Annotated in this window: 44 protein-coding genes (1 of these 44 running past the window's edge); 29 read left to right on the top strand and 15 right to left on the bottom strand. The window is 39.6% G+C overall.

Going from position 1 to position 57,671, the window contains the following annotated elements; translation table 11 throughout:
* Positions 1 to 102, bottom strand: partial view of an aminotransferase class III-fold pyridoxal phosphate-dependent enzyme gene (locus MWU84_RS12975; RefSeq protein WP_246901908.1) — the 5' end (the start) only. The gene continues 2,925 nt to the left of window position 1, outside the view; the window shows 102 of its 3,027 coding nt (coding positions 1-102); it begins with the start codon at positions 100 to 102; the stop codon falls past the left edge of the window.
* A 485-nt stretch (positions 103 to 587) separates the two neighbouring features.
* Here MWU84_RS12975 and MWU84_RS12970 point away from each other — a divergent pair, with 485 nt between their 5' ends.
* The 10 genes from MWU84_RS12970 to MWU84_RS12925 all read left to right on the top strand — a co-directional run bounded on the left by MWU84_RS12970 (position 588) and on the right by MWU84_RS12925 (position 16,208).
* Positions 588 to 2,426 (top strand): alkaline phosphatase D family protein, encoded by a 1,839-nt coding sequence (locus tag MWU84_RS12970; RefSeq protein WP_246901907.1) that lies wholly within the window; start codon positions 588 to 590, stop codon positions 2,424 to 2,426.
* A complete protein-coding gene (locus MWU84_RS12965; RefSeq protein WP_246901906.1) occupies positions 2,423 to 4,702 on the top strand; it encodes a sulfatase-like hydrolase/transferase in 2,280 nt (759 codons plus the stop codon). Before MWU84_RS12970 ends, MWU84_RS12965 begins: the two co-directional genes overlap by 4 nt.
* Positions 4,703 to 4,709: 7 nt before the next feature.
* Positions 4,710 to 6,236 carry a sulfatase gene (locus tag MWU84_RS12960; RefSeq protein ID WP_246901905.1) on the top strand — a complete coding sequence of 509 codons (1,527 nt, stop codon included), beginning with the start codon at positions 4,710 to 4,712 and terminating at the stop codon, positions 6,234 to 6,236.
* Between the two features lie 71 nt (positions 6,237 to 6,307).
* Positions 6,308 to 7,573 (top strand): PQQ-dependent sugar dehydrogenase, encoded by a 1,266-nt coding sequence (locus MWU84_RS12955; protein ID WP_246901904.1) that lies wholly within the window; start codon positions 6,308 to 6,310, stop codon positions 7,571 to 7,573.
* A 318-nt stretch (positions 7,574 to 7,891) separates the two neighbouring features.
* A complete protein-coding gene (locus MWU84_RS12950; protein WP_246901903.1) occupies positions 7,892 to 8,254 on the top strand; it encodes a hypothetical protein in 363 nt (120 codons plus the stop codon).
* Positions 8,255 to 8,652: 398 nt separating this feature from the next.
* Positions 8,653 to 9,318 (top strand): alpha/beta hydrolase, encoded by a 666-nt coding sequence (locus MWU84_RS12945; RefSeq protein ID WP_246901902.1) that lies wholly within the window; start codon positions 8,653 to 8,655, stop codon positions 9,316 to 9,318.
* Positions 9,311 to 9,937 carry a phosphoribosyltransferase family protein gene (locus tag MWU84_RS12940; RefSeq protein WP_246901901.1) on the top strand — a complete coding sequence of 209 codons (627 nt, stop codon included), beginning with the start codon at positions 9,311 to 9,313 and terminating at the stop codon, positions 9,935 to 9,937. Before MWU84_RS12945 ends, MWU84_RS12940 begins: the two co-directional genes overlap by 8 nt.
* 1,061 nt (positions 9,938 to 10,998) lie before the next feature.
* A complete protein-coding gene (locus MWU84_RS12935; protein WP_246901900.1) occupies positions 10,999 to 13,983 on the top strand; it encodes a chemotaxis protein CheB in 2,985 nt (994 codons plus the stop codon).
* Positions 13,973 to 15,691: a PAS domain-containing sensor histidine kinase gene (locus MWU84_RS12930; RefSeq protein WP_246901899.1), complete on the top strand. Its 1,719-nt coding sequence runs from the start codon at positions 13,973 to 13,975 to the stop codon at positions 15,689 to 15,691. Before MWU84_RS12935 ends, MWU84_RS12930 begins: the two co-directional genes overlap by 11 nt.
* A 139-nt stretch (positions 15,692 to 15,830) precedes the next feature.
* The gene (locus tag MWU84_RS12925; protein WP_246901898.1) at positions 15,831 to 16,208 is read left to right on the top strand and encodes a response regulator; all 378 of its coding nucleotides are present in this window, start codon (positions 15,831 to 15,833) and stop codon (positions 16,206 to 16,208) included.
* A gap of 274 nt (positions 16,209 to 16,482) precedes the next feature.
* Here MWU84_RS12925 and MWU84_RS12920 read toward each other — a convergent pair whose 3' ends face one another.
* On the bottom strand, positions 16,483 to 17,637 hold the full coding sequence (locus tag MWU84_RS12920) for a hypothetical protein (protein WP_246901897.1): 1,155 nt from the start codon (positions 17,635 to 17,637) through the stop codon (positions 16,483 to 16,485).
* A 162-nt stretch (positions 17,638 to 17,799) separates the two neighbouring features.
* A complete protein-coding gene (locus tag MWU84_RS12915; protein WP_246901896.1) occupies positions 17,800 to 19,419 on the bottom strand; it encodes a sulfatase-like hydrolase/transferase in 1,620 nt (539 codons plus the stop codon).
* A gap of 377 nt (positions 19,420 to 19,796) precedes the next feature.
* Between MWU84_RS12915 and MWU84_RS12910 the strand changes: the two genes are divergently transcribed.
* The 6 genes from MWU84_RS12910 (at position 19,797) to MWU84_RS12885 (ending at position 27,072) form a co-directional block, all read left to right on the top strand.
* Complete coding sequence (locus tag MWU84_RS12910; protein ID WP_246901895.1) at positions 19,797 to 20,792, top strand: TRAP transporter substrate-binding protein; 996 nt, start codon at positions 19,797 to 19,799, stop codon at positions 20,790 to 20,792.
* Entirely contained in the window at positions 20,782 to 21,246 is a 465-nt protein-coding gene (locus MWU84_RS12905; RefSeq protein ID WP_157730728.1) for a TRAP transporter small permease subunit, read from the top strand. The genes MWU84_RS12910 and MWU84_RS12905 overlap by 11 nt, the downstream gene beginning before the upstream one ends.
* Positions 21,243 to 22,517: a TRAP transporter large permease gene (locus MWU84_RS12900; protein WP_031441937.1), complete on the top strand. Its 1,275-nt coding sequence runs from the start codon at positions 21,243 to 21,245 to the stop codon at positions 22,515 to 22,517. The genes MWU84_RS12905 and MWU84_RS12900 overlap by 4 nt, the downstream gene beginning before the upstream one ends.
* Before the next feature lie 89 nt (positions 22,518 to 22,606).
* A complete protein-coding gene (locus tag MWU84_RS12895) occupies positions 22,607 to 23,650 on the top strand; it encodes a Gfo/Idh/MocA family oxidoreductase (RefSeq protein WP_246901894.1) in 1,044 nt (347 codons plus the stop codon).
* Positions 23,651 to 23,981: 331 nt separating this feature from the next.
* Complete coding sequence (locus tag MWU84_RS12890; protein ID WP_246901893.1) at positions 23,982 to 25,427, top strand: tagaturonate reductase; 1,446 nt, start codon at positions 23,982 to 23,984, stop codon at positions 25,425 to 25,427.
* Positions 25,428 to 25,461: 34 nt separating this feature from the next.
* Positions 25,462 to 27,072 carry an altronate dehydratase family protein gene (locus MWU84_RS12885; RefSeq protein WP_246901892.1) on the top strand — a complete coding sequence of 537 codons (1,611 nt, stop codon included), beginning with the start codon at positions 25,462 to 25,464 and terminating at the stop codon, positions 27,070 to 27,072.
* 51 nt (positions 27,073 to 27,123) lie between these two features.
* On the opposite strand, the gene MWU84_RS12880 is transcribed toward MWU84_RS12885, so the two are convergent.
* On the bottom strand, positions 27,124 to 28,161 hold the full coding sequence (locus MWU84_RS12880; protein WP_246901891.1) for a LacI family DNA-binding transcriptional regulator: 1,038 nt from the start codon (positions 28,159 to 28,161) through the stop codon (positions 27,124 to 27,126).
* 396 nt (positions 28,162 to 28,557) lie between these two features.
* Between MWU84_RS12880 and MWU84_RS12875 the strand changes: the two genes are divergently transcribed.
* Together MWU84_RS12875 and MWU84_RS12870 are read left to right on the top strand one after the other, a co-directional pair.
* Positions 28,558 to 29,586 carry a pectinesterase family protein gene (locus tag MWU84_RS12875; RefSeq protein WP_246901890.1) on the top strand — a complete coding sequence of 343 codons (1,029 nt, stop codon included), beginning with the start codon at positions 28,558 to 28,560 and terminating at the stop codon, positions 29,584 to 29,586.
* 55 nt (positions 29,587 to 29,641) lie between these two features.
* Positions 29,642 to 30,361, top strand: a complete 720-nt coding sequence (locus MWU84_RS12870; RefSeq protein ID WP_246901889.1) for a rhamnogalacturonan acetylesterase — start codon at positions 29,642 to 29,644, stop codon at positions 30,359 to 30,361.
* A 38-nt stretch (positions 30,362 to 30,399) separates the two neighbouring features.
* Here MWU84_RS12870 and MWU84_RS12865 read toward each other — a convergent pair whose 3' ends face one another.
* The 3 genes from MWU84_RS12865 to MWU84_RS12855 are packed head-to-tail and all read right to left on the bottom strand — an operon-like array spanning position 30,400 to position 35,221.
* The gene (locus tag MWU84_RS12865; RefSeq protein ID WP_246901888.1) at positions 30,400 to 31,344 is read right to left on the bottom strand and encodes an alpha/beta hydrolase; all 945 of its coding nucleotides are present in this window, start codon (positions 31,342 to 31,344) and stop codon (positions 30,400 to 30,402) included.
* Positions 31,341 to 32,465 (bottom strand): glycoside hydrolase family 88 protein, encoded by a 1,125-nt coding sequence (locus MWU84_RS12860; protein WP_246901887.1) that lies wholly within the window; start codon positions 32,463 to 32,465, stop codon positions 31,341 to 31,343. The genes MWU84_RS12865 and MWU84_RS12860 overlap by 4 nt, the downstream gene beginning before the upstream one ends.
* Positions 32,466 to 32,485: 20 nt before the next feature.
* The gene (locus MWU84_RS12855; RefSeq protein WP_246901886.1) at positions 32,486 to 35,221 is read right to left on the bottom strand and encodes a glycosyl hydrolase; all 2,736 of its coding nucleotides are present in this window, start codon (positions 35,219 to 35,221) and stop codon (positions 32,486 to 32,488) included.
* 585 nt (positions 35,222 to 35,806) lie between these two features.
* Here MWU84_RS12855 and MWU84_RS12850 point away from each other — a divergent pair.
* Positions 35,807 to 37,090, top strand: coding sequence for a DUF4861 domain-containing protein (locus MWU84_RS12850; RefSeq protein ID WP_246901885.1), 1,284 nt, complete (start codon positions 35,807 to 35,809; stop codon positions 37,088 to 37,090).
* An 18-nt stretch (positions 37,091 to 37,108) separates the two neighbouring features.
* Entirely contained in the window at positions 37,109 to 38,476 is a 1,368-nt protein-coding gene (locus MWU84_RS12845) for a glycoside hydrolase family 88 protein (RefSeq protein WP_093977953.1), read from the top strand.
* Between the two features lie 357 nt (positions 38,477 to 38,833).
* Here the strand turns inward: MWU84_RS12845 and MWU84_RS12840 are convergent, their stop codons facing one another.
* From MWU84_RS12840 to MWU84_RS12820, 5 genes are all read right to left on the bottom strand, one after another.
* Positions 38,834 to 40,081 carry a glycoside hydrolase family 88 protein gene (locus tag MWU84_RS12840; protein ID WP_246901884.1) on the bottom strand — a complete coding sequence of 416 codons (1,248 nt, stop codon included), beginning with the start codon at positions 40,079 to 40,081 and terminating at the stop codon, positions 38,834 to 38,836.
* A gap of 6 nt (positions 40,082 to 40,087) precedes the next feature.
* A complete protein-coding gene (locus MWU84_RS12835; RefSeq protein ID WP_246901883.1) occupies positions 40,088 to 41,098 on the bottom strand; it encodes a DUF4861 family protein in 1,011 nt (336 codons plus the stop codon).
* A gap of 27 nt (positions 41,099 to 41,125) precedes the next feature.
* Positions 41,126 to 42,556: a glycoside hydrolase family 28 protein gene (locus MWU84_RS12830; RefSeq protein WP_246901882.1), complete on the bottom strand. Its 1,431-nt coding sequence runs from the start codon at positions 42,554 to 42,556 to the stop codon at positions 41,126 to 41,128.
* Between the two features lie 233 nt (positions 42,557 to 42,789).
* The gene (locus MWU84_RS12825; RefSeq protein ID WP_246901881.1) at positions 42,790 to 43,497 is read right to left on the bottom strand and encodes a LytTR family DNA-binding domain-containing protein; all 708 of its coding nucleotides are present in this window, start codon (positions 43,495 to 43,497) and stop codon (positions 42,790 to 42,792) included.
* Positions 43,494 to 44,510 (bottom strand): histidine kinase, encoded by a 1,017-nt coding sequence (locus MWU84_RS12820; RefSeq protein ID WP_246901880.1) that lies wholly within the window; start codon positions 44,508 to 44,510, stop codon positions 43,494 to 43,496. Before MWU84_RS12820 ends, MWU84_RS12825 begins: the two co-directional genes overlap by 4 nt.
* A gap of 210 nt (positions 44,511 to 44,720) precedes the next feature.
* Here MWU84_RS12820 and MWU84_RS12815 point away from each other — a divergent pair, with 210 nt between their 5' ends.
* Positions 44,721 to 47,105 (top strand): outer membrane beta-barrel family protein, encoded by a 2,385-nt coding sequence (locus tag MWU84_RS12815; protein ID WP_246901879.1) that lies wholly within the window; start codon positions 44,721 to 44,723, stop codon positions 47,103 to 47,105.
* A gap of 193 nt (positions 47,106 to 47,298) precedes the next feature.
* Here the strand turns inward: MWU84_RS12815 and MWU84_RS12810 are convergent, their stop codons facing one another.
* Both MWU84_RS12810 and MWU84_RS12805 read right to left on the bottom strand, forming a co-directional pair.
* Positions 47,299 to 47,628 carry a YegP family protein gene (locus MWU84_RS12810; protein ID WP_246901878.1) on the bottom strand — a complete coding sequence of 110 codons (330 nt, stop codon included), beginning with the start codon at positions 47,626 to 47,628 and terminating at the stop codon, positions 47,299 to 47,301.
* 335 nt (positions 47,629 to 47,963) lie between these two features.
* The gene (locus MWU84_RS12805; RefSeq protein ID WP_246901877.1) at positions 47,964 to 48,677 is read right to left on the bottom strand and encodes a DUF975 family protein; all 714 of its coding nucleotides are present in this window, start codon (positions 48,675 to 48,677) and stop codon (positions 47,964 to 47,966) included.
* A 143-nt stretch (positions 48,678 to 48,820) separates the two neighbouring features.
* Here MWU84_RS12805 and MWU84_RS12800 point away from each other — a divergent pair, with 143 nt between their 5' ends.
* Both MWU84_RS12800 and MWU84_RS12795 read left to right on the top strand, forming a co-directional pair.
* Positions 48,821 to 49,768: a helix-turn-helix transcriptional regulator gene (locus MWU84_RS12800; RefSeq protein ID WP_246901876.1), complete on the top strand. Its 948-nt coding sequence runs from the start codon at positions 48,821 to 48,823 to the stop codon at positions 49,766 to 49,768.
* A gap of 358 nt (positions 49,769 to 50,126) precedes the next feature.
* A complete protein-coding gene (locus tag MWU84_RS12795; RefSeq protein WP_246901875.1) occupies positions 50,127 to 51,347 on the top strand; it encodes a site-specific integrase in 1,221 nt (406 codons plus the stop codon).
* Here MWU84_RS12795 and MWU84_RS12790 read toward each other — a convergent pair.
* Positions 51,261 to 52,379: a hypothetical protein gene (locus tag MWU84_RS12790; RefSeq protein WP_246901874.1), complete on the bottom strand. Its 1,119-nt coding sequence runs from the start codon at positions 52,377 to 52,379 to the stop codon at positions 51,261 to 51,263. The genes MWU84_RS12795 and MWU84_RS12790 overlap by 87 nt on opposite strands.
* Positions 52,380 to 52,583: 204 nt before the next feature.
* Here MWU84_RS12790 and MWU84_RS12785 point away from each other — a divergent pair, with 204 nt between their 5' ends.
* The 6 genes from MWU84_RS12785 to MWU84_RS12760 all read left to right on the top strand — a co-directional run.
* Positions 52,584 to 53,081 carry a helix-turn-helix transcriptional regulator gene (locus tag MWU84_RS12785; RefSeq protein WP_246901873.1) on the top strand — a complete coding sequence of 166 codons (498 nt, stop codon included), beginning with the start codon at positions 52,584 to 52,586 and terminating at the stop codon, positions 53,079 to 53,081.
* Positions 53,082 to 53,084: 3 nt separating this feature from the next.
* Complete coding sequence (locus MWU84_RS12780) at positions 53,085 to 54,056, top strand: HNH endonuclease signature motif containing protein (RefSeq protein WP_246901872.1); 972 nt, start codon at positions 53,085 to 53,087, stop codon at positions 54,054 to 54,056.
* 167 nt (positions 54,057 to 54,223) lie between these two features.
* Complete coding sequence (locus tag MWU84_RS12775) at positions 54,224 to 54,709, top strand: XF1762 family protein (protein WP_246901871.1); 486 nt, start codon at positions 54,224 to 54,226, stop codon at positions 54,707 to 54,709.
* A 9-nt stretch (positions 54,710 to 54,718) separates the two neighbouring features.
* A complete protein-coding gene (locus MWU84_RS12770; protein WP_246901870.1) occupies positions 54,719 to 55,702 on the top strand; it encodes a hypothetical protein in 984 nt (327 codons plus the stop codon).
* Between the two features lie 254 nt (positions 55,703 to 55,956).
* Positions 55,957 to 57,126, top strand: coding sequence for a HEPN/Toprim-associated domain-containing protein (locus tag MWU84_RS12765; protein WP_246901869.1), 1,170 nt, complete (start codon positions 55,957 to 55,959; stop codon positions 57,124 to 57,126).
* A 158-nt stretch (positions 57,127 to 57,284) separates the two neighbouring features.
* On the top strand, positions 57,285 to 57,671 hold a 387-nt coding region (locus tag MWU84_RS12760), incomplete at its 3' end, for a hypothetical protein (protein ID WP_246901868.1).

Genomic DNA, 57,671 nt, shown 5'->3' with positions numbered 1-57,671 from the left:
GATTTCCCCTGGAAGTGAATTGGCACAACCCTGAATACTAAAGTTTTCAGAGCCAATTTTAATAGCTTGATTCTCCGTTATTTTGATTTTGTTATACTCCATTAATCTTACTGTAAACAATTGAACATTCCATGTATAAATAATACAAGAACCAAAATAATCATAATATGGCCATATGCCCCCAGCCCAAACAAAAACTTGCAACCTAAAAGGACATTAAAAAAAATTTAAAGGCATGCATCAATAGTGCAACCGATTCCCTTAATCCCTAGTCCGATCAATATCACCAAAATTTAAAGACACTGCAGCCAGCCTCATAAACATTAGGAATCAGATTTAACGGATTTCGCACGACTAAGCCAACTTACCGTTATAATTGTTTAAATTGCCCTAAAGTGTAAGCCTGTGTGCTGATTTTTGAATATACAGCCCCAATCTAAGTGATTGACATCTTAAATATATAAATGGGCAATACCATATGATGTAGATAAATACCCAAAATTGGCATAAAACGCAAAAAACCGTACATACCTTACTCCAAATTTGAGGTTTGTTCAAATAGATATAACCAACCAAAAGCAAAGCCAATGCAAATAGTATCGAAATTAAGAATTTTGTTCTTAGTCATCACCTTTCCTGCCTGGTCGCAAGTGGGAAATACCATTACCCATGGACCCATTTTGGGCCATATTAGCCATAATTCGGTCCGTATTTGGGGAAGAACATCTACCCCAGGCCCGTTCAACATCGTCTATCAACAAACTGAAGTTACTTCCCAGACCCCCAAAAGCGTTGAAGTCAATTCATTTAGAGCCGACGACACTACCGGATGGACAACCTTGACCAATCTGGAACCGGATACGGTCTATTCATTTTACCTTCAAGTGGACGGGGACAAAAGCAAGGAAGGTAGTTTCAGAACCTTGCCGGACTCCAAGGATTATGTAAACGTAACACATAACCCGGAAGGGCTTTTCAACTTTAAGTTTGAATACGGCTCCTGTGCCAGTCAAAATCCCGACAACGGTATAGGTCCCAGCCTGCCCACTTATACCACCATGCTAAAGGAGGTTAAGGACGAAGTCAATTTCGCCGTTATGAACGGGGATTGGCTGTACGAGGAAAAACGCGACTATCCGCTGACCGAATGGCTAAAGGCCAACAACCTTAAAAAAGCCGAGCAACCCAAGATGGTTACCCATGCTCCAACCGTTGTGGGGGTTTGGGAAAACTACAAGTCTTATTTGGACAGGGCCGAAAATTTGGCCGAATGGCACCGACATGTGCCCTCCTACTTTACTTTTGATGACCACGAACTGATCAATGACATTTGGGGAGCGGGCACCGCAGGAAGACGGGATCGGCGAACCGTTTTTAGGGATATTGGTACGGCAGCCTGGTACGACTACCTAGGATGGGCAAATCCCACGGAATTTGATCAGGATATCCATTTTGGGAAAGGGAAATTCAGAAAGGGTTCCGATATTCTTACAGACCCCAATGTAGACTTTACAATATTGGACCTAAAGCAAATGGGCAATCTACATGTACTTTGGGGCACTCCTACGGCAGGAGTGGATGAGATTGCCCTGGATTCTGTCGACGATGGCAATCCAAATTCCAAAGTATACGATATAGTAGAGATCATCAATAAACACAAATTACGGATTTCACCCGCTGCAGTTGCCAACGGTTCCGGCGATTACTCTATAGCCCGAAAATCCTATTCCAAATTTACAGTAGGGAATTGCGATTTTTTCCTGTTGGATACCCGAACCCATCGCGAATGGCACGATACCCAAAATCGGGACCAACCTGGCCTAACCCTCCTTGGCAAGGACCAATTGCAGTGGCTAAAAGAGGAGATGAAAAATAGCGAGGCCGATTTCTTTTTCCTTTTTTCCTCGGTACCCTTTATGATCCCCCATATCGGAGCTGGCGGCTATGCCATGTCCAGCAATAAAGACGAATCTTGGACCGTCTTTTTGGATGAACGCGAAAAGTTGATCAATTTCTGGGAGGAGCTGGAACAACCCGTATTTGTATTGACCGGTGACCTTCACAATAGTTTTGCCGTTAAAATCACCGACCATATATGGGAATTTTGTGCCGGGCCACATAATTCGGTAAACCACCGATTGTCGGATGAAGGCAATCGCCCAAAATCGGGCCTATACCAATTTGACAAAAGGGAGATGGACATTCGTTGGTCCAGTTTTGTATTGGACGACATCCCTCGTACAGAGCGGATGTATCCCCATTATTGCGTGGTACAGATAAACAATGTTTTTAACAACCCTCAACAATTGGGTGAAAAACGCTGGGTAGCCTATGAGCACCCTCAGGTCATTTTCCAGTTCTATGACGGAAGAACTGGCGAATTCAGATATTCGGAAACAGTATCCACCAAAAGAAGAAAAAAATGACCTTCACAATAAGCAACTCTTTGTGTTTAGTGTTCCTTGCCCTATTTTGCTCTAGCTTGTCCAGCGCCCAAGAGCCCAAACAAAAACGTCCCAACATTATACTCATCATGGTAGATGACTTGGGATACGAGGCAATAGAAAGCTATGGCGGAACCTCTTACAAAACCCCAAACATAAATAAACTGGCAGCAACGGGCATGCAGTTCAATCAGGCCTATGCCCAACCCCTGTGTACCCCAACCCGAATTAAATTGATGACTGGTCAATACAATTTTCGCAATTGGGAAGCCTTTGGAATACTGAACACTAAGCAAAAAACCTTTGGTCACCTTATGCAAGACGCAGGGTATGCCACCTGTATGGTAGGTAAATGGCAATTACAGAGTTATGACCCCCCGGAATATCCGGGATCCGAATACCGCCGGGGAAGGGGAATGAAGGTTAGTGATGCCGGTTTCGACGAATACAGTATGTTCCATGCGGCCCATACCGAGGACAAAGGTTCCCGTTATGCCGACCCTACCATTTTTCAGAACGGTAAAATCTTGAGCGATACCAAAGGCAAATATGGTCCCGATATTTTTACGGGATATCTCAATGATTTTGTGGGCAGACAAAACGAAAAACCTTTCTTTGTGTACTATCCCATGGCCCTTACCCATGGCCCCTTTACGCCCACCCCCAATAGCAGCGCATGGGCAAAGCCTGAGAACAGATTGGAAGACAACACCATCCATTTTAAGGATATGGTGGAATACCTGGATAAGATAATAGGGGATATCGTCACTAACTTGGAAGAAAAGGGACTACGGAAAGAAACGCTTATCCTGCTGTATTCGGACAATGGTACCCACCAAAGCATCACTTCCCAAATGGGAAATAGAACGGTCCGTGGTGGCAAAGGACTAACAACCGAAGCCGGTATAAAAGTGCCCTTCATTGCCAATTGGCCCGGCCAAATAAAGGCTGGTGGCAACAGTGATGAGTTTGTGGATGCGATCGATTTTCTACCCACCATTCTGGAGGTGGCCAAGACCCCGGTACCCAAAGGTTTTCATACCGATGGGGAGAGTTTTCTATCTGTTCTTAAGGAACGGCCTGTCCTTAGACGCGATTGGGTCTTTATGAGCTATAACCCCAAGCCTGGCTGGGACAAAGATCAATTTGCCCTGGCCGAATTTGTTTTAAACTCCCATTACAAATTATATGGGGATGGCAGGTTCTACGATATTAAAAATGATGTCCTTGAAAAGGACACTCTTGCTACCACAAAAATTAGTCCCCAAGCCAAAGCGATTAAAGATCGATTTGAGGTGATTCTTGATTCCCTTAAAAAGTATCCATCCTATGGTTGGATAGAACGTTTGGATCCCGCCTTGGATTCCCTGGTATCAAAACACGCGAGAATAGAATTGGTGGCCGAGGGCTTTAACTGGTCCGAAGGTCCCGTGTGGGAACCCCAGGGTCAGAAAATTCTTTTTTCGGACGTCCCGGAAAACAAGATCTACCAGTGGAACAATATAGACGGACTAAGCCTTTATATGGCTCCCTCCGGATATACAGGCTCCAATGCGGCAATAAAAGGTAAAGGATCCAATGGATTGATTCTGGATCCCAAGGGGGATTTGGTGCTTTGCCAGGTGGGCGATAGGGCCATAAGCAAACTCATCAGTTTAAAGGATTCCCTCAGTCCCAAATTCCAACCCATTATAACCCATTACAACGCTAAAAGATTTAACTCCCCCAACGACTTGGTATATGACAACAATGGCAACCTATATTTTACCGATCCCTCCTTTGGCCTGGGGGATAAGAAAAGTGACCTTGGATTTAATGGGGTCTTTTTCTATGGAAAGAACGGAGAACTTAGATTGTTGGACGATAGCATTAAAGCTCCAAACGGCATAGCCGTATCCTTGGACAATAAGACGCTTTACGTGGCCGACTCGGACACTAATTTTCCCAAGATTTTGGCCTATGATCTGGTAGCTGATGGAAAAGTAAGCAATAAACGGGTGTTTTTTGACGCTACCGAACTCAGAAACAATAGTATCAGTAAGCAATCCCCGGACGGGATGAAAATAGATGTGCATGGAAACATTTTCTTGGCCGGCCCGGATGGGGTTTTGATCATCTCCCCCAGTGGCAAACACTTGGGAACTATAAGAACCGATAAAAAAACCGGGAACTGCGCCTTTAGCGATGATGGTCGCTATCTATTTATCACCGCCGATGATTATCTACTCCGTGTTAACCTAAACCCATATTCCAAATAAAACCGTTATGTATAAATACATCAAACTCTATTTACTATCTGTTACAGCCTTGTCCATCATTTCTTGCGCTTCCAAAAAGGAGAAAAAAAATCCCGAAGTCGAGACGCCAAACATCGTATTCATAATAGCCGATGATATGGCCTGGGACGATAGTGGTGCCTACGGACACCCAAATATAAAAACTCCCAATATAGACCAACTGGCCAGGGATGGGATGCGATTTGACAATGCCTTCCTAACTGCCAGTTCCTGCAGCCCCAGTAGAACCAGTATTATAACGGGACTTTACCCGCATAACACCGACGCAGAACAACTGCACTGGCCCTTGCCAACTAGCAAAAAGACCTTTGTGGAAGAATTAAAGGCTTCGGGCTATTGGACGGCACAGGCAGGAAAATGGCATTTGGGCGAGGCCACAAAAGATCGATTTGATCTTGTAATGGATGTGGGAACCACAGGGTTTCAACTATCAGCCACTGGAGAAAAAACCAAACAAAAAGGAGACGGCAGTGGCTGTGAAAATTGGGTACCGGTCTTACAACAAAGACCCCAAGACCAACCCTTCTTTCTATGGTTGGCAGCAGTAGACCCCCACCGCCCGTATACAGAAGGAATCATAGACAACCCCCACGAACAAAATGATGTAATTCTTCCTCCCTACTTTCCGGATACCGATGAAGTAAGGCAAGATTTTGTACACTACTACAACGAAATTACCCGCTTGGACAACTACGTGGGCAAAGTTATAGCGGAATTGGACCAACAAGGGGTTACGGATAACACCTTAATACTTTTTATTAGTGACAACGGCAGGCCATTTCCAAGGGATAAGACAACGCTCTACGATGGGGGAATTAAAACCCCGTGGATCGTAAAATGGCCCAAGGTGGTACAGGCAGGCTCCAGCTGTCAAAACTTGGTTAGTGCCGTTGATATTGCACCAACCTTTTTAAAGCTCGCCGGTTTGGAAGTATCGCCAACCTATGAGGGGGTAGATTTTTCAGCCCTATTGAGCCAACCAGAAAAAACGTCCAGGGAAATGATCTATGCTGAGGACCACTGGCACGATTACGAGGATTACACCCGGGCAATACGTACCAAAAAGTACAAATACATTAGAAACTTCTATCCCGATCTGCCAAACACCCCATCGGCCGATGCCTTTGTAGGCGGCACCTTCCAGTCTATGCTAAAACTAAAGGAAAAGAATCAATTAACCGGGGCCCAGATGGGCTGCTTTATATCCCCCCGTCCAGAGGAGGAACTTTACGATATAGTTCACGATCCCTTTGAACTGAAAAATCTGGCCGGCGACCCGAAATTTAAAAATGAATTAATCGCTTTGCGGGCAGAAATGAAAAACATTCGTACAATGACCAAAGACAGTTTACCGTTATTTAGGACCCCGGATGAATTTGACCGCCAAACCGGAAAATCCAATCCCTTTAGAAAACGGCCCCGCCCTTCAAAAGTTGAAATGGAGAAAATTATCATGGAAATGAATAAAAAACCAAAACCTTCTTCCCCCAATTAACAATTTTTTATTCATAAATAAGATTGATATACTATCTTTAGCTCTTGATCAAACTTTACCAAAACATATTCATGAAAAACATTATTTCCCGCCCCGTTTTACCTTTCTTATCTATGATCGTTTTATTGGGGTCATTAACAACGCAATGCAAACAGAAATCTCCAGAAAAACCTAAACCCGTTAATGAAACCGACATTGTTATCCCAGAGGGGTTTTCATTGCAGGTGGTTGCGGAAGATTTGGGAAATCTACGACATATGACCGTCTCCAAAAACGGAGATATCTATGTAAACAGATCCAAACTAAAGGACGACAAAGCCATTGTGTTATTGAAGGACAATGACCAAGACGGAAAAATTGATGAAAGTCGGCAATTTTCCGATCTCCCAGGTACAGGAGTATTAATCAAAAATGGTTATTTATACACCTCTTCAAATTCTGGTGTCTATCGCTATAAATTAAATGAAAAAGAAGAAATAATCGATATTGATAATCCAGAGAATATAGTGGAGGGGTTAGCTGATATGGGACGTGATAACGCAAAGCCATTTGTATTGGACGAGAATGAAAATCTTTATATTACCATAGGTTCCTGGAACGATTCCTGTCGTGAAGAGGGTACTGGGAACGGTATTATGCCCTGTACCATCCTGGATTCTGCAGGTGGAATCTGGCAATTCAAGGCCGATAAATTAAACCAATCCTTTGCTGATGGGAAGCGTTATGCCACTGGAGTTAAAAATGCCGTGGCCATTGACTGGAACGAGAAAACCAACTCCTTGTTTGCAGCCGTTCATGGGCGTGGGGCTTTCCATGATTTTTATCCTGAACACTATACCGCCAAACACAGCGCTGAACTTCCAGCCGAAACTTTATATGAACTTCATGTTGGCGACGATGCGGGTTGGCCTTATATCTATTACGATCAATTTGAGAACAAGAAAATGCTTGCTCCGGAATATGGCGGAGATGGCAAAAAAACGGCCGGGGAAAATGCCATAGACCCTATAATGGCATTTCCAGCGCATTTGGCGCCCAACGACCTGCTTTTTTATACCGGAGAAATGTTCCCGGAAAAATATAGGAATGGTGCCTTTATTGCTTTCCATGGACAATCTCCTGAACTAAAAAAGGGATATTTGGTGGCCTTCGTACCTTTCAAGGATGGCAAGCCTAATGGAAATTGGGAAATATTTGCCGATAACTTTTCCGGCATTGACCTTGCAAATCCCAGTGGCCCAATTCAGCATAGGCCATGTGGACTGGCACAGGGTCCCAACGGGGAACTATATGTTAGTGAAGACCTTAAAGGAACGGTTTATAAAATAACTTATTGATCTTCAAAGAACTGCCCTTAAACTAATTCAACGTTAAAAGTCGGCTAATTGCACCCGAAAGGGCGCTATGGATTTGTTTTAATAAGTCTGGTTGAATATAAATCCCCTTAAAAGTTTTTCTAAGGGGATTTTTTTTTAATTTATAAATCTCCTATCAATATAAACGTATTTCCTCTAAGAGTCATCGCAAATTCTCCTCCTCCCAAATTGGACCTATTCCCTGGCCGATTTAAGAAAATCTTAAGACATCAAATATCCGGTTTTTGTTATTTTTAAGCGGTAAAAATGATTAAATAATTAAAAAACACCTTAAAAACTATGAAAACAGTATTAACAGTACTTTATTTTATTTGTGGAGTAACATTACTGCAAGCCTCGCCGACAACCGAAATTGACGATTTGGAAGTTGGTTCGGTATTAATGATCGGAAGTCCCTCGTCAAATCTATATGAACATATAGAAGTACCGAGGATGAATTTTATCATTAAAAAAGGGGGGATCCCTAACTACAAAACACTTTTCGAAAGCAAAGTGATCATTTCCAAAGTAAAAGAGATGCCAGATGGTAGCAAGATAGTCCACCTAAAGCGTCAAAACGGTAAGCGTTTTTTTAATAGCCATAGCTATATAAAAGCGAAACTTAAAGAAGCCATAGCTTCTGAAGAGTTGGTGAGACTTTAGTAGGTACACCAAATGCTTCCGCTGGGCACCTTCATTGGTGCAGTCCAGCAAAACATTATTTAATACTTAATTTAAAAACCCTTAATCCTAAGGGTTTTTTTTATTGTTGACCTAATCGATAAATGCAAGGGTCCCAACTAAGTCTTTCATAGGATCTATTTTTTCTAATAGCCTTGCTCGGTTGAACCATGGAAATCCATCTACCTTCCACATGACCTAAATCATTGTTCCTCCCTTCTATTCACCCTATCTTATTAAATGACGGTATAACCCAATAATTATTTTCCCAATCGTAAAAGGCTCCCCCTGTGCCGTTAAACTGTTGCGAACGTATGTTTTAGGTAAGTAATAATTCTTGAGATATACCAAAAGGCCTATGAACGTAAAAAAACAGTATTATGCTAGAAAAAGAAAAAAATAATACAATAAACATTCCCCTGAAAAACGTAATTTTAAAGGGCAGTTTACATCTCACGGAGAATGCCCAAGGATTGGTTATGTTCTCCCATGGGAGTGGTAGCAGTAGGCTTAGCCCCAGAAACAATTATGTGGCCAACATACTTCATCAAAAGGGATTGGCTACCTTATTGTTCGACTTGTTGACGGAAAGAGAAGATGATAACTATGAAACCAGGTTCAATATAGAACTATTGACCCAACGTTTGATAGCCACAACAAAATGGGTACTACAACTAAAAGAAACCAAAGGGCTTTCTTTGGGCTATTTCGGATCCAGTACGGGAGCGGCATCTGCCTTAAAAGCGGCAGCTTTTTTTAAAAATACAATAAAGGCCGTTGTCTCCAGGGGTGGAAGACCCGATCTTGCCCTCTCAGAAATACCAGAGGTTACGGCCCCCACACTATTTATTGTGGGCGGAAAGGACACTACAGTAATTGACCTCAATATCCAGGCCTATGCCAAAATTGAATGTGAACGAAAACTCGAAATAGTTCCTGGAGCGACTCATCTTTTTGAGGAACAAGGAAAGCTGGAAGAGGTAGCAGAACTCTCCGCAACTTGGTTTAAGAAATGGTTGATAACCAAAATAGATAAAAATGTTTAAAGACAGAATCGACGCAGGGCTGCGGCTAGCGGATAAGCTGAATGCTTACAAGGATAATGGCAAGGTGGTAATTCTGGCGATTCCTAGGGGTGGATTACCTCTGGGTGCCATTGTCGCCAAATCTTTGAACGCCAAGTTGGATGTTGCCCTTTCAAAAAAAATAGGTCATCCGTTCAACAAGGAATTTGCCATCGGGGCTGTTAGTCTCAATAATATTATTCTCGACGATAACGTTGAAATTTCGATCGGTTATATTGAGAAAGAAAAGAAACGTCTTCGCGAAAAGCTAAAAAAAAGACAAAACCAATATTTCAAGAACAGATCTCCCATAGCCTTAAAGGATAAAATAGTTATCATAATCGACGACGGTATAGCCACAGGAAACACTATACGGGTCACCGCACAGCTGGTCTATGACCAAAAGCCGGAAAAAATAGTGATCGCCATTCCAGTGGCACCCAAATCCACTGTACCAAAATTAAGGGCCGCTCCCTATATAGACGAAGTTGTATGCTTGGAAACCCCCTTTAATTTTCAGGCCGTGGGACAGTTTTATATGGATTTTGATCAGGTGTCCGATGAAGAAGCAATCAAAATATTGGAAGAATTTAATGCTTAAAAATCAGAACAATGGCCAAAAATTCCCCAGGGTTCAATCCCAATAATAGATATTGAAAATAACCTACAATAAAATAATGGCCAAAGTTCCTCTACACCTCGGATATTACTAGGGTTCAAAGCCCCTAATGCATAAAGAATGAAAAAAAGTTGCCTGAACTGATCTAGATCATTTTGCATATGGGTAAGGTATTATATTTTAGCAGTGTTATTAAAAGTTAAATAGTTCTTTGAAAAAATACAGAGGAGTTTTGAATCAAAAAGCTTAAGATTCCTAAGAAACAGAAACGGTCAAGGGCACCCTTTAAACCATTTGAATTGCGAACGGATCTAGTGATAGTTCCTATTAGGGATCAGTGTAAGAGGTCATTGGGCAGAATTGAAAGTTTCTTGGAAACCGGAACATCTAGGTGTTCCGGTTTCTTTAAAGTATTAAGTCATTGATCGCTATCATCGCAAGGTGTTAACGATCCTAGTAAAGGAGTGGCCAAGGTAAACTCCGTAATTGAACAACTAGGGTATTTTAGCAATAGAATGACCTAAACGTCCAGTTATGGGTAAAAACGTAGTCCATTGCTTTATGGGAAACAGGAGGTTTCGGCCTCCTGTTTTTTTCTTAAACCACAAGACCTACAAACCTCTAAGCAGTAATGCCTTAGAGGTCATATAAAGGTATCGCGATTTTTTCCGTTGGTTATAATAACATCCAAAAAAAAAACGTAGCTAGTACGTTCCAAATTGGTTTTTGTTGACCAGAAGGACATAAATCAAAATACCTGAAGGACTGGCATATCCCAGATATGCCGGTCCTTTTTATTTATATATATATTCTAAGAAATACTTCTTAAGTAATTACTCAAGACCATTCCATGGATCATAAATTTTCTTGGTAACGGATTATACGTCTTTTCCAAAAAATAGATTTCATTATATTTTTAACAAGAACGTCACATCTTGGGCGGAATAATTTGTATACTGACTTTAATCATTGAAGTAATCCACCCGCTTTAGTATATTTGGCTAACTTTGATAGTGCTTCGTACAAGCCATTATTAGTATACCATGACAAGACAAAAAGCGACCAATACTACCCCGGCCCATAAAAAAAAAGCATCCATAAAAAAGAGAGGGCCAGTACAGGACAAGGAAAATGATTTCCTAATAGTGGGTATGGGTGCCTCTGCAGGAGGATTGGAAGCTTTCAAAGAATTCTTTGAAGCCATGCCTTCAACATCGGGAATGGCTTTCGTATTGGTACAGCATTTAGACCCCACACATAAAAGTCTTATGGTTCAGCTTTTGAAAAACCATACCAAAATGGAAGTAACCCAGGTTAGGGACAACACAAGGGTGCTCCCTAACCACGTTTATATAATACCTCCCAACAAGGACATGGCCATTTTTCAGGGGGTATTGCATCTTATGGAGCCAATGGCTCCAAGGGGCTTTCGTAAACCGATAGATTTTTTCCTGAGATCTTTGGCCGAAGACCAGACCGATAGGGCTATAGGAATTATCTTATCTGGTACCGGAAGAGAGGGAACACTTAGCTTAAAGGATATAAAGGGCAAAGGCGGATTATCTATAGTGCAGGACCCCGAAACCGCCAAATATGACGGTATGCCAAGAAGTGCCATAGAAGCAGGGGTAGAAGATTTTATATTACCGGTTAAGAAAATGCCGGAGGTGCTCTTAAAATATGCCAAGAATCGGAAATTTGAACCAGAGGGAATTCCAATTCAGGTGCAAACGCCCAACCAACTTTTGGAAAAGGTATTTATCCTTTTGCGCAATGAAACCGGTTGTAACTTCGCCGATTATAAAAGTAGTACTGTTGTACGCCGCATTGAAAAACGTATGGCGCTCAATCAGATCGAAAAACTGGAAGACTACATTAAGTATCTCCAAAAAAACCAAGAGGAAATACAAAAACTGTTCAAGGAACTGCTTATAGGCGTTACCAGCTTTTTTAGGGACAAGGAAATATTTGACAGCCTAAAAGAAAAAGTAGTTAAAAAAATTATAGCCAACAAAAATGATGGTGACACCATTCGTTTGTGGGTCCCAGGATGCTCTACCGGGGAAGAAGCTTATTCCCTGGCCATACTATTTGATGAAGTTATAAAAAATCAGTCCAAGGCTTTAAAGGTTCAAATTTTTGCATCGGACTTGGACGAAAATGCTATTTATACCGCCAGGCAGGGAGTTTATCCTGAAACCATCGCAGTCGATATTGAACCTGAAAGATTGTCCCACTATTTTCAAGGGGACAAACATACCTATAGAATAAAGAAAGGGATCCGGGACCAAATCGTATTTGCGGAACACAATATTATAAAAGACCCCCCCTTTTCAAAACTGGATATGATAAGCTGCAGAAATTTGCTTATTTATCTAAATGTGGAAGCACAAAAAAAGGTTTTTGCCATATTCCATTATGCCTTGAATCCCGAAGGCATCTTACTTTTGGGAAATTCGGAATCCCTAGGCGATTATGCCAGATTCTTTGAGGTGTTGGACAGAAAACATAAAATTTTCAAATTCAAGGATGCCCAACGAGCGGATATGCCAGATATTGGACATCTTTTCCAAGAACCCATTCCCATAAAAACCGTAAACATCCCTGCCCAAAAACGGGAATGGCAGTCCAGTTTGGCCAATATAACCTCAAAAGTATTGCTGGCCAACTATGCCCCCGCCTGCGCTATTATAAATTATAAGGGAGATGCGCTATATTTTTCAGGGAATACGGGTAAATACTTACAGCCCTCTCCTGGAGAGGCTAGGCTGAACATTATAGACATGGCACGCGAAGGTCTTAAAAGCGATCTTAGCGCCCTAATTTCCAACAGTCGCAAAATCAAAAAAATGGAAATCAGAAAAAATGTCCTTGTAAAGACCAATGGCACTCTGCAGACCATTGACATAACAATCCGACCCCTGACCCAATTGGATTCCAACATGGAATATTGGATGGTAACCTTTGAAGATGTAGAGACCCCAACGGAGAAACCAAAAGTTAAAGTTGAAAAAAAACCTGAAGATATTACAGAAATTCAGGCATTGGAGCAAGAATTGGCCGCTACGAAAGAGTATTTGCGGTCTACCATAGAACAATTGGAAGTATCCAATGAGGAACTGAAATCCTCCAACGAAGAACTCCAATCCAGCAATGAGGAGTTACAGAGTACCAATGAGGAAATGGAAACCTCCAAAGAAGAATTACAAAGTGTAAACGAAGAAATAGTAACCGTAAATACGGAACTCCAAGGTAAAATAGACGAGTTGGCCAGGGCCTATGACGACATGAACAATTTACTTGCCAGTACCGAAATTGGAACTATTTTTCTGGATTCCGATCTAAAGATAAAACGGTTTACACCTGCTATGTCCAAAATAATAAATCTTATTAATTCGGACGTAGGCAGGCCTATAGACCACCTGTCCTCCAATCTCATCTACAACGGTATTACCGAGGATGCCCAAACTGTGCTTAACAAATTAACCCCCTATAAAAAAACTGTAAAAAGTAGTGATGGACTTTGGTACCAGATGCAAATCATGCCCTATCGCACCTCCGAAAATGTTATTGCGGGCGTTGTTATAACTTTTGTAGACATCACCCAAGAAAAGAAGTTGGGAGAACAATTGCTCGACATTAAAAAAGAGTACGAGCATATCCTGGAAATGACAAAAACTGTGGTGTATACCCAAAACGATCAGTTGATCTATACCAGTATGGCCAACATACATTCAGATTTCCAGTTTAGAAATATAATAGGGAAAAAAGATGGCGATTTATTTTCCAAGGAGGATGCCAAAAAATTGGATAATATTAAACGAAAAGTACTAGATACGGGCAAACCCCAAAGGGCCACACTGGAGTTAAAAATTAGTGGGGAAGCCCGGTATTATGACCTAATGGTCCGCCCCATTGGCGAGGATCAAAAAATAACCGGAGTAGCTTGTTCTTCCATAGATATTACAGATCTTGTCGCTGCTGAAAAAGAATTAAAAACCCTAAAAGATTATAAAAATGGTCGATAAAGGTTCCCATTCCAGCAACTTGCGTTCCAAAGCAGAGGCCAAGATAAGTACAACACCATCAGGTGGACCGGAACTAACCATAGAGGAGGCCAAAGAACTAATGCACGAACTTGAAGTGCATCAAGTAGAACTGGAAATGCAGAACCAGGAATTGCGTGAAGCCCAGCATCGCTTGGAGGACATTCGCGATCAATATACGGACCTTTTCGATTTTGCACCAATAGGTTATATCATATTAAATGAAAAGGGAGAAATAGAAAACATAAACCTAACCGCCTGTTCCCTGATAGGTATTGATAGAACGAAAATTATAAAAAGAGCGCTATCTGCCTTTATGGGGGCAAACGAGGCTCGCGTACTCTATATTAAATTGAAGGAAGCTTTCCAAAATGGGATATTAAAACCCTTCGAACTAGAAATTAACCGAAACAACAGTGGCTCTTTTCATGCTCTTGTACAGGGCTCCATTACAAAAAACATAAAGGGGCTATTGCAATGCCGCCTGTCCATGCAGGATATAACGGAGGTTAGACAAGCCAGAATAATTCAGCGACAGCACAAAGCCCTTCAAAGTGAAAAGGAAAAAATTCAACAGTATTTAGATCTAGCCCCGGTAGTTTTTATACTATTGGACAAGGATCACAAAATTCAAATGATCAATCAAAAGGGATGCAACCTATTAGGTTACGATAGAGTGGAACTATTGGGCCAAAACTGGTTCGATTTTCTAATATGTAAAGAAAACGGAAAGGAATATGATCCAAACCTAATAGATTTTGAACGTAAAATAAAATTATTGTCCCCTGAATTGGAGTGCAAAGTGAGGTGTAAAAACGGGGAAGAACGTATGATGTCTTGGCACAATACCACCTTTTTGGGCAAGAATGGCGACCAGATAGGGGTACTTAGTGCAGGTGAGGACATTACCGTGCGAACAAAACTGGACGAGGAAAAGCAGATATATACCGACAATCTAGAGTTAAAAATAGAAGAACGTACCAAAGAGTTGATCAAAGCCTTGGAAGCGGAAAAAAGGATCAATGATTTAAAAAGTAATTTTATTACCATTGCCTCCCACGAATTGCGCACTCCCATTACCATTGTAATGTCGTCCATTATTTTAATTGAAAGATATAATAGCTTGGGGCAGTATGATAAATCCAACAAACATATTGCCCGAATCAAATCATCCGTGGACCATTTTGTGAATATTTTGGATGACTTTTTATCCTTGCATCAGTTGGACAAGGGAATTATACAGATCCACAAGGAAGTCTTTGATCTGGAGCCCTTTATACAAAACATTATCACCGATATGAAAGGCCTTCTCAAAAAAGGACAGCGTATCAATTACAGGCATACGGGGTCAAAAAAGCTTAATTTGGACCCAAAAATTCTAAGGAATATCATCCTAAACTTGCTGTCCAATGCCTTGAAATACTCTAATGACCAGATAAACATTAAGAGCGCACTCAGGACAGATCATCTTACAATAACCATTGAAGACCAAGGTTTGGGCATCCCGGAGGAAGATCAAAAAAATCTCTTCACAAGTTTTTTTAGAGCTAGTAATGTAGAACACATCCAAGGTACGGGTTTGGGACTTAGTATCGTTCAACGATATCTGGAACTATTCGGTGGAAATATTAAATTTAAGAGTATTCTAGGAAAGGGCAGCGCTTTTACAATTGTAATTCCAATATCCTAAATCCTCCATAAATTGCCTTTACAAATCTAATTTTCATTTGGTCCCATTTAACATAACAGCTAAGATTATTGGCATTTTAGTCAAAAAATCATTAATTTAATACTATCTCATTAACGCCCTAAAAAACTAATAATGAACCATGGCTACCATTCTAGTTGTTGAAGACAATCGTACCATACTTGAAAATACTGCAGAACTATTGGAAATGGAAGGTTATTCGGTTATAACGGCTACCAATGGAAAGGAAGGCTATGCCAAAGTTTTGAAGTTCTTGCCGGATCTTATTGTCTGCGATATCTGGATGCCGGAAATGGATGGCTTTGAACTATTGAAAAGTTTGGGAACCCATGCCGATCTGAAAAATATACCTTTGATTTTTTTTAGCGCTAGAAGTGAAAAAAAGGATATCAAAAAAGGTATTGACATGGGGGCCTATGACTTTATTGTAAAACCATCTGACCTATCAGATCTCCTAGTCTCGATCAAAAATTGTTTGTTAAGCAGAAAACTTATTTAGGTTGCAGTAAGGCATGCTTGCCCAAATCTAAAAAAACCTTTCAATCATACGATACCATAGGTGTTTGGATCAATGTCCGTTATCCATAATAATGTGCAAAGCCTTTATAAATGTCTTTGGAAAGACAAGCTGCAACCTAATATGTACACAGATATTTTATTCTTTAAAATCCATTGCGCGGATAGATAAAACAATCAACGCTACAATAATTGTCCAAAAAAATTGGATACTACTTTAGACTATGCCATACTTTCAAAGGATAAATAAAGAAAAATTAATACCTGTAAAGGGCATTAATTTTGGAAAACGCATTCGGCATATCTTCTTTTTCCATTAAATAGACCTTTCCTCCATTCAAAAACGTCTTCATAGCCACCTTATTTAAAAGGGACACATTGGAAGGAAGCAATTCTTTATCCACTCTAACCGAATATTTTTCAGGCTCATAAATCCCCCATATATCTTCATTTTTCTGAACAAATAAAGTATCTATTTTTCCTTGAATGGCAGCAGGCAAAATTTGCTCTATATTGCTGGATGTTCTTGCGGTCCCGTCAAACTTTTTAAAATTATCTATTTTTTCCAAACGTTCCTTGTCGAAAACAGGACTCAACTTATCCCACGCCAATTCCCGTAACTTGGACACATCCATTTCCGTTGGATCCAATGAAATATGATCTGCCAAGAGATATTTGAAGGTATTTACCTTCTGATAAATGGGGAACAAATAATCCTGACAAGCTATAATCAAAGGTTTGTTTTCATTTTGAATTAGGGTCATTAGGCCCCTGTCCAAAGCCGAAAAATACCTCCCAATCTCATTCTTACGATCGCGGTCTGCCTCTTCATGACCATGAAAAGTAGCCGCACCGTGCCCTTCCTGCTGACTTCTGAACTGCAAGCTCTTCTGTTCAAAATCATACCCCACCCTCTCTTCAATTCGACTCGGGATTATATTCTCTATGTACACTTCGGCACTACTGTATCGGGTGTTTTTATACAATTTTACCTTTTCCAATTGTAACCAAAGTAAAAAAAAGGATTCGTCCCCTGTAAAAAAAGGCAGCAATGGGGTAAGATATAAACTGTTCGCCACATGGTTGAAAGATTCAAAGGGAATAGGAAGCGAATACATTTTAACGATACCATTGGTTAGAAAAAGTGCCAATCCATTGGATTGGTGTCTCCAAAACTCCCCGTCGTGGATCAGTTCTTGAATAGGGGCAATTAATTCTGCAATTTCTCTATTACCCAAAGGTTCCCGCTCCAATTTATTTTTAACTTCCTTTAAATGATTTTTAAGCATTTTTGCATCCTCTTGTTGTAAAACCTCTTCGCCCTTTTGATGGGTAGGCATATAAATAGATATGCAATGCACATTGCGAATGCTTTCCAAATCCTGTATCTCTTTTTTGGTTAGAACTGTCATTTTACGATGTTTTTTCAGATTATTTACTTTCAAAACAAGGTAATTGTTCTTAGAAATTTTTGAAATGATTTAGGTCAGGAATATCCACATTTGTAAGTAATGCCCCTTAGAATTAGGTAGCCCAATAGTATAAATAATATTAGTCACAAATACCACGGTATTTTATTCCGCATCATTAGGCCTCAAAGAAAATTGCACAAGTTGATCCCCCTCTATGTCAAAAAGCGGTGTGCCCACAAAATCTGGTTCCACTTTTTTAGAGGCTTCACTCTTTAAATAAACCAACGATCCCTCAAAATTTGGATATTTCTTCCTGAGAATATCGTACTCTGGATTAACACAGTCCTTTCCCCATATGCCCAACATGAATTTCAAACCGGCCTCATCCTCTCCATACTGTCCTTTGTCATCGGTTTCCAAAACCCATTGATTCAACACAGAACGGTATTTCTCCAATACTTTGGAATATTGAGGATTTTGCGCCAAATTGTTCAATTCAAAAGGATCGGCATTTATATCATACAATTCTTCCGAGGGCCGCACAGCGGCCATGAAGCGATCTTGTGCCTCATTCAACTTTCCTTCCGCATGCAATTGTTTCATTACCCCTACAAACTCTACCATATCAAAATCCATATATGTAGGTTGTGTATAAGGCCTGTCCGTCATAAAGTTTCGGATATACTTAAACTCCTTGGACCGCACGGACCGTATCCGGTCTATAGTAAAATCGCAACGATCTCTGGTAGAAATCACAAACTCCCGAGGGTCTATGGACGCATTAAAAATATCCCTGCCTTCCATATTTTCCGGAATAGGAATTTTGGCCAAAGCAAGGGCAGTTGTTCCCAAATCCAATCCGGCAATCAGGTCGGAATTCACCGATCCATTTTGTATTTTTGATTTCCCTTCCCTAAAATCGGCAATGATCAAGGGCACCTGTAGTCCCCCATCATAAAGGAATTGCTTATTCCTGGTCAAACGCATTCCATGATCGGAAAAAAAGAAAACTATAGTGTTCTTTAACAGATCGTTTTCCCTGAGTTTACCCATAATCTCACCTACTTTTTCATCGGTAATCTGAATGGCATCCAGATGGTTGGCGTACTCTTCCACTATAGCCGGGTGATGAGGCAAATAAGGTGGCAGTTTTATCTGGGAACGGTCCACCGGGGAAGCCACGTTCTCCTTGAATTTGGAATTGAAAATTTCCTTTCCCCCGTACATCTGAATCTGCCCAAAAAAGGGTTCTTTCCCTTTCAAGCTAGCCAGATCTAACCGTTCACCACTTTTCCCATACAAGGGATGGTATACATACTCCTGATCATACAGGTCTTTCCTATCGTACACAAAATTATAATCGTCCTTGCCATTATTGAAGGTGAAATATCCGGCCCCTTTAAATAGTTCGGGAATCGTTTGCGCCTGTTCGGGCAAATATATGGCCGACTCAGTAGTCCTGGAACTATGATGGTTTTGTGCCCCGAAACTAGTAGACATCATACCCGTGATGATACTGGACCTACTTGCCGAACATACAGGGGCGGGCATAAATACATTTTTATAGAGCACTCCCCTTGTGGCAAGACTGTCTATATTGGGAGTATCAACCAATGCCGCACCATAAGAGCCCAATAAAGGTGCCGTGTCCTCCAAATAAATCCAAACAATATTGGGCTTATCGGAAGTGTGGTTCCCCTTAGTTTTGTCCATTTTATCACCTTTACATGAAAAAAGAAATGTCACTGCCAATGAAAGCTGAAAAATGATTTTTAAATTCATTTTATGGATTTAGGATTATGATAGTTGTTCTATGTATAAACTAAGACAAGGTATTGAGCATAGCTATACCCCGAATATAAGAATTTTATCATTGTAGATTATTGGCACAGCAATTACCAACTAAATGGCCCTTCATATCTTTGCAATTGCAACTTGGAAACCATGAGGATACAATAGGGTTTTTCACACTAAAATCTCCAATATCTTATTGTGCTTTTACAAAATTGGAAGCAAATTCTTTGTCCTATAAAATAATATGTATACCATTATCGGCCTCCCCTACCTCACCATTATTCTTTCTATTAATGTTTAAACTAAATAGTTATATTTATGAAAAATATGACTTTTAGCCCAACAACATGATAAATCCACTTCGGATGGTCCGTTTCCTTGCTACATTAATAATCCCCATATGCTCCATATTCCTATTCACCCAATGTGAAACCCAAAAAAAAGAACCCGAGTTTTTGATGCGGACCGCTCTATTGGTCAATGAAGATCATGCCTGGTACAAGGCCTTTGCTTATTTTGCGGAAATTGTGGAGGAGCGTTCCGAAGGACGCATCAAGGTAGAGCTGTACCCCTCGGAGCAATTGGCCAAAGAGATCGAGGCCATTCGCCTGATCCAGGCCGAAGTTATCGATTTGACCACCACCGGATCCACTTTGACCAATTGGTTCGAAGTGGCTACTTTTTGCGAGTTGCCCTTTTTAATGCAGGACTCTACCGATATGAACCGCTACATAAATGGTCCGGTAGGCAGATTAATGGAGGAAGAAATGATTAATAAGGCCGGATTGCGTGCCCTTGGCCATTTTGAAAGGGGGCCACGACATTTAACTTCAAATAGGCCTATACGCCATCCAGATGATCTTAAAGGCTTAATTGTCAGGGTACCCAACGTTCCCGCATTTGTAACTACCTGGGGCGCCTTGGGTGCCAAACCTACCCCAATGGCCTTTTCAGAAGTTTTTACCTCACTGCAACAAGGCACCATAGAGGCCCAGGAAAATCCTTTCGCCATGATCGATAATGCCGGTTTTTCGGAAGTTCAGAAATACCTCAACCTTACGGGTCATGTTATTAGTTGGGTGTACCCCGTAGTGGGTGAAAGACAATTTCAAAAGCTACCCCCGGACCTTCAGGAAATATTCTTACAGGCAGGTAAAGAAATGCAAGCCTATGAACACCAGCTCTATCTTGAAAACGAAAAGAATGTCCAGGAAAAATTAAAGGCCGATGGGATGCAATTTATAGAGGTGGACAAAGAAGCCTTTGCAAAAAAAAGCGAAAAGGCTATTTATGAAAGCCTATCGCCCGAAATGCAAAAAATTTATCGAGAACTCAAAAAAGAAAAAGACAATGCCAAATAAAACTATTGGGCGCCTACTTAAAATAGGAACTTTATTAAGTACATATGGACTGCTGTTCACTGTTCTGCTTCAAATAATTTGTCGTTTTACTCCTATCAATACTCCTCCTTGGACAGAGGAGGCCTCACGTCTCTTCTTTATTTATGCCATGTCTTTCGCCGCAGGTCTGGCTATGAAGAATGAATTTTATGTGCATTTGGACATGTTTTACCATCAATTCCCAGAAAGGATCAAAAAAATATTGAATCTGGCAGTACCGGCAATTACCCTGGTTCTTTTCGTAGTCATGGCCATATACGCCATTAAATTCGTGATTTTGGGAATACCGGAAAAATCTCCCAGTATGGGCTTCAATATGGGCATCGCCTTCTTTAGCATCTTTATAATGTCTGCATCAATTACTTATTACCTCCTAATAAAAATTATGAAAATTATGAAAAATTCTAGACCATGATTTGGATATTGGTTATCGTTTTTATTCTTGGTCTGATACTTCGCTTTCCTATTGCCTTCGCCTTAGGACTTGCCTGTTTAAGCTATTTGGTTATCAAAGGGGTTCCTTTGATCATTGTACCCATGAAAATGTACTCGGGCATAGATGTCTTTGTATTGCTCAGTGTTCCTGGGTTTATACTTGCCGGAAATCTGATGAACCAAGGTGGGCTCACTGAAAAGATAATTAAGTTCTGCAACCATCTTTTAGGTCATATTCGCGGTGGACTTTCCCTGGTCAATATTGGTGCTTCCATGCTTTTTGCAGGAATTTCGGGTACGGCCATTTCAGATACGGCAAGTATGGGTTCCATTATGATCCCTGCCATGAAAAAGGAAGGTTACGATACGGACTTTTCATGTGCCGTTACAGCAGCTTCCTCCACCATAGGCCCCATAATTCCACCCAGTGTGCCCATGATCATAGCCGCAACCTTGAGCGGCCTGTCTGTAGGGAAATTGTTTTTGGCAGGCGCACTCCCTGGTTTGTTATTGGGCGTTGGACTTATGTTCACCGCCTATTTTATATCCAAGCGAAAAAAATACCCAAAGCACAAGCGCAGCAGCTTAAGGGATGTGGCACGCAGTTTTGTAGATACCTTTTGGTCGCTATTGATGACCTTTATTATCCTTTATGGAATTGTGGGCGGAATATTCACTCCAACAGAGGCCTCTATTATCGCTGTAGTCTATGCTATGATTATTGGAAAGTTCGTTTACAAAAAATTGAATTTGAAAAACACACAGGTCATTATCCTGGACAGCATGAAGACTTCGGCCTCCTTGATGGTCTTGGTAGGTTTTGCCAATCTATTTGGATATATCTTGATTACAGAGCAAATTCCTCAGGAGATATCCGCTGAAATTCTGGGGTTTTCGGACAACAAATATGTGGTTTTACTACTGATCAATTTGCTTTTGATCGTAGTAGGTACCTTTATGGAAACCATTGCCGCATTACTGATACTTTTCCCAATTTTATTAAAAGTGGCTATGGCCGTGGACGTGGACCCCATACATTTTGCCGTGATAGCCGTGCTGAACTTAATTATAGGATTAACTACTCCACCCGTAGGGGTTTGCCTTTTTGTGGCTTCCAGTATTGGGAAGATTTCCATTGGAGCGGTAAGCAAGGCCGGACTACCATTTTTGTTGGTCAGTTTTTTGGTGTTGATTTTGGTTACCTTATTTCCATGGTTCTCATTGGCATTGCCCAACTTATTTATCGATTAAATTGAGATGACCAGGAGCATTTTGAAATTGCTAGGGAATAGAGCATTAATATTGAAAACTTATATATTATAATTAAAACCTTTAAACCAATGAAACCTATAAACACAGCTTTATGCTCTTTCGGAATGAGCGGATACGTTTTTCACGCTCCCTTCATTGAGGTACATCCGGCCTTCAATTTATACGGAGTTTGGGAAAGGACCAAAAACAACGCCCAGGCAAAATATCCAAACATAAAAACCTTCCGCACTTTGGAAGAAATGTTGGCAGACCAAAATATTGAACTGGTAGTTGTAAATACCCCAAGTGTTACACATTATGATTTTGCCAAACAGGCCATCAATTCCGGAAAAAATGTAGTTGTAGAAAAGCCGTTCACTGCAACTGTTGAACAGGCGGAAGAACTGATCCAGTTAGCGAAGGAAAAAAATGTAGCACTTTCCGTTTACCATAACAGAAGATATGACAGTGATTTTAAAACGGTCAAAAAGATTTTGGATGAGGGATGGCTTGGAAACATTGTTGAAGCAGAGATTCATTATGATCGTTATGACCCAGGGCTGAGTTACAAGCTTCATAAGGAAATACCCACAGCCGCCGTTGGAAGTATATATGACTTGGGTTCACATTTGATAGATCAGGCATTGGTGCTGTTCGGTATGCCAAATGCAGTCTTTGCCGATCTGGATACCTATCGCCCCAATTCCAAAGTAGGGGACTACTTTGATATAAAATTATTCTATAGCACCCATAGGGTCATTTTAAAATCCAGCTATTATGTCCGAGAGGCTTTGCCAGGAAATATTATGAACGGAACCAAGGGCACCTTCATTAAATCCAAAGCCGATATTCAGGAAGCTGAACTTCAGGCCGGAAATATACCGGGATCCAAGGATTGGGGCGCAGAACCGGATAAAGAGAAAGGACTATTGCATACCGAAAAAGATGGTAAGATCATAAGGGAACAGGTCCCTACCCTAAATGGGGATTATATGGAATACTATGAAGGTATTTACCAAGCCTTGCGACATAATGGGTTAGTCCCGGTCACAGGAACGGAAGGCATGGATGTCATTAGAGTCATAGAAGCCGCACTAAAAAGCAATAGGGAAAAGAAGGTCATTGATCTATGAAAATCAGAAATTTCAACCCCTGTTTTTACTTAAACAGCTAAAATCAGGGTCAGTAACCTTGACTAGCAGGCTACAACAAGCTGGTGCCGTATATAGGTTAAATAGTGGATAGGCAATAAAATTATGCGCTAACCTACTTGTAGGCTTATGCATCTTGAAAAATAAACAACTCAGATCCAATTTCAAAAAATTGGAATTATCATAATTTATACTACTTTTGTGCAATCGATTACAAAGTGTTGATTGTACTGAGCATTATGGCTTTGGGAATCACATACACGGAAAACCAACAAAAAAACAGAAGGCCACAAAAATTATCAAAAGAAAGACCATGAAAACATTGAACAGAAAAAACACCAATTTAGAATCGACCCCGCCAATTAAAATCATACAATTTGGTGAAGGAAACTTTTTAAGGGCCTTTGTAGATTACGCCTTCCAAAAATTAAATCAAGAAGCCAATTTTGATGCGGGCATAGCGGTGGTGCAACCCATAGACCGGGGAATGGTAAAAATGCTGAACGATCAAGATGGACTTTATACTCTATTTTTAAAAGGAATTCAGAAGGGCAAGGAGATTCAACATAAAGAGCTTATCACCAATATTGTAAAAGGAGTGGACCCTTACAGCAATTTTCAAGACTACCTGAGCCTAGCCAAAGAAGAGGAGCTTCAGTTTATTATTTCCAATACTACGGAAGCGGGTATAGCGTATGTAAATACGGATACAATGGATATGCAGCCACCGAGTTCATTCCCCGCCAAACTCACCCTGCTGTTACACGAGCGCTTTAAACATTTTAAAGGGGATGCCAATAAAGGTTTAACTATAATTCCTTGTGAGTTGATCAATCATAATTCGGACAATCTCAAGGAAATAATATTGAAATATGCCGATGACTGGAAACTGGGAGAAGACTTTAAAACTTGGCTTAATACGCATTCCACATTCCACAATACTTTAGTAGACCGAATAGTACCAGGATATCCAAAGGATGAAATTGAGACTTACAATTCCCAATTGGACTACAAGGACAATCTAATTGTAGCAGCAGAAACATTTTTTCTTTGGGTGATTGAAGGTGATGAAAAACTTAAAGAAAAGTTGCCCTTTCATAAAACCGATCTGGATGTAAAGATTGTTGCGGACATGCAGCCCTATAGAACAAGAAAGGTTCGTATCTTAAACGGTGCGCATACCGCTATGGTGCCCTTCTCCCTCTTATATGGAAATACTACAGTAAAGCAAACGGTAGACAACGATTTTACGGGTACATTTGTTAATAACGCCATTTTTAATGAAATTAACCATACGCTCCCAATGGCCAAGGAAGAGCTGGACAGCTTTGCAGAAGAGGTTTTGGACCGTTTTAGGAATCCGTTTATTATTCACAACCTATCCAGTATCGCCCTAAATTCTGTTTCCAAATTTAAGGTGAGGGTCTTACCCAGTTTATTGCAGTATGCAGACACCCATAAAAAAATACCCACCAATCTCACCTTTTCCTTTGCAGCCCTTATTCGTTTTTATAAAGGCAGCTGGAAAGGAGAGAATCTACCTGTAAATGACAGTGATGACATAGTGAATGCTTTTGCCAAAATCTGGGAATCCAATAATTATTTGGAAATAGCCAAAAAGGCCTTGAGCAATGTAGAGTATTGGGGAGAAGATTTAACTCAAGTCGTTAATCTTACAGAGGCGGTGGCCCTTGCTTTGGAAGAAATTGACACAAATGGTATTGAAGTTGGATTTGCCAATTACAGCAAAAGGTATTAGGCCATTAAAACAAAACTAATTAGAAGTCATTAAAATGAAAAGTAAAATTATAAAAGTAAATTCATCGGATAACGTTGCAGTTGCCTTGGTCAATTTAAAGGCAGGAGAGGTAATTTCCTTTGAAGGCGAGGAAATTACAGTGATATCGGATGTCAAATCCAAACACAAAATTGCCCTGCACAAATTTGAAGCCGGGGACAGTATCTTTATGTACGGAGTGCTTGTTGGAAGTGCCAATGGTAGAATTGAAAAGGGAGATGTTCTCACCACCGAAAATGTAAAACACCAAAGCGAAAAGGTTTTTGGAAAAACGGAAACCATTGGTTGGACCGCTCCCAATGTCGAAAAATGGAAAAGTAAAACATTTCTTGGCTATCATAGGGAAGACGGACAGGTAGGAACGGAAAACGTATGGCTATTTTTTCCTTTGGTCTTTTGTGAAAACAGGAATATAGAAATCCTCAAGGAAGTTTTTGAAAAGGAGCTTTTGAAACAAAAAGTGAATCCCCACCAGATGTTGCTTCGCTCCTTGGTGAACAATAGCCCTGAAGAAGCCTCGGTAGAAAGCAATTCCACTAATGTATTCGATAATATTGATGTGAAATTTATAACCCACCCAGGGGGCTGTGGCGGTATACGACAGGATTCCGAAAGCTTGGCCAAACTATTGGCGGGCTATGTTAACAATCCCAATGTGGCCGGAGCCACAGTATTGAGCTTGGGCTGCCAAAACCTGCAGATAAGTGTTTTTAAAGAAGCCTTGAACACCATCAATCCAAACCTCAACAAACCTGTTCTTATTTTTGAGCAACAGCAAATGGGTACGGTAGATGAAATGTTATCGGCCATTGTAAAAGAGTCCTTTGAGGCCATTAAAAAAGCCAATAATGCCGAGCGTAAACCGGCCCCTTTGTCCAAATTACGGGTTGGGTTGGAATGTGGTGGATCTGACGGTTTTTCAGGTATTTCAGCAAACCCCACTTTGGGGGCGGTTTCTGACTTGTTGGCTGCTTTGAACGGAACGGCCATATTATCCGAGTTTCCAGAATTATGCGGGGTAGAACAGGAATTGGTAAACCGATGTGTGGAAGATGAAAAGGGACAGAAATTCTTAAAGCTAATGAAGGCCTATGAGAAATCGGTAGTAGATGCAGGTTCAGGTTTCGACATGAACCCATCACCAGGAAATATTAAGGACGGCCTTATTACAGATGCAATGAAATCGGCAGGAGCCGCCAAAAAAGGGGGAACCTCCCCAGTACAGGATGTTTTGGATTATGGGGAATACATAACCAAACCCGGCCTTAACTTATTGTGCACACCTGGAAACGACGTGGAAAGTACCACGGCCATGGTAGGCTCGGGGGCCAATGTGGTCCTGTTTACCACGGGATTGGGGACACCAACAGGAAATCCTATTGCCCCAATTATTAAGGTCTCTTCAAATACGGAACTCATGGAAAGAATGCCAGATATAATCGATATTGAAACCGGAGCGGTAATACGCGGTGAAAAAACCATAGAGGAAATGGCGGAAGAAATGCTGGATTTTATAATCGAGGTAGCCAGTGGTAAGATTCAGACCAAGGCCAAATTGTTGAATCAAAACGATTTTATTCCATGGCGTAGAGGAGTATCCTTGTAGCCATAGGCTTAATAATTATATTTTGGAAGGTTGAAGTAATAGATAATTACTTCAACCTTCTTTATGTTTTAAGGACGATTTTCTTACAATCAATTCAGGGGTAAGCACTATATTTTTGGATATTTTGGTGTCCTGGGTATTGCTTACCTCTTCCAAAAAAACTTGGGCCGCCACTTTCCCCATTTCCATAGGAAACTGGTCTACTGAAGATATAGTGGTCAATTCCATAAATTTGGTAAATGGTTCGTTGGAAAATCCAACAATACAAATGTCCTCCGGAATTTCAAGTCCACTCTCCTTTATTTCCTGTAAAGCTCCTAAAGCCGCAAAATCACTGGAAGAAAAAATAGCATCGGGTGGTCTGTCCATATCCAGCAATGCCCTAGCGGATTTTCTGCCCTCCACCACCTTACTCATGGTTTCTATAACCAGACTTTCGTCGAATTCAATACCATTATCAAGCAAGGCCTGTTTATATCCTAAAAACCTATTGTTGAAAATTTCAAACTGTCGGTCGTTGGACAGGTGGGCTATACGCTTGCACCCTTGATCTATTAGGTGCTTGGTGGCATCATAGCCACCCTTAAAATCATCTATAGTCACTGAGCTAACCCCTTTTAAATCCTTTTTTCTATCAAAAAATATTAAAGGAGTCCTTTTACTTCTAATTAACTTATTAAAGCCCATATTATCCTCCAAATTGGCGTTGGAAATAGACATTAAAATTCCATCTACCTGTACATTTAAGAGCGAGTTTATTTTTTCAATTTCTATATTTTCCTGATTGTTGGTCTGACAGATTATGACGTGGTAACCCTTGGGATACAGTTCTTCTTCAATACCACGTATAACCGATGAAAAGAAATTACTATCAATTCTAGGAACAATGACACCTACATTATAACTTTTCCCACTTTTTAAGGCCAAGGCCACTTTATTCTGTTCATAATTCATTTCCATAGCCGTGCCCAGAACAAGCTGCCGGGTATTTTTGCTGATCTTCGGATTATCGTTTAAGGCCCTGGACACAGTCGCAGCCGTAAGACCAAGTTTGGCCGCAATGTCGTAAATGGTGGTTTTCTTTTTCATTAACTAAATCAATTCCAAAAATCTGGTTTGGTATCCTTTGCAAAATTGGATGCCTTGTTGGACGATATCTCCAACCCACTAGGTTAAAGTAGTTGCAAAATTAGCGTAATTATACAACACCTTGCTATGCTGGACTGTTCAATCATAATTCTTAATACCTATACTCGATAATCGAGATTAAAACCTGCCTGCCTTTGTCGGTAGACAAGCTTGCCCAGAGGTAGTTTACTGTAATATAATAAAGGGCTACAGCTTGATTGACATATATGGTTGGTAAGATATAATTTTTTATCTATATTGGTGTAATCGATTACAAATATTGTTTTAAAAGAAATCCAATAGGTATCTTACACTACTCCTGCAGATGAAGTATGAACCCGCACAAAACTCACAGTAATGCTCTTTTCCAACAAAACCTTCCTTCTAATTTTACTAGTGATGCCATTTAATGGGGCCCAATCTACTTCCCCGCATGACCTATGGCCACAATGGATTGCCTATGTTGAACCTTATGAAGTTACGGTAGCCAAAGATGGCAGTGGAGATTACACAACTATTCAAGCCGCTATTAACGCGTCCAAGGCATACCCTTCCCCACGTGTAATCATAAAGGTAAAGGCGGGAATATACAAGGAAAAAGTACATGTATACTCCTGGAACCCAAAATTGTCCCTTATCGGAGAGGATAAAAATAACACCATAATTACTTATGACGACTATTTTGACAAAATAGCTCTGGGTAGAAACAGTACCTTTCATACACCTACCCTTCTTGTGGAAGGGAACGATTTTTACGCTGCCAACCTAACTATAGAGAATACGGCCGGACCAATAGGCCAGGCTGTTGCCCTAGCTCTAAGTGCCGATAGGGTTTTGTTGGAAAACTGTAACATTTTGGGAAATCAGGATACCTTGTATACCTCTGGAGAAGGTTTTAAACAATATCTCAAAAACTGTTTTATAGAGGGAACCACCGATTTTATTTTTGGCAATGCCACGGTTGTTTTTGAAAAATGTACGATACATAGTAAATCCAACTCTTTTATCACAGCGGCCTCCACGCCCCAAGGCATAGGCTTCGGTTATGTCTTCCTAAATTGCATACTTACGGCTGATCAACAGGCCACAGAGGTCTATTTGGGACGACCATGGAGAACCTTCGCCAAAACAGTTTTTATCGAATGTCACATGGGCAATCATATACTGCCCATTGGCTGGGACAATTGGTCCAATACAGAAGCGGAAAAAAAATCGTTTTATGGGGAATATAACTGTGATGGTCCGGGTTATCAACCTACCACAAGAGTCGCTTGGTCACACCAATTAACTAAATTGCAGGTAAAAAAGTATACCTTAAATAATATTCTGGCAGAAAAAAACCCTTCTTTGCCAACGCATTGGTATCTAGATTCCAAAATTGATTGAAAATAACTCCCCATATAAGTTGAACTGTACCTTTAAAAAAACTAAAGATTAGCTTATGAAATACCTTATAGTTTGTTTTTTCGCCTTTAGTGTTTTGGGATATTCCCAAGAAAAACCTACCTTATTCCTCATTGGGGATTCTACCATGGCCGATAAACCTGACCCTGAACACAATCCAGAGCGCGGTTGGGGGCAGATGCTGCCCCACTTATTGGACGGTGCTGTCCATATACAAAACCACGCCGTAAATGGCAGGAGCAGTCGTAGCTTTATTTCAGAAGGGCGGTGGCAAAAAGTATTGGATGCCATAAAACCTAAAGACTATGTATTTATCCAATTTGGCCATAATGACCAAAAGCAACAAGATTCAACCCGATATACCAACCCGTATACCCAATACCGTTATAACCTCGAACGCTTTGTAAATGAAACTAGGCATAAAGGGGCTTTCCCTATTCTTTTAAGTTCCATTAGCAGACGAAATTTTAATGAAAACGGTGTATTGATAGACACCCATGCCGCCTATCCTTTGGTAACCAGAATGGTTGCCAAGGATTTAAAAGTGCCTTTTATAGACTTACAATTACTGACCGAACAAATGGAAATATCCTATGGTGTTGAAGGTTCTAAAAAACTCCATCTACATTTTGCCCCTGGAGAAAATGCGCATAGGCCAGATGGCATTGAGGACAATACACACCTATCAGTAACTGGTGCAACCTTGGTTGCCCAAATGGCCTTAGATGAAATGGAAAGGCAACATATAAAATTCTAAATTCCTTCAAGAAAGCCCGAAACTATTAACACCTTTTATTATTGCACAAAATTACTTGCTATCAACCACCTTTTAAGGGACTCTGGCCAATAAGTATTGGTTCCTTCCCTACCCAATCCAAAACCATGGCCTCCATTTTCATATATATGCATTTCTGTAGGCACGGTATTCTCCTTAAGCCCTAATAGGTAATTAATACTATTTTCTACAGGTACAGCCTTATCATCCACAGCATGTATCAGAAAAGTTGGAGGTGTTTTGGAATCTATTTGTCTTTCATTGGAATATTTATCAATTACATCAGCACTGACATTGTCTCCCAACAAATTTTTTCTGGAACCATTGTGCGTAATACCATCTTCCATTGAAATTACCGGATAAATTAAAATAGCGAAATCTGGCCTGGCGCTTATGGTATCGGATGCATAAACCTCTTCCCCGTAATGGGTGGCAAGCGTTGAAGCAAGATGGCCACCGGCAGAAAAGCCCATTATGCCAATTTTGTTGGGATTCAATTCCCATTTGTCCGCATTCCGCCTTAGCATTCGTAAAGCCTCTTGTGCATCTTGAAGGGGCCCGATAGTCTTGTCTATCATAATAAGGTCACTAGGCAGCCTGTACTTTAAAACGAATGCCGATACTCCAATACTATTAAACCATTTAGCTACTTTGTACCCTTCCTTATTAATGGCCAAATGGGAATAACCTCCTCCTGGGCAAATAACTACGGCAGTACCACTGGATATATTTTCATCGGCCAAATAAGCAGTCAAGCTAGGGTTGGTAACCTTACTGACTCCCCTAATTTCTTGGGCATCATCAAAGGTCAACAGCTCTTTGTAATCCTTATCCTCAATGGAATTTGGAACTGCAGCGGGCCAAACGGGAACAACTTCTTGGGCCTTTACCGATAATCCTCCAAAAAAAGTAAAAATTAGAAATATTAAATAGGTGAATAATTTTACTTCCTTTACCCGGATCATATTTTCATTTTATATATTTCGCTTCCTGCCAACAAAAAACATCCTAAGCCATAGTCCTCAAAATCAGGGACCTTATCATAGGACAGTGGCTGACCATCCTTTGGTTCTTTACCGGTAGATTGCAGATATCCTAAAAATCCATTGGTATGCATACCTTCCTCAGTCATAGCTTTCCAACCTTTTTCTATAACAGGAAGATAGGTGTTTTTGTCCAAAATTCCATTATTTACACCATAGGTCATGGCATAAATAAATAGGGCGGTACCCGACAACTCCTTTCCTCCATAATTCTTGGGGTCATGCAAACTTACATTCCAAAATCCGTCTTTTCTCTGAATAGGGACCAGGGCTTCCGCCATGGACTTCAGGTCCTTAATATACTGATCTCTATGGGGGGCATCATTAGGGATAATACTTAAAACTTTTGCCAAGGCCGCTATTACCCATCCGTTTCCTCTACTCCAATAACAATCTTCACCATTGGGTTCCGCATAAGGTGGATTAAAATCGGCATCCCTCCACCAAAGTCCATCTGTGGGATTAAAAAGTCCGTTATCGCCGTGCTTGTTCCTGGTATATACATACATCCCGTACATTTTCTCAAAGTATCGGTTGTCCTTCTCCAAAACGCCCAATTTAGCAAAAACGGGCATTCCCATTTGAATGGCATCTATCCAAGACCAATCGTCCAATTGCGGGGTGTTCAGCAGCATATTAATACAGGCCTTGGTGTTCTTCAATTTTTTGGGGTCCGGCTCCAAATTGTACAGATCTATATAGGTCTGGGCAGCACAGTAATCATCCGCGTTGCGATTGGCATTGCCATTTCTAAAACCCCATCCGTGAAATTCCGCCCAATCATAGGCATAATCGTAATAGGCTTCCTTAGGATAAATTTCATGTAATGCCATAAGGCCTTCATAATATACTCCCCGTGTCCAAATATTGCTTGGGCGTTCCTTATTGGTTATGATCGTTTTGCCTACATCTGGCCATTTATTCATAAAATAATCATTGGCCAATTGCATTTGCTCCAATACTTGGGCCTTATCGGAAATCTGGGCAAACATCGATTGTAATGTTATGGCCGCTAAACATATAAATAACAGTTGCTTTTTCATTTTTTATGAGTTTAATTCATCTAATTCTTTTTTAAGGGAACCAAAGTAACAGGGCCTAAAATACCCGAGGGCATTGGTTTCCATTGGGTAGCATCGAACTTTTTGTAGTCCTTGTCTACCATATTTATTTCGTAGAAATTTTTCCATTCCTCACCTCTAAGTTCCATTGCCCTGATTCTATTGGCGGACAAATTTGTAACCTCAAGTGTTATTATATTGGTGCCCTGGTGGAGTGCCCCAATGTTTATTTCGAAGGGATTGGCCCATAAAGTTCCAAGATAGGAACCGTTGACCCAAATTTTGGCACTTTCACGTACTTCACCCAACTTTAATAACCAAGCATGTACAGTGTTGTCTGGATTTTGAAACTCCAATTCATATTTGGCTGTCCCGGAAAATTCCTCTGCATCCTTCCCTAAGGAGGTCCAAGATTTTAGGGCGCTAATAGTATCATTTTCAGGCAAAACTGGCCCTCCCCTTAAAAAAGATATCTTCCAAGGTGTCGATAAACCGTAAGTAATTTCACCAGCTTCAAAATATTCCCAATCCTTGTACTCGGAGTTTTCTCCTGTTTTCAAAAATAATGTTTCGCCGGGCTTCAATTGTACCTTCACCATCGTCCCAACATCCTTAACCTCTATTATTGCTTTCCCGTAATTGGATGTATTGGGGTCGAATATAAGCACCTCCTTATATATTCCGTTTATTGGAATGTATTGGTCGATGGCTTTTGAGGTGTGATTTACCAGATAATAAATTTTGTCCCCTTCCAAGTCCCTTCTGATAAATTTCAGGCCGCTTTCCACCAACTTTTCGGGCAGAACCTTAGCCATTTCCAAATCGGAAAATATATTCCCTGAAAGAGAAATCAGCGATTTATTTTCCAACAGCAATTGACGCATTTCACTATTCCCAGCCTCATAGTTATTAAAACCTGGCACGTTTTCGGGAAGGTTTTGAAAAATAATATGTGCCCCCTGCCTTTTTAGATCCACTAGCTTTTTCAAAGTGTTGAGTGGCATATACTCGGTGGTAGGAACTACCAAGCTTTTATAACTCCCTCCGGGCAAATGAATTTCTCCATTCCCAAAATGTGCCTTTTCGATAAATCTATCGGAAATAAAATCCAATCCAAAACCCGACTTTATGAGACTCTGTGCAGTCCCGTAAAAAGGTTGATTGTGCAGCCATTCCTCCAAGGAATGTATTTTGAATTGGAAGAACAGGTTTCCCTCCAAATAACTGTTCCATACATCGTGGATAGGCCAATACAACAAGGTTTCGTTGTCCGGTTTGCCTGCTTGCAAAAAGGATTGGCAATTGGCGATATAAGAAAACAATTGCTCTTCATCTTCTCCCAAAGAAAGATTGGGGTTGAAATTTACTGAGGCATAAAATTTCCACCCTGGCCATTGGGCACGTTCCGGAGAATAGGTAGTGCCATGTAAAAAGACATGATTCACGCCGTTCAGAAAAAGATCTTCCACTTCTGGCTTACATTGGGACAAGGCAGTTTTAAAATGATCCCGCAACCAGGTAAAGGTCTCCGAGGAGGTGAAGGGCTTTCCTGCAATATGAGCCGCCGAGGAAGAAAATTTCAGCATTACAGGATCTGCATCGCCTTGTCTAATATCTTCCATTTCCCTACGCAGTCCTGGTATATCGTAAGGCATAGATCCGAAAGTTTCACATTCAGGAATATCTGCCGAGGCATAGAGATCGATCAGATTTCCGGGAGAACCATGTGCCTGAAGTCGCGACTTAAAATTTTTACTGTGGGCCCAATCGGTCCAAGGATTATCAAAATTTAATAACAACAAATCCGAAAGCGTTTCCCTATAATCACTTTTTATCCTATTGCCCTCTTCCTTATCCTCCTTGCTCAACAATAATGGAAGAAAGGGTTTTAGATCGTAACCTCTATACTTTTCAAAGGCTTCAAAAAAACCAGGTGTATAATCGGTCCCATAAACTTCATAGCTATCATTAAAAATGGAACGAATTCTACCTTCAAACCCAGTTAAAGCTTCATTAAAAGGTTCTACATATGCCTTAAGTGCATTGGTGGAATAATGATCAAGGGTGAAACCACTACCACCTGGAGCTGCCCGCTTTACCTCCTGCCCTGTTTTACCCTCAAATACGGCATATATGGTGTAGTCTTCTTTTTTTGCCTTCCATTTTATTGAATTCTCTTTTAATAAAGGGGTCAAGTCCGTATACCCCCCTTTATTTCCATAGGCCAGTAGGTATTTTAAGGTGGCGGGTTGCTTTTCCTTAAGATCCTTGACCTGTATGTCCTCGGAAAAAACTACGCCTCTTTTCACCTTATAGGTCTGGGCAATCAGCTTGGTTGCGGCATATTCAGGGGTTACTTGTGGCCCACCATAAGGCCATCCGGTCCCCAAGGTTAAATCTACCTGCATCCCTAAACTATCTGCAGTGCGGATTGTATAATCCAACATGTCCATCCATTTGGGAGAGAGGTAATCTATAAAATTTGGCTCTTCACCTCTTACCCCGTATATGGGGGCAATTTCTACCCCTCCTATACCCACATTGTGCAAGTCGATTAAATTCTGTTTTAAATTTAAAGTATCCACAGCACTGCCCATCCACCACCAGCGGGTAAAGGGCTTTACGGTTTTGGTTTGGCTGGGTACAATTCCGGTGTAATCTTGGGAGTACCCCATTAGAACAAGGAGAGAAAACACTATTAAGGCAACTCCCGTTTTGTTGAATGACCTACTGTTCATTTTGGATTTAGTTTTTAATTTCTAATGTTCGAATAAGCAATCCTATTATATAATAAGCTTCGTTTTTATTGGCAGTATACATCTATTACCGGTACCCAGCAAGACCTCTTCTAAAAGAAATTAACCATATGGTAATCGATTACATTAGTTCCAATAAGAATAAGAATATTATTTCAAAAACCTAAAAATAGTATCTTCATTTACTTCCGGCATCCTGTGCCATCCTGTATTCTTCTATTCTTCAAAATGAAATTGATTGGTAATCTTTCTTGCACAATAAACAGTGCTTCACATTTATGTTACAGCATAGTACAGGATACTAGTACAGAACCAATCCATTATCTTTAGTCGTTTCATTACTCAATATTATGTTCTATTTTTTATGTTTTTCTTTCCATTTTAGGTAGTTCCCCTTCATACAATACACTCGGCTATTATGGATGGCCCCCCAATTGGAACCAACTAAAATTGATTACTGAGTTGGGCCAGGAGGATTTTTATTAAGAATTTAACAGTCCATATATTAAATAATAGAGACCAGATTAAATAGCGTTAACATATCCGAACAACCAAAAAGACAACCTTATGAAAGCATCTCTTTATTCCCTATCTCTTGTTTGGCTGATTGCCTTTACATCCTGTAAAAAAGAAGTGGAGAAAGGCCAGCTCATACAATTGACCAATACGTCAGAAGTGGAATTACTGGACAAGCCCGTTTCCATTGGGAAAAAATTACTGTCACTGAACGACAGCCTTGTAAGGTATCCCCTTGTTTTATCCCAAACAGATACCATTCCATCACAGCTCAATGACACCGATATGGACGGACAATGGGACGAGCTTTTTTTTGTGGCCGATTTTAGGCCAAAAGAATCAAAGTCCATTACACTTATTTGGACAGATAAAGAACCTATTTACGAGCCCAGAACAAGTGTCAGGTTTGGCAAAAGAACGTCTGTGGACAAAGCTGTGCAACCAGCTACCAATGAAACCATGTTGGCCAATGAACTGCCCAAAAGCCTAGGCTATCAGCAATATCAGACAGATGGCCCATCTTGGGAAAATGATAGGGTGGGGTTTAGACATTATTTGGACGGCAGGAATGCAAAGGACCTTTTCGGCAAAAAGACTAGCAGCATGTCTCCCGAGGATGTTGGTCTAGATGCCGCTGGTGCCGTTGAGGATAACTACCATGTTATGGAAGATTGGGGCAGGGACATTCTTGCGGTTGGCAACTCTGTAGGATTGGGTGGATATGCCCTTATCAACGAAACCGAGTTTATGAGGTTGGGGGTAACCGTGGAAGATTCTATAAACAATGTGGAAAAAACTACCTTCCACATAGATGTCGAGGGACCGGTAAATTCCATAATATCCTATACCTATAATAATTGGAAGCCCAATAACAGGACCTATTCGGTAAAGGAAACCACCTCTATCTGGCCCGGCATCTACGGTTTTAAAAATACGGTATCCGTATCCGGACTTACAGGCGATGAAGATTTAGCCGTTGGACTGGTGAACATTAATACGGACCATTCATTGGGCGTTCTTGATGAAAACAGTAAATACGTGGTTTTGTACACTCATGACAAACAGACCTATAACAAGGAATGGTGGTTGGGCATGGCCTTGATATTGCCAAAAGACAAATATTTGGGATTTACCCAAGCCCCAAAAACCGGACCGCTTTCCAATAGTTTTCTAGCTAAACTTAAAATCGAGGACAACCAACCTGTAAGCTATTATGCCATTGCCGGATGGGAACTAAGCGACGAAAAATTTAGTAACGAAACCTACTTTACGGATTATCTAAAAAAACTAACCGGGCAACTCTCCGCTGTGGTCGAAATAGAAGTAAAAAATTAATTGAAAATTAAAAAGAAAATGAATTTACCTAAACGTATAAATATCAAAAATTTGTCCATCCTACTATTGGCACTTTCTGCACAAACGGAAACTATAGCTCAGGAGCCTGCCAATGATGTTACCACTCCCCTACATTTGTTGCAACCGGACTACCCCACCCCCTACGGCGCCAAATCTGTAGAAGAAATCACTGCAACCTTGGATAGGGTGTATAATTTTTTGGATGCTTCAACGCCCGCAACCTTAGTGGACAGTAAGTCCAATAAGGAAGTTACCAACCTAAAAAAGCTGGATGAAAATACCATTTTCGCCCCTGGTGCATTCCGACTTACCAGTTACGAATGGGGTGTTACCTATGCGGGTATGTTATTGGCCTCAGAGGCTACTGGCAACCCTAAGTACACCAACTACACTAATGATAGGATTAAGCTCATAGCCGACATTGCCCCCTATTATTGGGAACAACTTAAAAATAATAAGGATTTCCCCTCTCCCATATCCTCTGTTCTTAAACCCCATGCCTTGGATGACGCAGGTGCTATCTGTGCAGCCATGATCAAGGCGGAAAGGGCAGGTATTAAAGCCGACCTAAGGCCGCTCATAGATAATTTTATAGATTATATAAGCAACAAGGAATTTAGGTTTTCAGACGGAACCCTGGCCAGAAATAGACCGCAACCCAATACTTTATGGCTAGATGATCTATTCATGAGCGTCCCGGCATTGGCCCAAATGGGTAAATTGACTGGGGAAGCAAAATATTATGACGATGCCGTAAAACAAGTGGCCCAGTTTTCCGAGCGTATGTTCAACAAGGAAAACGGTTTGTATATGCATGGCTGGGTAATGTCCATGGAAGAGCACCCGCAATATCATTGGGCCAGAGCTAACGGTTGGGCGGTAATGACTATGGTGGAACTACTGGAAGTATTGCCACAAAACCATCCTGGATACACTAAGGTGCTGACTCAATTACGTGACCATATAAAGGGATTGGCACCCTATCAAGACGGAACAGGATTTTGGCACCAGCTTATAGACCGAAACGATACCTATTTGGAAACTTCCGCAACTGCCATTTATACCTATGCAATAGCGAGGGCCATAAATAGGGGATATATTGATAAGCTGGCCTATTCACCAGTAGCCTTATTGGGCTGGAATGCCGTAGCCACAAAGGTGAATTCCAAAGGACAGGTAGAGGGCACCTGTGTAGGTACTGGAATGGGTTTTGATCCAGCCTTTTATTACTATAGGCCCATCAATGTGTTTGCTGCTCACGGATACGGTCCCGTAATGCTGGCAGGTGCCGAGATAATACACTTATTGAAAAATAATGATTTTGAGATAAACGACAGTTCCCTACAATTGAAAGTCAGGAAATAAGATTTTAATTAGTGGACCAAGCTCTCAAAGAACTAAAACATTATATCATATTTAGTTGCTTATAGGCGGTGGTATACCTATAAAAATTAAAGGAAATAACCCTAGCGCCATCGCCCTTGTCATTTTTATCCGTGAAATTCCATACAAGTAAACCCAGGCCTTGAAGCAAGCAGTCGGCTACCTTGAAAGAAGCGCTCACACCAAAATGGCCTGTAAGAATGGTATAATTTTCAACTATTTCATGTTAAATAGTTCTTCAATTTAACATGAATTAGTTGATACACTTGTCCATTCAGAAAAGGAATAAGGTCTCTGCTAGTTTTCTTCCTAGGTCAAAAGAGGATCCTTTTCCAATAATTATTTGTTCAGTACTAAACTCGCCAATATAAACGGTCCGGTTCCCTTAGGGTCGTTGGGGCGAATAATTTCGTTTACATAATATTCATATGAACCATCCCTATACGGATCCCCTCCCAAACCGGCCACACCGCAAACTTGATTTAGATTAACCACACCGTTATCCTCAATAGAAATTAGATTATCCAATATTCCGGCATAGGCCTTTTCCGCAACCTCTAAATATTTTTCGGGCAAATATCCTTTCTGGGCGCCTTTTGCAAAGGCGTAGGTGAACATTGCACTACCAGATGCCTCCAAATAGTTACCTTCACGATTACCTTGGTCCAGCACCTGGTACCATAGACCTGATTCATCCTGATAGTTGGTTACAGCTTCAGCAAATTGATTGAGGTAGGTAATTATTCTATCGCGACCAGGGTGATCCTCAGGTAAAAAATCCAGAACATCTACCATGGCCATTCCGTACCAACCCATAGCCCTGGACCAGAAATGCGGGGAGGTCCCAGTCTTTTTATCTGCCCATTTTTGCTCCCTACTTTCATCCCATCCATGGTATAAAAGGCCCGTTTTTTCATCACGACTATGCTTTTGGATCAAATCGAATTGAAGTAAAATGTCATCGTAGATTTTTTTGGCCTCAGCCGGATCATTTTCAAATAGGTTAGTGTAACGGGCGTGAAAAGGTTCTGCCATATACAGCCCGTCCAACCACATTTGGTAAGGATATCGCTTTTTGTGCCAAAAACCACCATCCGAAGTTCTGGGCTGGGACTCCATTTGGCTACTCAAGGTCTGCATGGCTTTTAGAAAACGCTCTTCCCCTGTCTTATCGTAAAGGTATAGCAAAACATCCCCGGACTTGATCATATCCAAATTCTGGTCTTCCAGGGAGTATGTTTTTATAGTCCCTGTACTATCTATTAAATCATCGGCATACGCATAGATATAATCGTAATATTCTTGCTTGTTGGTCTGTTCGTAAACCTTGATAGCGGCAGATAGGACCAAGCCGTTGGTATAGCTCCATCGGGGTTTATCTACAAAGTCGAGTTTGGTGGCATCGGGAAAACGTTCAATTTCAGAAATCAACATTCTCTCCGACCATTTTAAATCTTCGGGAACCAATAATTCGGCCGTGGTTGCCGTATTAGTTTCTTTGGATTTATCTTTTGCCTCCTTACAAGAAGTGGCCCATAAACCAATAACTATAACAAAGGCAGAGAGAAAAGTTCTTAAATTTTTCATGATTTATCAGTTTAACAAGTTGGTTGTATTTAGTTTTTCCAGTTTTTTATCCAAATCCAAAATAAACGAAGCCCGGTCCTTTATACCATTGGGTTCCTGATCCCATGCTCCGAGAAAGTAGTAAGCAATTTTTTCCGTGGTCGGTTTAAAAACTACAAGGTGGTCATTGAGCCCTTCCTTTTGCTCCACCACCTCATCGATTTTATAAAAAACAGCCATTCCCAATTTATCGGTTTCTGTGGCCAAAGTTTGGGTACCATAAGTTGCAATATACGCCCATTTTACCCCATCCTTTTTGATTAAAGGTATATTATCGAATTTTACTATTCCCGTACATATGCCGGAAATATCCTTGGAGGGCGTCAATGTTGCTTTGGTAAACCTGTCTTCCTGATAAATGGTCAATACCACATCCAAATCTATGCGCTCATCACCGGTATCCCACCCCTCATAATCAATATGTACAGAGGAGCTATTTTCCGAGTTTTCAATTCTGGCATAGGTGTTATCTACCTTTCTAAAATGGGCAACCGTATCGTTTACCAATCTGCCGTAACCTCCTATTCCCATAGATTTTCCCGCCTTTAAAATATCCTGCCCCCAGGGGGCGGGTTCATGATAGGAGTCAAAACCATCTTGGCCGACATAGGGCAACACCAAAGAATCTACCTTCTTGCCATAGATATCTATGGCGTTTCTCCAGTCCAAATATAACCTGTAACCAACTTGATTGTTTTCCCATCCCGGTCCCTCATAGCGGATAAAAAAAGAATGGTCTGTGTGATTTTTTGGAACTTGAAGTTCCTGTACATTCTTAAAGCTATCCCCGCCCACATATTTTCTTCCGTTCCATTCCCCGCCTTCCTTAATGGATATTTCAGCATAGGTTTTAAGCGGTTTGCCGGCAACAAGCCCGGCATTTTCCTCTACATCAGTATTGATGTCGTTTTTGGATGCTTTCTCTTTGCAAGCCATCAATGCTAAAAAGGCGAGACATAAAATTGTAATTTTTTTCATGAGATCTTAGTAATGGTTAGTTATAGTTTAATAGTCAACTCCGTTAATAGTGGTATTCTTAAAGATAATGGGTTGTGAATTTTCAACTGATAGCGGTGTTTTTGCTCCTTTTATATGAACATTGGTCAGGGTAACATTTTCAACCGGGCTCTCCACCCTTCCTTTAATTAAAATCCCATATTCCCCACCATTTTCCACCTCAACATCCTCTAAATGGATATTTTTGATCGAAGGAATAAAATCGCCCTCCTGATTGGCATAAATGGCGTAGTAGGTATTAATTTTGAGCACTGCCTCCTTTACTTGCCCGACCTTAATATTTTTCACAAAAACATTTTCTACAAAACCCCCTCTCAGCGTATTGGTCTTTATGCGAATGGCCCTATCCAGATTGGGGCTGTCCATATTACAGTTTCTAACATAAACATTCCTTACTCCAGCAGAAATTTCACTTCCAATAACAACACCACCGTGACCATCCTTCATTTCGCAGTTCTCTACAACAATATTTTCACTCGGTATATTAACCCTTCTTCCTTCATCATTTCTCCCAGACTTAATGGCAATACAATCGTCTCCGGTATCAAAAACACAATTGGCGATACGAACGTTTTTGGAATACTCAGGATCGCATCCATCATTATTGGGCCCATGACTTTTTACTGTTACCCCATCAATGGTAATATTGTTTGATTTAATAGGGTGCATCACCCAAAAAGGGGCATTGGTAAAAGTTACCCCTTTAACCAGTATATTTTCACACTCGAAAGGTTCAAAAAAGCTTGGACGCAATTGGTAACCTTCCCCAAACAAACGGTTTTCAACCGGTGTAGCCTCTTCATTCATCTTACGTAACCTGGGCAAGTTATGGTCATCCTTTTGTTGAGGTTCACCATCAATATAACCATATCTCTCCGCGCCACACCATGGCCACCAATTTGCTTTATCCGCTTGACCATCAAAAATACCCTTACCGGTTACTGCAATATTCTTTTGCTTGTAGGCATAAATAAGTGGAGAGTAATTCATGAGCTCCACCCCTTCATAAGAAGTATGCACCACCGGCAAATAGGCTTTGGAATCTTTGGAAAACAAAACCACGGCCCCTTCCTCCAAATGTAGGTTAACATTACTCTTTAGATGTATGGGTCCGGTCAAGAAACGTCCTGAAGGAACAATTACCTTGCCGCCACCCTCGGTGTGACAACTTTCAATGGCCAGTTTAATGGCTTGGGTATTATCGGTAGTACCATCGGGTACTGCTCCAAAATCCATAATACTATAATTCCTGTCGGGAAATTCCGGCACAACAATATCGTTGACAATCCTATCGGCCACTGCAAATACATCAACAACCTCCAATTGCTTTTTTTGTGCTTCCTTGCAAGAGTTAAGGGCAAGACCTGAAATTAGAAAAAAGAGAAATATACCTATGGAAAATAGTGGTCTGGTTGTCATAGTCTTAAATTTATGTAATCGATTACGCTAAAATAATAAAGATGTGCATGCCAGCATAATTTTAGACGTTAAAATTGAGGTGAACCAGAAAGTCGGAACCTAGCTATCCGGCGTCTTTCATCTTAATAAGAACTTATCCCGGTCCGCAAACAATTGATAAAATTGGAAAATAATGGAGAATCCCAGACCATCACAGCCCTAAGCCCATTACAAAATTTATATTCAACAAATAATTACTTCAGGTAACGCTCTACAAAATCTTCCCTATAGGCCCTACCAATGGGTATAAAATTTTCTTGGTCAAAGAAAATACGATTCCCAGAAACCTTTACGATATGTTGTGTATTTACAATATAGGATTTATGTACTTGCGCAAATTTTCCGGTTGGGAGTGTCTGTAGCCAATGCTTCAAGGAGTGGGAAGTTAAATGTTTCTTTCCGGAAGTAAAAATTTCGGTATAGTCCGCTTCCGACTGTATGTAAAAAATATCTTCGACGGCAATTCTCAAATGATCATAGCCCGATTTTATAAAAAGTACCTCCGTTGCCGACCGGGGCTTGGTCTCCGGCACAAGGGCCTGCTTTAATACACTGGGTGCCGGTACTTTGGAAACGGCCTTTACGAAGCGTTCGAAGGAAAAAGGTTTCAAGAGATAATCCAACACCTGATATTCATAACTTTCAAGCGCATATTCAGAAAATGCGGTCGTTAAAATTACATGGGGTTTGTCGTGCAGGGCCTTTAAAAAATCCATCCCGGAAATCTTCGGTAAATGAATATCCAAAAAAATCAGGTCTATAGGCTCTGTTTTTAGGTAATCCATAGCCTTCAAGGCATCCGCGAAAGTAGCTCTCAGCTCCATATTGTTCATTTCGCCAACATACTTTTGCAGTACACGCTGTGCCGGTGGTTGGTCCTCAATGATAATACAACGAATCATGCACTTCCCTTTTTAAGTTGAATGTTCAGCCTAACGGAGTACAAGGTATCAGTTTCTTCAATAGAAAGGTTATGCGCACTGGGATAAATAAGCTTTAAACGCTTAATTACGTTTTGCAGACCTATCCCTTTAGAGAGGTCATCCGTATTTGTTTCCCTACGAAAAGAGTTGGTACACTCAAAATCTAAAATCCCGTTCTCCGACACTTTTATATCTACGCGAATAAAAATATCCTCGGATTGACTCGCTGTACTATGTTTAAAGGCATTTTCAACAAAAACAGTCAAAATCAAAGGGGCAATACGATATCCCGAGCCTATAATTTCAGTACTAAATTCAACCGTACCACGGTCCTCGATCTGAAGCTCACTAAGTTGGGTGAAATTTTTTAGGTGCTCTATTTCTTTGGATAAGGGCACGAATTTCTCCTTACAGTCGTAAAGCATATAACGTAACACAGAGGACAGTTCCAAAATAATCCTGGGCGTTTTGGAAGAATTGTCGATTGCATAAGAATATAGGTTGTTCAAATTATTGAACAAAAAATGGGGATTGATCTGGGATTTCAGGAACTGCAGCTCACTTTCTTGGGCCGTGGTCTTTAGTTTTTCCACTTCGTTTTGGGAGGTTATTGCATCCCAAGCAAATTTGAACCCCGCTAATATGGCAATTATGGGTAGGACATCAAAAATGGCAAAATAAATTCCCGGAACAATTCTCGCCCTTTTGGTACCTGGATAAAAGACCACTTCCAATAGTTCTTCGGCCAATATAACCACAAACAATACCAAAACAACCATTCCCACAAACTGCCAATATTTCTTTCGGTATAGTAAGCGGGGCATCAAAAAATAGGTGATAAAGGCCGCCGCTATGGCATAGACCATAAAGAAAATCACCTGATCGAAGGTAATTCCGGGGTTTTCCCTATCAAAGGAATAGAAAAGCAGCACCAGTACATGGAGCACGACTTGAAAGAAAAGTTCTTTCTTTGAAATCATTACTTTTTTCATCCTTCAAAACTAAACTATTGTCCCCAATTCATAAAATAGAGCTGCCCCAACGGCAGAAATTGGCCTGTAAACAGCGGTTGTTTCCATTAAAAACCCTTTGCTGTCGTTTAATGGAATACTTTTGTCGTTCACAGAATATTGCCATCCACTCTTATTAAAAAAATGAATCTTTGTAATTGTTAGACCTCCGATTAAACTAAAAAAAAGTAAATGATGAAAAAAATATTGGTACAAATGTTTATTGTTAGTTCCTTAATGCTCTATTGCCCTGTTGCCATGGCCCAGCAAGGCAGGCTGACCATAAAGGGAACTGTGGTTGAGGAATCCACTGGCCAGCCCATTCCCTATGCTACGGTAATGGTGGGTGACAACGAAACAAAAAAGCCATTGGAAGGTACCACGACATTGGATAACGGACGTTTTTCTTTGGAGACCAATGCCTCGGATTTTTATATAGAAGTGAGTTTTCTGGGTTTTAAAACCAAGACTTTTGGACCACCCCCTACGCCTGGTAATACTATAGATTTAGGTGAAGTAATGCTTTCTGAAGATGCGGAACAATTACAGGAAGTAGTGGTGCAGGGAGAAGTTTCACGTACGGAATTTAAGTTGGACAAACGCGTTTTTAATGTGGGCAAGGATCTAAGTACCACTGGGGCTAGCGCCCTGGATGTGCTTAACAACGTCCCATCCGTTAACGTTAACATAGAAGGTAGGATTAGCCTCAGGGGGAGTCAAGGCGTACAAATTTTAATCAACGGCAAGCCATCCATCATTGCCAGTGAGGAAGGAAATGCCTTGGGAACCATTACCGCAGATATGATAGATAAGGTCGAAGTAATGACGAACCCTTCCGCCAAATACGATGCAGAAGGTACTTCGGGCATTATCAATATTGTGTTGAAAAAAGAGGAACGAAAAGGCCTCAATGGGTCCATCTCGGTAAATACCGGAGCACCCGATAGCCATAGTGTGGGAGTGAGCCTAAATAGACGGACAGAGAATTTCAACCTTTTCACCCAACTCGGTATTGGACTACGGGAACTGCCGAACGACATTGAGACCCGGAATGTAGACCTGGAAAACAACACCACCATTCTCAGCTATGGTACAGAATACCGAAACGAGACCTACTATAATATGGTTTTGGGCACAGATTACCACATTAACGACAACAACGTATTAACGCTTTCCGGAAACTTCGCCATGGAAATGGAGGACCAACCGTCCAACACCACTTTTGCTGCCCTAGATTCCAATGACGCCATTACTTCCGAATGGGTGCGCACCGAGGTTACCGATGCCAAAAATCCCAAATTTCAGTATGAACTACAATATAAAAAGGACTTTGAAAACCATGAAGATCATACCCTGCTTTTTAGCGGTCTGGGCAATTTCTTCGGCAAGGACCAATCCTCAGAATTCCTAAATAGCACCATTTCGGGAGATGATAATGATTCCAGACAACAGACCAGAACCGATTTTAAAGAAGCTATATTTACCTTTAAACTAGATTATACCAATCCCATTTCTGAGGAGTGGACTCTGGAAACTGGGGCCCAATATGTCATGAACGACGTAAGCAATGATTACGAAGTAAATAATTTCACCAACGGATCCTTTGTTAACGACCCTGGACTGACCAACGTTTTTGAATTTGACCAAAAGGTATTGGGACTATATGGCACCGGCTCCTATGAGGGCAAAAAATGGGGAATTAAGGGAGGATTACGATTGGAACAGACCGATCAGAATACCTTTTTGGTTACCACCAATGCCGCCAATGACCAAAACTACAGCAACTTTTTCCCCAGTCTACATACCTCCTATAAAATTAGCGACAAGATATCTTTTCAAGCCGGCTATTCCAAACGTATATATCGACCAAGGATGTGGGATTTGAATCCCTTTTTCAACATCCGAAATAATTATAGCGTACGCCAAGGTAATCCGGAACTACAGCCAGAATTTACCGATTCCTATGAAATTACCAGCATTTATATCCTGGGTGCGGTCTCATTGAATTTTGGCGTATACCACAGATATACAACCGATGTAATAGAACGGATTACCACCTTTGAAAACAACGTTAGCACCTTTAAGCCCGAGAATATTGGGACCAATAAGGCCACTGGAATTGAATTCAATGCCAAATACAGCCCAGCAAAATGGTTGACCTTGAACGGGGATTTTAATTATAATAAGTTTCAACGGGATGGTGTCTTTGAAACTACCGTTTTCGATTTTGGCAATGACCAATGGTCTTCCAAATTAATGACGAAAATTAAACTTCCGGCAGATTTCGATTTGGAAATGACCGGGAACTATCAATCCAGTTACCAAACGGTACAAAGTGCGGTTAGCGATAATCTATTTATGGATTTGGGGCTTCGAAAAAATATAATGAAAGGCAAGGCCGTACTCAATTTAAGTGTAAGGGACCTGTTCGCCTCCAGGGTGGACGAGAGCCAAATTGCCCAGGCCAGTTATGAGGTGTACAATCGCCGTCAACGAGGCACGTTTGTGGCCCTTGGCTTTAGCTATGGCTTCGGTAAGGGAGAGGCCATGCAGTATTCCGGGCAACGTCGAAGATAATATAAGCCCTCATATAGGCCAACATAAAAATCCAACCTATTCAAAGGTTGGATTTTTGATTTTGCTCCTTTCTGTGTCTCCCTTCGCCTCCATCCAGGGTAGCTTTATCTTACCAAATGGACAAAAAAAGACAGCCTTTATGACTGCCTTTCCAAGTAATTATTAACCTGTGCTGTTGTTATTGCAAAGAACATCATGAGTTATCTTCAACTGTTGCCTCAGGGGCATTTTTCTTCACCGAAGCTATCCCATTTTCCATGGCAGTGGTACTTGAATACATTTCACTTTTCCCGATGACTTGACCATTGGAAGCCTTAAGGTTAAAGTAAGGGCTGCCATCCTTGGCCGTATTGCGCTCATATCTGCCATCTTCCTGCGAATTATTTCTTACGGATGCTATCCCATTATCACAAGCTGCTTTCGTGGTGTACGCCTCACTTCCCAAAATGATCTGTCCGTTGGATGCCTTTAAATTAAACCGAAACTGTCCGGATTTGTCTTTCTTAATTTCAAATTTTCCCATTGTAATATTTAATTATTAGACTTAAATATAACATTTTTTTTTGGACAGCCATTTGAATAAATTAACCCAGTGCCCTCGAAAAGATCTGATATAACATAATGATAACATGATACAAGCGAGACATTGAATTATCTAAAAGAACTAGTCTGGTAACGATATAAATTTAATTATTATCCTAGCTCAAAAAAAGGATCCCCCGAGATTTGAGGCGGTAGCCTATTAGCTAACCTTTTATTCCTCAATAACTCGGAAAGTTGGCATTTGGTTATAAAGTACAATTAGTGCTCATAATACAGTTCGGTAATGTAGAATATACCTTAAACAAAAAAACCAACCTATGATTGCCCTTCCGACGGAGTAGGTTTATTCCCATCGACGAATTCATCATTCAATTGTTTCATTTCTTCAAGGTCAATGGCATGGTACATTGAGGCAAAAGCAGCAGAAATCCATATAATGGAAAATACAATCCCAACGATAAAACAGAGGAGTCCACCTATAACTATAGGAATTACAAGCAATCCCATTCCAAAAATTTGCCAACCATGTCCTTTGGTCATTTCCCAGCTTTTTTCAATGGCGGCAACAGGTTCCATATTTTTATCCATGACCAGATAGGAAACGAATGCTAACCTACAGGCCAGAATAATTCCGGGTACAATTAGCAAAACAAACCCTAAACCTATAATCGCAAAGGTGAGCAAATTGGCAAGGATGATATTGATGTAATTCTTTTTAAAGCCATCGAACATCTCACTGATTTCGAATTTTTCATTACGAATGGCACGTAAGTACATTAAATTGCCACCGTATTTCACGACGGAAAAAACCAACAACCAATAAACCGCTGCCAGAATCTGTAAAATTATCATTCCAGGAGAATTCTCGGCATCGGAATCCCGAACAATGGAAGTGGGAGATTCGGCAATACCCACAATGATCATCACTAAAAATAAATACAAAAAGTGTTTCCACATCTGCTGCCAACCATAACCGTAACTTCCAGTAATAGTTGCTTCAGGCTTTCTTTCTTCTTTGATGATTTCCATAAGTATCGATTTTAAATTCATACAAATTTAAGACCGACTTATTCAAATTCATACCAACTATAGTAGTGAAAATAAAATCACTACTTAGGTAGGGGTTGGTATTAGCTACATTTTTATACTTTTATCCTATAACAGACGTATAGTTGCTCAGTTTAACCTTCATAGTCGTATTTGTTTTTTGTGCCGCCATTGCAGCGGCAAGTATATTGGTGGGCCACCAATTCATTACCACTTACAATACCGAATTTAATCGCAACTACTTTTATTATTTGGTCACCTTTTTTTCATTTGCCTTTTATGGTATTTGGGCACCGATCATAATGCGGGTTATACTCACTTCAATTGAGGTTGATGCTTATTCCGTGAAAACGGTAACCAATTTTTTACCTGTTCTTGGTGTACCCTTTTTGCTTATTTCCTGGTACATGTTGGTTAAAATGGGATTTTCCCTGGTTGGCGAGAAATCAAAGGTTAAAGCGTTTCGTAACTATGCCTATTTTTTGGCCATTGTAATCGCTGTAGTTACAGTAATATACTTTTTAGTGGATCCTATTCCAGCTTTTATATTAGAACATCCCATTAAAACTGAAATGGCCATATTCCTTGGTTTGGAAATTGGCTATATGCTCATATTCGCGGGCATTGTCCGGCACTTTTCAAAAAGTCAAAAACAATCCAATAAAAAAATAGTGATCCGTTTTGGTTTCTTGATGCTTTTGGCACTCGCATTAAGAGTGGCGGTATTGCCCTTTGCCTTTACTAATCCCTGGGTAGTTGCCCTATTGATATTAGTGTATTTTATTTCAAATTTTATCCCCTTGTTCTATCTGAAACTAAATGCCCAATTCGTTTTTACCCCTTCTAAGGCCCAAAATCCAAAAAAAGATAGAAAAGAATATATATACCGTAAATTTGAAATCTCGAAGCGTGAAAGAGAGATTATTGAGCAAATCTGCTTAGGTAAGACCAATCAACAAATAGCTGACGCACTGTTCATAAGCCTTCAGACAGTAAAAGACCATACGCATAGGATTTATAGCAAAATCGGTATTAGTAATCGTATGAAGTTGATGCAAATGGTGAATGGGTAGCATTGAAATTCATTACAGCTATAACCAAGGTAGTCCCCATGTTTACTAACCTAAAACAAAAAAATCCAACCTAAACAAATAGATTGGATTTCTATAAAAAGCTCCCCCTCTTGGGCTCGAACCAAGGACCCTCTGATTAACAGCCTCAAAAGTGGTGGTTTCTTGTAGCGTCATTTGTCTTCTTATAATCTGATTATCAATATTTTATGAAAAATTGTTTTGTATTTGGTAATATAAATTTTACATTTATTATCCCATTTGTTTGACCTATGTTTGACCTAATTCCAAGTAATAAGTTTCAGGTATTAAGCATGTTATGGACTAATAGCACCGAAATGTTTGACCTAAAATACTAAATATGGCTAATTTAAAAATTGTTGTAAAGAAAAAAAAATCAGATGTGAATGGGCATCCTGTTTATTTACGTGTAACCAAAAATAGACAATGTAGATATTATAAGACTCCTTATACGGCAACAGCGGACGAATGGGTAGCTGTTAGTGAAAAATTTAATAAACGTAATTCCAATTATGTACAAAATAATCGACTGCTCATAAAATTTAAAGAAAGAGCATACAAAATTGTTACCGAATTGGAAATTGAAAATCCTGACTATACCTTACAAGATTTTGATAATCGATACAGAATTACTTTCAATCCTGTCAGTAACGATGTTTTTGCTTTTTTTGATGAAATTATAAAAGAAATGACCTTTGCCGGACGTATAGGAAACGCTAAATCCTATAAGGACACGAAAACTTCAATTCAAATATTTTATAAAATAAAGAAGCTCAAATTTAGGGATGTAAACCATACTTTTTTAAGTAAATATGATGCATTCCTACGATCTAGAGGTGGCACTGATGGCGGTGTTGGTGTAAAAATGCGTGCTATAAGGGCATTGTTTAATAAAGCTATAGCACGTGGTGTCATCAAGGAAAATCTATATCCATTTAAAACCTATAAAATATCGAGGTTAAGAGGCAAAGGGTTTAAACGTGCATTGGATTATGAAGAAATCATCCGTATCATCAATTTAGATCTGTCTGACCACCCACATTTAATCAATACCAGAAATTACTTTGTTTTCAGCTTCTATACGAGGGGAATGAACTTTGCGGATATGATGTGCTTGGAATGGAAAGATGTTGAAGCAAATGTCATCTATTACACCAGAGCGAAGACCAAAGGAAACTTCTCCATAGCCATTATGCCCCCTGTTCAGAAAATATTGGACTATTATCGAGAACATGGTTATGGCAACAAATATGTACTTCCCCTGCTTTTTCGCGAAGACTATTCCCCCACCCAACTTGCTGATCGGAAGCATAAAATGTTGGGGATTTATAATATAGAGCTCAAGGAAGTAGCTAAACTGTGCAATATCACCAAAAATGTAAGCAGTTATGTTGCTCGCCATAGTTTTGCCAATTGCCTCAAACAAAAGGGTGTGGCCACTGATGTAATCAGTGAATCCCTGGGACATCAGAATTTAGCGGTTACCCAGGCCTATCTTAAAGAACTGGATACTGATATTGTGGACAAAGCCCTTGAAGTACTGCTGCAACCAACAAGGTAAATAATCAGAATAGTTTCCTAAAATAGGATCATCATGTTCTATTAAAGGGTCAACCCAATCGGCCTTTTTCTTTGCCCAGTAAACTAAATCTGCGAAATTATCTTTCATTCCAGAATCTTTATTCTGTTGCTCAATTACCGTGATATATTTTCGTAACTGCTGTGCTTTATCATAGCGTAAAGAGTTTTCGTAAAAATTATTGAATTTTTCTTTTTCGGCTATTATCAGATTTTGCTGCCTTTCCTTTTCCAATCGCTCCTGCTCCTGACGTTTCATATTCTCTTTATGGATAATTTTCAATTGATTTCTCTCATCAGCCTTTTCCTCCAAATAGCCTATAATGTCTGGTATCTTTTGTACTAAGGTCTTATTTTTAGTACTTACCCATTCTCGATAGGGATATCCCCGTGTTTTAAAAATAAGGGTACCTGTTGGTACCATCTTATAAGACTCATAAACTGAATCCGTCTCTTTTGATCGCTTGGATTTTTCCCTTAATGAAACCTCAAATTCTATGTTCCTTACTCCCATAATGGTGCCATAATGCTTTTTATAGCCTATAGTATGGTTCTTTGCTTCTAAATATTTAATTAGTTTGTCCATAAAAACCAAAGACTTTTTAATCAGGTTTGGACTTACTGTGATATCTATTTGATTCCTGCCAGTAGTAACCATTTGAGGAGAATTATACAAAAACATTGGTTTGGCTTGCTTTAACCCTTCCCTAGCTTCTTTAATCAGTTGATGTGGTTTAGTTAAACTGAAAGACTCTGAAATAAACTTGGATTCCTTTATTGCTATTCCCTCTAATACTATTTCTCTTTCTAAATCACCACTTAATTCGGGTTTGAATGCCGGCTTGCCATGCTTAATTTTTATCCAATACCCAGCATGCGGCGTTGGAATATCTTCCTCCACACAGATTTTTTTCAGATTTTGTGATTTAACATTAATTTGTTGTGCTACATTTCGTAGATTTTTTTCCCAAATTAAATCGTAAAGTGCTTTTCTTGTAATGGCTTTTGTCTTCATATTCTATTTTCAGTTAATTAATTAGCTTTTTCATTTAAATGGTAGAGCTTGGCAGGTACAATGGTAAATAGAAGAAAAAGGTAAGGCGGAAATTAGTATATAATAATTTTATAATTGGCAAATATGCCAATTATAAAATTATTTTCTATCTTTGTTTCATAACTTTAAAAGTGGCGACAACACGATAAATACGGCAAAAAAATTATGATACAATCAACATTCATAGATGACTTTACTATTGAAGTTACTGCTCAAGACGGAGAGAAATTCATTTGGAAAACTCTTTTTCCAACTCCTAAACAAGACCAAAAATACTATGCTGAAAGATTAGCATATTATTCTGAAAAATATTCCAAAGATAATATCGGAGATAATACAGGTATGGGTATGCAATATTGGATTTGGATACAAATGAATTATTTCGAAGGACTAGCAATTAATGGAGGAAAAGGCGATAGGGAAGATGAAAGAATTTTTCTTCATCAAGAAAGAATAAGAATTGGAGCCAAAATACGTGAATTACGAAAAGAAAAGAATATTGAAGCAAAAATACTTGCTCAACTGGCTAATATAGATGCAGCCAACCTTAGCCGGATTGAACAAGGACGGTATTCTGTTGGTCTAGATGTACTTTCGAAAATTGCTCTTGCTCTTGGTTCCAAAATAGAAATGATTGGTTTCGTTGACCCTAAAAATTCTTAAATTATGGTCAATTTAAATTACTTTAAAAAAGAATGCGAGTGCATATACAAAGACGAGCATTATTCTGTTAGAGACAACGGTTCAATCTTAAGATGTCAAAAATCAAACAAAAGAAAAAGACCTCTAGACGAAAAGTGGACTTTTGGCAAACCTTGTAAACAAAAAGGATATATGAACTTTTCATCAGAAACAGTTCATAGGATTGTGGCAACTGCTTTTCATGGAAAACAGCCATCGGAAAAACATATTGTCGACCATATTGACACTAATAAGAAAAATAATAGACCTGACAACTTAAGGTGGATAACAAGATTAGAAAATATTCTAATAAATCCAATAACTCTATCTAAGATAGTCTACAAGTATGGTAGTATTGATAATTTCCTTTTAAATCCTTCAAAACCATTGGATGGTGAGCTTGAACAAAACTTTGATTGGATGCGAACTGTTACAAAAGAGGAATCAGACAACTCAAGAAATAATTTACTTCATTGGGCTAAAGAGGGCAAAATCCCAACTGGTGGGCAATTAGGCGAATGGATATTTTCAAATTTTGGTCAACAAATAGATACTTTTATTGAGGAAAAACCACTAATTAAATCTTTAACATCTAATGCAATTCAAAAAAACTGGAAAACTCAATCTGAATTCCCAAATTGTCCAAAATCATTAACCGATAATTCTATTAAAACTTATAAGGGAAAACTTGTGAAAGGAATCACTTTTTCAATGCATCAATATGGAGAATCTACTGTTGTGAACGCAGAAACATCTGAAAACGAAAAAGAATTGTTAGTTATAACCGCTAGCGATAACATAAAACCATTTGCACTGGCTAAAGTATATATTGAAACTGAAAAATTTATTCATGAAAGCCTCGGCACTTTTTTCACTTTAATCGGAGCACAAAAACAATTTAATTTAGCTTTAGGACTTGAATGGAATGGAGAAGATTCTATAGATGATTATTGTTAAACGCTAGATACACGCCGTATAAAAATAAATGCTACATTGTGCTTGACCAAAAGTCGTTGCAATTTTGTAACATCTGATTTTCCTTCGGAAAATCCTCGCAAATAAACCGCAACTATTCTTAAGAAGACCGTTGTAACAAATACTAACAAGAAATATTAGAGTATTTCATGGCCAAAAATTTTATTACTAAACCAACTACAATTGCAAAGGCAAATGAATTTGTAAAGGAAAACCATAGACATCATAGGCCGACAGCTAGAAACGGAGGTAAATGGGCATTATCCGCTATTGACAAGGAAAGCGAAGAAATTATTGGTGTTTTAATTGCTGGAAATCCAGTTTCAGCAACTTATATGGATGGAAAAACACTTGAGGTCACTAGACTTTGTATAAAAGAAAATGCCCCTATGGGTGCTGCGAGTTTCCTTTTATCTAAATGTAGTAAAATTTGGAAAATTATGGGTGGGGACAGGATTATCACCTATACTTTACAAAAAGAATGTGGTGCTTCATTAAAAGGAGCTGGATGGGACAAAGTTGCAGAATTAATGCCTCATAATGACTGGAAATACAAATCAGACAAGGATGGAAAAAAAAGAGATAAATTGGAAATTTACCAATTGAAAAAATTCAGATGGGAAAATATTATATAACTTTATAGTATGGAAACAATGATTTGTTCATATAGTTCAGATGCAAGAACATTGTACAAGGCGGATATCTATAAGGTATTATCCATGCCTAAGGGATTTATTGTTCATTTTAGGTATAAGAAGAAATATGTTGATGATAGTATTGTAACCCAATTGAACGATTACATTGGGAAAGAAGTAATAATATTCTACACCCTTACTAAAGAAAATAAAAATATTCCTATCCGAAAAGCAAAACTTGTTAAAGTAGAGATAAATGAAGAAACTGGTTTGTTTCATGCCTATATGGAACTTGATAAGTTTACTAACCTCGAATTAGAAAAAGAAAAGCCAACAGATAAATTTTTTACTTCTCAGAACATTAAATTCAAAAACGAAGACATTAATTGGATTGATAAAATAGAACAAGTAAAAGATAGTTTTAAAGATATGCTGTTCTACCACATTAAATCAATAACCGATTACAATGGAAAAGTAATTCCTATAAAACACAGAAAGGACAAAAAAGCAAGTTGGTATAAATTAAGTCACGGAAAAAAGTATTTCATAGAATTGTCAATTGGCAACCCAAAAGAATCAGAATCTAAGTTGTCTTTTACGTCATCATCAATGGATGTAACAGCAAATATTTCTAACCCAATTGAAATTACCGCACAGTATGATGATATATCGGTACCCATTTATATAAAAAGTTTAAATGTCTCAAATGATTCTTCGATTATTTCGTTTAGCCCAACAAGTGTGGATAATTTGATTAATACGGAATACAATTTAAATATTGAAATCAGTAAAAGTATTGGATATTTTAAACCAATCGCTTTTGGAATTTTAACACTTTTAGCCTTGGTTGGTTTCGTACTGGTAAAAGATGGCTATGATTCATTTTCTAGGTTATTCAGCTGGCAATCTCCAATTGACTCAGGTCTTGTGCTGGGCGTTTTTTTACTAGTTTTAAGTTCTACATTATTATTTTATTTTTTCAACAAGAAGTAAAAAAGTACGGGATACAGCAAAACCCATCAACAAAATGGGCTTTGGGCTAAATCGAGGGGGTTTCGTATTTTTATAAAGTATAAATAACTTTTGGTTTTGCTTTTAATCGGGACAAAAATTAAAAACAAAAGAATTTGCTAAATGCATGGCGGAAAGTAAACACTAGTTTGCTCACGTACAGTGCATAGAGCTAAATCGCTGTGCCTTAGCGAACAGGAAGAGCAACTACACGATGATAAACAGAAATAATTAATATGGGGACTTATTGTTCAATAACATTTGACGATTATTCGGCATTTAATAATAAGAACTGGTATTTCCAAGAAATAGTGAATTTAATATTCCAACCAGAAGATTTTATAGTGGAGCATCGAAAGAATTCATCAAAAAACCAAATGCTTTGGGGTGACAGATACGAAGGAGATGAAGAATTATATGAATTTAAAGGTTTTAAACAGAAGGCTAAGGTTTGTCGGGAAAGGCTTGAGATTTATGGAAATTCGCCAAAAAAAGCAAGAAAAGATTTTATTCAAGCAAAGAAAATTGCGAAAGAGGAAGCTTTTTATAGTTTTCCGTTAAGTCAAGTTTCCTATGACAAGTATAAAAAAGAAATAAAGACAATAATCTCACAGAAATCGAAACATTATGATGAGCTATTTACAAATCTTAAAGATAGTCTAATAGCTGGGGACCTTGGTATTTACGGGCAATCATTAGAATGCCACTTACATTCAATTCTTAGCGTCATAGACGATAACGCATTTGTGGAATATGATTTATCAGGTGTTATTGAGAATGGCTGGTTAGATGAAGAAGTTGCAAGAACTGTAGATTATGAAAAAATAATTGTACTTACAGAAGGTAAGACAGACGTTGAATTTATTTCACAGAGTATTGAAAAACTATATCCACACTTAACAAACTATTATCATTTCATCGATTTTCAAGAATATAAAATTGAAAGCAATGCATCTGCTTTAGTAAAACTTGTTACTTCATTTGCAGCTGCAAATGTTAAGCATCCTATTCTAGCCTTGTTTGATAATGACACAACAGGAATAATGGAAATGAATAAACTAAATTCACATTTTTTAACTGATAATATTCGTGTTTTAAAATTTCCTGATACTGCAATAGCTGAAAATTATCCAACAGTTGGACCAACAGGTAAAAAGGTTATGAATATTAATGGTTTAGCATGTGGTATTGAAATGTATTTAGGGATTGATGTTCTTACTAAAGAAAACAACCTAATTCCAATACGGTGGAAAAACTTCAATGATAAAGAAAAAAAATATCAAGGTGAGCTAGCTGAAAAGGCATATGTTCAAGATGAATTTAGAAAAAAATTAAAAAACTCTCTAAATGATGAGTATTTTGAAATGAATTGCCTGCTAAATGAAATATTTAATGGACTTAAATAAAACCCAGCCCATATATTGGCTATAATTCAGTCTTACCATTTTCAATAGGTATAATTTATTACTATTAATCAGAAACGATTTCCGCCCTAAAAATGCTAGGGGATTTCCCAAATCGCAACCATAGCCTTAACTTTATCTGCAAGGCACATAAAACAAACATGGGTAAAAGAACATTCAAATCAAAACATTATAAATATCCGACCTTAGAGGAAAGAAACAGATTGAAAGAAAAACTCCCAGATTTTATCAGATTCAAATTTGATAAAATAAATCCTTTCGAATCGATATTTGGACTAAAAAACACCCTTGAAGAAACATCCACAAAAAACAACCTACATTACTGGAATATTACACTTTCAAACCGATTAGGAAAACTTAAAGAAACTTATATTTTCTTGCTTACCCACTTTGACAGAGGTTTTAAAGAAAATCATTTGAACTGTAATGATAAGTGGATACTTCGGACCAAATTGCGCCAGGCTTTTCGGTTTCATTGCGCCAGTGATTTCGGTTCAAACTGCGCCACTTCCCTGAGGGATTTCGGT

The organism is Arenibacter sp. F20364, from assembly GCF_023015905.1.
Lineage (GTDB): Bacteria > Bacteroidota > Bacteroidia > Flavobacteriales > Flavobacteriaceae > Arenibacter.
This window is presented reverse-complemented; position numbering and strand designations above follow the sequence as displayed.

Coding starts and splice junctions, on each gene's coding strand:
- MWU84_RS12970 (WP_246901907.1), top strand. CDS start 588: ATGCAAATAGTATCGAAATTAAGAATTTTGTTCTTAGTCATCACCTTT.
- MWU84_RS12965 (WP_246901906.1), top strand. CDS start 2,423: ATGACCTTCACAATAAGCAACTCTTTGTGTTTAGTGTTCCTTGCCCTA.
- MWU84_RS12960 (WP_246901905.1), top strand. CDS start 4,710: ATGTATAAATACATCAAACTCTATTTACTATCTGTTACAGCCTTGTCC.
- MWU84_RS12955 (WP_246901904.1), top strand. CDS start 6,308: ATGAAAAACATTATTTCCCGCCCCGTTTTACCTTTCTTATCTATGATC.
- MWU84_RS12950 (WP_246901903.1), top strand. CDS start 7,892: ATGAAAACAGTATTAACAGTACTTTATTTTATTTGTGGAGTAACATTA.
- MWU84_RS12945 (WP_246901902.1), top strand. CDS start 8,653: ATGCTAGAAAAAGAAAAAAATAATACAATAAACATTCCCCTGAAAAAC.
- MWU84_RS12940 (WP_246901901.1), top strand. CDS start 9,311: ATGTTTAAAGACAGAATCGACGCAGGGCTGCGGCTAGCGGATAAGCTG.
- MWU84_RS12935 (WP_246901900.1), top strand. CDS start 10,999: ATGACAAGACAAAAAGCGACCAATACTACCCCGGCCCATAAAAAAAAA.
- MWU84_RS12930 (WP_246901899.1), top strand. CDS start 13,973: ATGGTCGATAAAGGTTCCCATTCCAGCAACTTGCGTTCCAAAGCAGAG.
- MWU84_RS12925 (WP_246901898.1), top strand. CDS start 15,831: ATGGCTACCATTCTAGTTGTTGAAGACAATCGTACCATACTTGAAAAT.
- MWU84_RS12920 (WP_246901897.1), bottom strand. CDS start 17,637: ATGACAGTTCTAACCAAAAAAGAGATACAGGATTTGGAAAGCATTCGC.
- MWU84_RS12915 (WP_246901896.1), bottom strand. CDS start 19,419: ATGAATTTAAAAATCATTTTTCAGCTTTCATTGGCAGTGACATTTCTT.
- MWU84_RS12910 (WP_246901895.1), top strand. CDS start 19,797: ATGGTCCGTTTCCTTGCTACATTAATAATCCCCATATGCTCCATATTC.
- MWU84_RS12905 (WP_157730728.1), top strand. CDS start 20,782: ATGCCAAATAAAACTATTGGGCGCCTACTTAAAATAGGAACTTTATTA.
- MWU84_RS12900 (WP_031441937.1), top strand. CDS start 21,243: ATGATTTGGATATTGGTTATCGTTTTTATTCTTGGTCTGATACTTCGC.
- MWU84_RS12895 (WP_246901894.1), top strand. CDS start 22,607: ATGAAACCTATAAACACAGCTTTATGCTCTTTCGGAATGAGCGGATAC.
- MWU84_RS12890 (WP_246901893.1), top strand. CDS start 23,982: ATGAAAACATTGAACAGAAAAAACACCAATTTAGAATCGACCCCGCCA.
- MWU84_RS12885 (WP_246901892.1), top strand. CDS start 25,462: ATGAAAAGTAAAATTATAAAAGTAAATTCATCGGATAACGTTGCAGTT.
- MWU84_RS12880 (WP_246901891.1), bottom strand. CDS start 28,161: ATGAAAAAGAAAACCACCATTTACGACATTGCGGCCAAACTTGGTCTT.
- MWU84_RS12875 (WP_246901890.1), top strand. CDS start 28,558: ATGCTCTTTTCCAACAAAACCTTCCTTCTAATTTTACTAGTGATGCCA.
- MWU84_RS12870 (WP_246901889.1), top strand. CDS start 29,642: ATGAAATACCTTATAGTTTGTTTTTTCGCCTTTAGTGTTTTGGGATAT.
- MWU84_RS12865 (WP_246901888.1), bottom strand. CDS start 31,344: ATGATCCGGGTAAAGGAAGTAAAATTATTCACCTATTTAATATTTCTA.
- MWU84_RS12860 (WP_246901887.1), bottom strand. CDS start 32,465: ATGAAAAAGCAACTGTTATTTATATGTTTAGCGGCCATAACATTACAA.
- MWU84_RS12855 (WP_246901886.1), bottom strand. CDS start 35,221: ATGAACAGTAGGTCATTCAACAAAACGGGAGTTGCCTTAATAGTGTTT.
- MWU84_RS12850 (WP_246901885.1), top strand. CDS start 35,807: ATGAAAGCATCTCTTTATTCCCTATCTCTTGTTTGGCTGATTGCCTTT.
- MWU84_RS12845 (WP_093977953.1), top strand. CDS start 37,109: ATGAATTTACCTAAACGTATAAATATCAAAAATTTGTCCATCCTACTA.
- MWU84_RS12840 (WP_246901884.1), bottom strand. CDS start 40,081: ATGAAAAATTTAAGAACTTTTCTCTCTGCCTTTGTTATAGTTATTGGT.
- MWU84_RS12835 (WP_246901883.1), bottom strand. CDS start 41,098: ATGAAAAAAATTACAATTTTATGTCTCGCCTTTTTAGCATTGATGGCT.
- MWU84_RS12830 (WP_246901882.1), bottom strand. CDS start 42,556: ATGACAACCAGACCACTATTTTCCATAGGTATATTTCTCTTTTTTCTA.
- MWU84_RS12825 (WP_246901881.1), bottom strand. CDS start 43,497: ATGATTCGTTGTATTATCATTGAGGACCAACCACCGGCACAGCGTGTA.
- MWU84_RS12820 (WP_246901880.1), bottom strand. CDS start 44,510: ATGAAAAAAGTAATGATTTCAAAGAAAGAACTTTTCTTTCAAGTCGTG.
- MWU84_RS12815 (WP_246901879.1), top strand. CDS start 44,721: ATGATGAAAAAAATATTGGTACAAATGTTTATTGTTAGTTCCTTAATG.
- MWU84_RS12810 (WP_246901878.1), bottom strand. CDS start 47,628: ATGGGAAAATTTGAAATTAAGAAAGACAAATCCGGACAGTTTCGGTTT.
- MWU84_RS12805 (WP_246901877.1), bottom strand. CDS start 48,677: ATGGAAATCATCAAAGAAGAAAGAAAGCCTGAAGCAACTATTACTGGA.
- MWU84_RS12795 (WP_246901875.1), top strand. CDS start 50,127: ATGGCTAATTTAAAAATTGTTGTAAAGAAAAAAAAATCAGATGTGAAT.
- MWU84_RS12790 (WP_246901874.1), bottom strand. CDS start 52,379: ATGAAGACAAAAGCCATTACAAGAAAAGCACTTTACGATTTAATTTGG.
- MWU84_RS12785 (WP_246901873.1), top strand. CDS start 52,584: ATGATACAATCAACATTCATAGATGACTTTACTATTGAAGTTACTGCT.
- MWU84_RS12780 (WP_246901872.1), top strand. CDS start 53,085: ATGGTCAATTTAAATTACTTTAAAAAAGAATGCGAGTGCATATACAAA.
- MWU84_RS12775 (WP_246901871.1), top strand. CDS start 54,224: ATGGCCAAAAATTTTATTACTAAACCAACTACAATTGCAAAGGCAAAT.
- MWU84_RS12770 (WP_246901870.1), top strand. CDS start 54,719: ATGGAAACAATGATTTGTTCATATAGTTCAGATGCAAGAACATTGTAC.
- MWU84_RS12765 (WP_246901869.1), top strand. CDS start 55,957: ATGGGGACTTATTGTTCAATAACATTTGACGATTATTCGGCATTTAAT.